The 57,671-nt window shown below is 43.6% G+C and carries 42 protein-coding genes (2 of these 42 running past the window's edge); 14 read left to right on the top strand and 28 right to left on the bottom strand.

Going from position 1 to position 57,671, the window contains the following annotated elements; genetic code table 11:
- From GYK50_RS08245 to ychF, 4 genes are all read right to left on the bottom strand, one after another.
- A protein-coding gene (locus GYK50_RS08245) for a TetR family transcriptional regulator (protein WP_058023818.1) crosses the window boundary here: on the bottom strand, window positions 1-378 show its 5' portion. It extends 303 nt beyond the left edge of the window; 378 of the gene's 681 nt are visible here — the first part of the coding sequence; its start codon is at window positions 376-378; its stop codon lies beyond the left edge, outside the window.
- A 104-nt stretch (window positions 379-482) separates the two neighbouring features.
- On the bottom strand, window positions 483-1,901 hold the full coding sequence (locus GYK50_RS08240) for a deoxyguanosinetriphosphate triphosphohydrolase (protein ID WP_071001305.1): 1,419 nt from the start codon (window positions 1,899-1,901) through the stop codon (window positions 483-485).
- 78 nt (window positions 1,902-1,979) lie between these two features.
- Window positions 1,980-2,492 carry a hypothetical protein gene (locus tag GYK50_RS08235; RefSeq protein ID WP_071001306.1) on the bottom strand — a complete coding sequence of 171 codons (513 nt, stop codon included), beginning with the start codon at window positions 2,490-2,492 and terminating at the stop codon, window positions 1,980-1,982.
- Between the two features lie 185 nt (window positions 2,493-2,677).
- On the bottom strand, window positions 2,678-3,769 hold the full coding sequence (gene ychF / locus GYK50_RS08230; RefSeq protein ID WP_071001307.1) for a redox-regulated ATPase YchF: 1,092 nt from the start codon (window positions 3,767-3,769) through the stop codon (window positions 2,678-2,680).
- A 443-nt stretch (window positions 3,770-4,212) separates the two neighbouring features.
- On the opposite strand from ychF, the gene GYK50_RS08225 reads away from it, so the two are divergent.
- The 3 genes from GYK50_RS08225 (at window position 4,213) to GYK50_RS08215 (ending at window position 8,316) form a co-directional block, all read left to right on the top strand.
- Window positions 4,213-6,411 carry an ATP-dependent helicase gene (locus tag GYK50_RS08225; protein WP_071001308.1) on the top strand — a complete coding sequence of 733 codons (2,199 nt, stop codon included), beginning with the start codon at window positions 4,213-4,215 and terminating at the stop codon, window positions 6,409-6,411.
- A 264-nt stretch (window positions 6,412-6,675) separates the two neighbouring features.
- On the top strand, window positions 6,676-7,923 hold the full coding sequence (locus tag GYK50_RS08220; RefSeq protein ID WP_071001309.1) for an NAD(P)/FAD-dependent oxidoreductase: 1,248 nt from the start codon (window positions 6,676-6,678) through the stop codon (window positions 7,921-7,923).
- Between the two features lie 54 nt (window positions 7,924-7,977).
- A complete protein-coding gene (locus tag GYK50_RS08215; RefSeq protein ID WP_071003571.1) occupies window positions 7,978-8,316 on the top strand; it encodes a RidA family protein in 339 nt (112 codons plus the stop codon).
- A 187-nt stretch (window positions 8,317-8,503) separates the two neighbouring features.
- On the opposite strand, the gene GYK50_RS08210 is transcribed toward GYK50_RS08215, so the two are convergent.
- The gene (locus GYK50_RS08210) at window positions 8,504-8,650 is read right to left on the bottom strand and encodes a hypothetical protein (protein ID WP_284719264.1); all 147 of its coding nucleotides are present in this window, start codon (window positions 8,648-8,650) and stop codon (window positions 8,504-8,506) included.
- 237 nt (window positions 8,651-8,887) lie between these two features.
- On the bottom strand, window positions 8,888-9,388 hold the full coding sequence (locus GYK50_RS08205; protein WP_071001310.1) for a lactoylglutathione lyase family protein: 501 nt from the start codon (window positions 9,386-9,388) through the stop codon (window positions 8,888-8,890).
- A 107-nt stretch (window positions 9,389-9,495) separates the two neighbouring features.
- Between GYK50_RS08205 and GYK50_RS08200 the strand changes: the two genes are divergently transcribed.
- On the top strand, window positions 9,496-10,365 hold the full coding sequence (locus GYK50_RS08200) for a LysR family transcriptional regulator (RefSeq protein ID WP_071001311.1): 870 nt from the start codon (window positions 9,496-9,498) through the stop codon (window positions 10,363-10,365).
- An 84-nt stretch (window positions 10,366-10,449) separates the two neighbouring features.
- Here GYK50_RS08200 and GYK50_RS08195 read toward each other — a convergent pair whose 3' ends face one another.
- The 8 genes from GYK50_RS08195 to ppsA all read right to left on the bottom strand — a co-directional run bounded on the left by GYK50_RS08195 (window position 10,450) and on the right by ppsA (window position 18,870).
- Window positions 10,450-11,586 (bottom strand): glycerate kinase, encoded by a 1,137-nt coding sequence (locus GYK50_RS08195; protein WP_071001312.1) that lies wholly within the window; start codon window positions 11,584-11,586, stop codon window positions 10,450-10,452.
- Between the two features lie 112 nt (window positions 11,587-11,698).
- Window positions 11,699-13,057, bottom strand: coding sequence for a GntP family permease (locus tag GYK50_RS08190; protein ID WP_093070987.1), 1,359 nt, complete (start codon window positions 13,055-13,057; stop codon window positions 11,699-11,701).
- 331 nt (window positions 13,058-13,388) lie between these two features.
- Entirely contained in the window at window positions 13,389-13,628 is a 240-nt protein-coding gene (locus tag GYK50_RS08185) for a hypothetical protein (protein WP_093070989.1), read from the bottom strand.
- 321 nt (window positions 13,629-13,949) lie between these two features.
- Window positions 13,950-14,456, bottom strand: coding sequence for a 50S ribosomal protein L9 (rplI, locus tag GYK50_RS08180; RefSeq protein ID WP_093070991.1), 507 nt, complete (start codon window positions 14,454-14,456; stop codon window positions 13,950-13,952).
- 20 nt (window positions 14,457-14,476) lie between these two features.
- Window positions 14,477-14,707 (bottom strand): 30S ribosomal protein S18, encoded by a 231-nt coding sequence (gene rpsR, locus GYK50_RS08175; protein WP_010198808.1) that lies wholly within the window; start codon window positions 14,705-14,707, stop codon window positions 14,477-14,479.
- A 16-nt stretch (window positions 14,708-14,723) separates the two neighbouring features.
- Window positions 14,724-15,128, bottom strand: coding sequence for a 30S ribosomal protein S6 (rpsF, locus tag GYK50_RS08170; RefSeq protein ID WP_071001316.1), 405 nt, complete (start codon window positions 15,126-15,128; stop codon window positions 14,724-14,726).
- A 265-nt stretch (window positions 15,129-15,393) separates the two neighbouring features.
- Window positions 15,394-16,374 carry an RDD family protein gene (locus GYK50_RS08165; protein ID WP_093070994.1) on the bottom strand — a complete coding sequence of 327 codons (981 nt, stop codon included), beginning with the start codon at window positions 16,372-16,374 and terminating at the stop codon, window positions 15,394-15,396.
- Between the two features lie 114 nt (window positions 16,375-16,488).
- The gene (gene ppsA / locus GYK50_RS08160) at window positions 16,489-18,870 is read right to left on the bottom strand and encodes a phosphoenolpyruvate synthase (RefSeq protein WP_093070996.1); all 2,382 of its coding nucleotides are present in this window, start codon (window positions 18,868-18,870) and stop codon (window positions 16,489-16,491) included.
- A 596-nt stretch (window positions 18,871-19,466) separates the two neighbouring features.
- Here ppsA and ppsR point away from each other — a divergent pair.
- Entirely contained in the window at window positions 19,467-20,363 is an 897-nt protein-coding gene (gene ppsR, locus GYK50_RS08155) for a posphoenolpyruvate synthetase regulatory kinase/phosphorylase PpsR (RefSeq protein WP_071001320.1), read from the top strand.
- A gap of 158 nt (window positions 20,364-20,521) precedes the next feature.
- On the top strand, window positions 20,522-22,171 hold the full coding sequence (sthA, locus tag GYK50_RS08150; protein ID WP_284719265.1) for a Si-specific NAD(P)(+) transhydrogenase: 1,650 nt from the start codon (window positions 20,522-20,524) through the stop codon (window positions 22,169-22,171).
- Between the two features lie 106 nt (window positions 22,172-22,277).
- Here sthA and GYK50_RS08145 read toward each other — a convergent pair whose 3' ends face one another.
- The 5 genes from GYK50_RS08145 to GYK50_RS08125 form a co-directional block, all read right to left on the bottom strand.
- On the bottom strand, window positions 22,278-23,465 hold the full coding sequence (locus GYK50_RS08145; RefSeq protein WP_071001324.1) for an ABC transporter permease: 1,188 nt from the start codon (window positions 23,463-23,465) through the stop codon (window positions 22,278-22,280).
- On the bottom strand, window positions 23,465-24,775 hold the full coding sequence (locus tag GYK50_RS08140) for an ABC transporter permease (RefSeq protein ID WP_071001325.1): 1,311 nt from the start codon (window positions 24,773-24,775) through the stop codon (window positions 23,465-23,467). The genes GYK50_RS08145 and GYK50_RS08140 overlap by 1 nt, the downstream gene beginning before the upstream one ends.
- A 3-nt stretch (window positions 24,776-24,778) precedes the next feature.
- Window positions 24,779-25,978 carry an HlyD family secretion protein gene (locus GYK50_RS08135; protein ID WP_071001327.1) on the bottom strand — a complete coding sequence of 400 codons (1,200 nt, stop codon included), beginning with the start codon at window positions 25,976-25,978 and terminating at the stop codon, window positions 24,779-24,781.
- 48 nt (window positions 25,979-26,026) lie between these two features.
- The gene (locus GYK50_RS08130; protein WP_071001329.1) at window positions 26,027-26,893 is read right to left on the bottom strand and encodes a YihY/virulence factor BrkB family protein; all 867 of its coding nucleotides are present in this window, start codon (window positions 26,891-26,893) and stop codon (window positions 26,027-26,029) included.
- A gap of 166 nt (window positions 26,894-27,059) precedes the next feature.
- Entirely contained in the window at window positions 27,060-28,727 is a 1,668-nt protein-coding gene (locus GYK50_RS08125) for a TolC family protein (RefSeq protein ID WP_212563663.1), read from the bottom strand.
- Window positions 28,728-29,531: 804 nt separating this feature from the next.
- Between GYK50_RS08125 and glpK the strand changes: the two genes are divergently transcribed.
- The 4 genes from glpK (at window position 29,532) to GYK50_RS08105 (ending at window position 34,152) form a co-directional block, all read left to right on the top strand.
- Complete coding sequence (gene glpK / locus GYK50_RS08120; RefSeq protein WP_071001332.1) at window positions 29,532-31,142, top strand: glycerol kinase GlpK; 1,611 nt, start codon at window positions 29,532-29,534, stop codon at window positions 31,140-31,142.
- Between the two features lie 248 nt (window positions 31,143-31,390).
- Window positions 31,391-31,903, top strand: coding sequence for a hypothetical protein (locus tag GYK50_RS08115; RefSeq protein WP_071001334.1), 513 nt, complete (start codon window positions 31,391-31,393; stop codon window positions 31,901-31,903).
- A gap of 299 nt (window positions 31,904-32,202) precedes the next feature.
- Entirely contained in the window at window positions 32,203-33,222 is a 1,020-nt protein-coding gene (locus tag GYK50_RS08110; protein ID WP_071001335.1) for an endonuclease/exonuclease/phosphatase family protein, read from the top strand.
- A 237-nt stretch (window positions 33,223-33,459) separates the two neighbouring features.
- Window positions 33,460-34,152 carry a TetR/AcrR family transcriptional regulator gene (locus GYK50_RS08105; RefSeq protein WP_071001337.1) on the top strand — a complete coding sequence of 231 codons (693 nt, stop codon included), beginning with the start codon at window positions 33,460-33,462 and terminating at the stop codon, window positions 34,150-34,152.
- A gap of 73 nt (window positions 34,153-34,225) precedes the next feature.
- Here GYK50_RS08105 and GYK50_RS08100 read toward each other — a convergent pair whose 3' ends face one another.
- The 5 genes from GYK50_RS08100 to GYK50_RS08080 all read right to left on the bottom strand — a co-directional run bounded on the left by GYK50_RS08100 (window position 34,226) and on the right by GYK50_RS08080 (window position 45,549).
- Entirely contained in the window at window positions 34,226-35,011 is a 786-nt protein-coding gene (locus GYK50_RS08100) for a hypothetical protein (protein WP_093070864.1), read from the bottom strand.
- A 123-nt stretch (window positions 35,012-35,134) separates the two neighbouring features.
- A complete protein-coding gene (locus tag GYK50_RS08095) occupies window positions 35,135-40,471 on the bottom strand; it encodes a DUF11 domain-containing protein (protein ID WP_212563662.1) in 5,337 nt (1,778 codons plus the stop codon).
- Between the two features lie 139 nt (window positions 40,472-40,610).
- Window positions 40,611-42,716: a beta strand repeat-containing protein gene (locus GYK50_RS08090; RefSeq protein ID WP_212563660.1), complete on the bottom strand. Its 2,106-nt coding sequence runs from the start codon at window positions 42,714-42,716 to the stop codon at window positions 40,611-40,613.
- 66 nt (window positions 42,717-42,782) lie between these two features.
- On the bottom strand, window positions 42,783-43,247 hold the full coding sequence (locus GYK50_RS08085; RefSeq protein ID WP_093070858.1) for a hypothetical protein: 465 nt from the start codon (window positions 43,245-43,247) through the stop codon (window positions 42,783-42,785).
- 268 nt (window positions 43,248-43,515) lie between these two features.
- Window positions 43,516-45,549, bottom strand: coding sequence for a hypothetical protein (locus tag GYK50_RS08080; protein ID WP_212563659.1), 2,034 nt, complete (start codon window positions 45,547-45,549; stop codon window positions 43,516-43,518).
- A gap of 591 nt (window positions 45,550-46,140) precedes the next feature.
- On the opposite strand from GYK50_RS08080, the gene aceE reads away from it, so the two are divergent.
- On the top strand, window positions 46,141-48,954 hold the full coding sequence (aceE, locus tag GYK50_RS08075) for a pyruvate dehydrogenase (acetyl-transferring), homodimeric type (RefSeq protein ID WP_212563658.1): 2,814 nt from the start codon (window positions 46,141-46,143) through the stop codon (window positions 48,952-48,954).
- Window positions 48,955-48,979: 25 nt separating this feature from the next.
- A complete protein-coding gene (locus GYK50_RS08070; RefSeq protein WP_212563657.1) occupies window positions 48,980-50,677 on the top strand; it encodes a 2-oxo acid dehydrogenase subunit E2 in 1,698 nt (565 codons plus the stop codon).
- A gap of 162 nt (window positions 50,678-50,839) precedes the next feature.
- Here the strand turns inward: GYK50_RS08070 and GYK50_RS08065 are convergent, their stop codons facing one another.
- The gene (locus GYK50_RS08065) at window positions 50,840-51,466 is read right to left on the bottom strand and encodes an OmpW/AlkL family protein (RefSeq protein WP_212563655.1); all 627 of its coding nucleotides are present in this window, start codon (window positions 51,464-51,466) and stop codon (window positions 50,840-50,842) included.
- 487 nt (window positions 51,467-51,953) lie between these two features.
- Here GYK50_RS08065 and GYK50_RS08060 point away from each other — a divergent pair, with 487 nt between their 5' ends.
- Window positions 51,954-52,181, top strand: a complete 228-nt coding sequence (locus tag GYK50_RS08060) for a hypothetical protein (RefSeq protein ID WP_143007428.1) — start codon at window positions 51,954-51,956, stop codon at window positions 52,179-52,181.
- A 308-nt stretch (window positions 52,182-52,489) separates the two neighbouring features.
- Entirely contained in the window at window positions 52,490-53,473 is a 984-nt protein-coding gene (locus tag GYK50_RS08055; protein ID WP_212563654.1) for an ion transporter, read from the top strand.
- Window positions 53,474-53,606: 133 nt separating this feature from the next.
- Here GYK50_RS08055 and GYK50_RS08050 read toward each other — a convergent pair whose 3' ends face one another.
- From GYK50_RS08050 to GYK50_RS08040, 3 genes are all read right to left on the bottom strand, one after another.
- Window positions 53,607-54,254, bottom strand: a complete 648-nt coding sequence (locus tag GYK50_RS08050) for a TerD family protein (RefSeq protein WP_071001348.1) — start codon at window positions 54,252-54,254, stop codon at window positions 53,607-53,609.
- A gap of 50 nt (window positions 54,255-54,304) precedes the next feature.
- Entirely contained in the window at window positions 54,305-55,432 is a 1,128-nt protein-coding gene (locus GYK50_RS08045) for a helix-turn-helix transcriptional regulator (RefSeq protein ID WP_071001349.1), read from the bottom strand.
- A 183-nt stretch (window positions 55,433-55,615) separates the two neighbouring features.
- Window positions 55,616-57,671: the 3' portion of an AAA family ATPase gene (locus GYK50_RS08040; protein WP_379542897.1), read on the bottom strand. Its footprint extends 710 nt past the window's final position; only the last 2,056 of its 2,766 coding nucleotides appear in the window; the start codon falls outside the window, past its right edge; its stop codon occupies window positions 55,616-55,618.

Genomic DNA, 57,671 nt, shown 5'->3' with positions numbered 1-57,671 from the left:
GATGGCTTTTCGCACAGATTCTGAGCCACCGTAGCGCTCACTGACCAAAAACTGCCAGTAGTAAGGCTGATCGCTGACCATATATAAGAACAACTGAATGCTTTTGGCTATCTGACGATCAAAGCTACGCTTGCGTCCAATTTGTAGGCTATCGCTGAGTGTGGCGAGCGTACCACCCAACTCTTCGATGACCAAGGCGCGACCGAGCGACTCCATATCATCAAAATGGCGATAAAACGCAGTCGGCACAACGCCAACCTCACGCGTGACTTGTCTGAGACTGATAGAGCTAAAAGACTGCCCTGTCATACATAGATCGAGTACGGCATTAAAAAAAGCGTGCCGAGTTTGAAGTTTTTTTTGTTCGCGACTGCTCATAATATTTCAAAATTATCCGATAGAGGTTTATCATACTCATTTCAGCGCACAAATACGACCAAAATGCACAATTCGTGCTAATTTACTAAACCTGCATTGGTCTTTTAAACCACCGTACCCCAATGACCTTGCAATTCTTGCGCCAATCGATAGGCTTCATGGTCATTCATACCTGTAATAAAATCTAAAATATTCAATATATTGTGATAAATATTGTCTGATAACACGCGGCGATGCTCATCTAAGTGTGGCTGTAGTAATCTTAACAGACTCTGTTGCTCAAACGACATAGATGATGACGTAGCCTCACTCGTCTCAGTACCCGTCCAAGCCAGTGGTACAAAGGCATCCATTAGACGATGCAAGCATTGATTGGCCATTAGCTCCATTCTTACCTTGTTTGGATGATTAAATATTTTTTCGCGGGCCAATTGCTTGGCCTGCAAGATGCCAGTTTGTACAGTGGTGTCGCAATGGGCAAACAAGCTGCCTTGGAGCGTACCTGCCAGCAAGTCTTCACTATTGGCCACAAAAGCATCGGTGATCGTATTGACCAAGCGCATCATGGCGCGTGATCGCAAAGAGGCCAGACTCTGCCTGACTGACATATGCACAGGCAGGCTGACGCTATCAGGATGCTCGCCAATCAGCTCATAAAAAATCGTGGCAACCTCGCTATAGGTTAGCATATTCAGATTGATACCATCTTCTAAATCTATCAGCGCATAACAGATATCATCTGCAGCTTCTAACAGATACGCCAACGGATGGCGTGCAAAGCCATCGTGATGTGTTGAGCGCGGCAAATGCAAACAGGCTGCCAGCTCCTCTAACTGAGAGGTCTCGCTATAAAAGCAGCCGAATTTCTGTACATTATGGGCGTTGTCATTTGCATCATTGCTGTGAGTGGCAAGCCAAGGATATTTCATAAAAGCGCCTAGCGTTGCGCAGGTAAGACGCATACCGCCTTTATCGGGATGGTGCTCATTGCGCACCAGTAACCGAAACCCTTGTGCATTGCCTTCGTAGGCCAGTAAGTCTAACCGCTCGTTGCTGCTTAATTTTTGCAAAATTGCTTGAGGATCAGGCTGCCGAAACCAGTCACGAATGGCGTACTCTCCAGCATGACCAAACGGCGGATTACCAATATCGTGAGCGAGGCAGGCTGCTTGTACAATTACGCCAATATCAGATGGCGAGACTCCTGCTAGTAAGCCATTGCCTAGCTTATCATGGAGCTTTTCTGCGGTCATCATCCCTAAAGAGCGTCCAATAGAGGAGACCTCAAGCGAATGGGTCAGGCGAGTATGGATACCCAGCTGATTGGTCAATGGATGAACTTGGGTTTTTTGATTCAACTGCCTAAACGAGTGAGAGAATACCAGTCTGTCATAGTCTTTGTGAAACTGTGAGCGAGTACTTGTATTAGCGCCGTATTTTTTGGCAGCGCCAAGACGCTGTGAGTTGAGAAGATGAGACCATTGCGCAGTAGAAGACGACAAAGAGGTTGGGGTACTTAGCATATTGGAACATCCGAAACCAAGGGAGCCTCTAGCATAACAAAATAGCGCCCTTGGTACAGCCACTAAGCGCCATGGCAATTAAGATTTATGACAATCAAAAATTACCTCTTCCTCGTCGATAGGCACATCACTATTTAGTGTTTTGTTTAGCAAGGTTGCGTTGTCACCATCCACTTGCCATATAATGCCATGAGTGTCATCTAATCCAATATCACTTGTGTATATGGTTTTGTCAGTAAGGGCGTCGCTACCAGAGGCAGCTGTCAAATCGTATTCGATACCGTCAATAAGTAGGTGCGCGGTCTGTGGTGTGGCATCGGTATGATAGTAGACGCCGATAGTAGCAGTAGGCTCACAAGAGAATGGTGTGCTGTTGCTAGCGTGCTCAGAATGGTCGTGACCCTCATGATCATGTCCTTCGTGAACGTCCATGTCATTATGACTTTCATGGTCATGTCCTGCATGATCGTGTTCCATATCATCATGGGCATGTTCATCGTGCTCTGCGTGACTGTCTACGGTTGTCACATCTTCAGATGCTGCTGGCTCACCGTCTGTTTTTGGCTGGCAGCCTAACAATGAAACTGTCATAACACTGCCTATGAGAGCAGCACTTGCAAATTTGGAAAAAGAGAAAAAGTCAGTCAAAGTATAAGCCCTCAAATAAGCAAGATAAGATATGTTATAATATAACAAAAGGGTAATAAAATAAAGCCGATGCTGGAAAATATCCAACATCGGCTGATTAGCTATCAGATAGTATTGACTAGCTAAAGCTACACGTTAAATCTAAAGTGCATGACATCGCCATCTTGAACGATGTAAGTTTTGCCTTCCAGCCGTGACTTACCAGCGGCAGCAGCGCCTTTTTCACCGTTGTATTCGATGAAATCATCATAAGCGATCACTTCAGCACGGATAAAGCCGCGCTCAAAGTCCGTATGAATCACGCCAGCGGCTTGCGGGGCAGTAGCGCCAATTGCAACGGTCCATGCACGGACTTCTTTGACACCAGCGGTAAAATAGGTCTGCATATCAAGCAAATCATAACCACCGCGAATCACTTGATCAAGACCAGCCTCTTCCATGTCCATCTCAGCCAAAAAGTCTTTTTTGTCCTCTTCATCTAGCTGGGCAATTTCAGCTTCGATTTGGTTGCATAGAGGAATGACGATAGATTCTTCGCCAGTCGCGTAATCACGAACAGCGTCGAGATAGGGATTGTTTTCAAAACCATCTTCAGCAACGTTAGCAATATACATGGTTGGCTTTAGGGTGATGAGGCCGTAGCTGCGGATGAGTTTTTTCTCATCAGCGTCTAGATTGGCCGCGCGCGCCGCTTTGCCTTCTGCTAATAATGGCTCAATCTTTTTGAACACATCCAGCATGGCGCTAGCGTCTTTGTCACCGCCTTTGGCTTTTTTGGTCAAGTTCAGTATCGCGCGTTCAACCGCTTCCAAATCTGCCAATGCCAACTCAGTATTGATGGTTTCGATATCATCAATCGGACTGACGCGACCATCGACGTGTACCACGTTGTCATCATCAAAACAGCGAACGACATGGGCAATCGCATCAGTCTCACGGATGTTGGCGAGGAACTGGTTGCCCATGCCTTCGCCTTTTGACGCGCCTGCCACCAAACCTGCGATGTCTACAAACTCCATCGTCGTTGGCAATACGCGTTCAGGGTTGACGATATCAGCCAATTTCTTTAGGCGTGGATCGGGTACTGGTACGATACCGGTGTTGGGATCTTTGGTACAAAACGGAAAGTTTTCAGCGGCGATACCCGCTTTGGTCAACGCATTAAACAAGGTGGATTTACCCACGTTTGGTAGGCCGACGATGCCGCAATTAAAACCCATAACAGTCTCTCAATGTATTAATAAAATAGTTGGTACTGAGCTAATATAAGACTTGATATTTAGTCAGGATAAAACTGAGTTCATCTAAAGCTCAGCTTGTTTGAAATATTAGTCAAATAGACAATCAAAATTGGGCACATTGTAGCAAATTTACGGGAATAGGGGTGAGGTTGTTACTTTATATGCTAAGGTTTTTACTCAGCGGTGGCAGGTGTGTTTGTACTAAGGCTCAGATAGGTTAAACGCTGAAAAGTGAATACAATGGGTTGCTTCTTATTTAGACAAGCGGTGTTCGATTTGGTATTCAGTATTTTTTGCTATAGTACGTTATCATAGATAAATAGTGGCATCAGCTCACAAACAGTCAGTGAAATTTGCTGGCTGGTTTAATTTTTTCAAACAATCAGCTCGCTCCAAAACAAAATGTAAGGCAATATCCGATAATGACAACCTCGATTTTTGATACACGCCGCTATAAATATCCACAGAATTTTCTTGAGATGAAGCCCAAACTTGCTCGACTTGAGCAGGCCATCAAAAAGCTCGAGACAAACCTCATTGACGCTAATGATCAAGCAAATACGAAGCTGTTGACGCAAAGGTTGGATAGTCATTTGGGATTGAAGGTCGACTATGCCAGTGAGCTCAATCCCGATCAGCTCATGGCTGCCACCACTATCGAAGGTAAAGTGTTGGTGATTGCGGGTGCAGGATCGGGCAAAACCAAGACTTTGACCTATCGCACCAGCTATTTGCTCGAAAACGGCGTGTCACCTAAAGAGATTTTGCTACTAACCTTTACTCGTAAAGCGGCAAATGAAATCAAAGATCGCGCTAAATCTTTGCTGGCAAGTAGTCTTTCAAATCAAGAGCTATCTGATGATGCATTGGCTGAAGATAAGCTCCCAACTGACAAGGCATTAAATAATATCACCAGTGGCACCTTTCACTCATTTTGCAATATGCTGCTGCGTCAATACTCTGGTCTGCTCGGTATCAATCCACGATTTACGATTTTAGATACTGGCGATAGCGAGGATGCTATCGACTTGGTACATAAAGAAAAAAAGTATCCTACCCAAACCAAAACCCAAGCCTTTCCGCGCAAAAAAACATTGCAAAATATCATTTCAACCTCTAGAAACAGACGCATTCCTATTCGCGACCTAATAGAAAGTAGCTATCCTGATATCGCCGTACATATTCCTATCATCGAGCAATTAGCAATTGATTTTCATGAGTATAAGCGCGCCAATCACTTATACGATTTTGACGACATTATCAGTCAAGTGGTACGTCATCTAAAAACCAACGACACCTTTAGGCAGCGACTTCAAAACACATATCGTTATGTCATGGTTGATGAATATCAAGACACCAATATTCCGCAAAAGCAGCTAATTGACTTAATATGTGAGCCTGATTCGGTGTCACTAATGGTCGTTGGCGATGACAATCAAAGCATCTATGCCTTTCGCGGTGCTAATTACGAAAATATTTTGCTATTTGGTGAGACGTATCCCAATGCCAAACTTATCAAGCTTGAGCAAAATTATCGCAGTACACCTTCGGTACTAAACTATATCAACGCGTTGTCAGCGCAAATCACGCTAGGCTATCAAAAGCAGCTGTATTCTGATGCGCCAATAGCAGGCGACAAGCCAATATTTCGACGACTCAGCGATGAGACAAAAGAAGCGAGTTATATCACTGATAAGATAGTCGCGCTAAAGCCTGAGTATGATTATAACGACTTTGCGGTATTGTGCCGCACGTCTTTTCAGTCCAATTATGTACAGCTAGAATTTATGGCGCGCAATATTCCCTTCATCGTGGTGGGCGGTATCAAGTTTATTGAAAGACGCCATATCAAAGACGTGTTGGCTTTTGTCAAAGTTCTCTATAACCCGAACGATACGATTGCTTGGCATCGTATTTTAACTTTGTTTAAAGGGGTAGGAGCAGTCACGGCGACGCGCTTAACCCAAGCCATCACCGCTGACAATAATGCGTTTGAGTCGCTACTGGCAGCATCGTTTGCCAAAAAAAGCGATCAGCTAAAGCCTCTATACCACACGCTTACCAAGGCCCAGCAAGCAGAAACGGTTGAGACAGCCATTGAGCATATTCTTGAGTTTTATATCCCTGTGTTAAAGTTGATAGAAGACAACTGGCGTGAGCGTAGCGAGGACTTTCGGGTGCTAAAGAATTTAGCGACAGAGCACACGAGCCTCGATAGCTTTTTAGAAAATCTTGCGCTCGATCCGCCCAATGACTCAGTCGCGGTCATGGAAAGCTCTGACGATGGACAAAGTAATGATAAAGTCACGATCTCAACCATTCATAGCGCAAAAGGGCTTGAGTGGCCAGTGGTGTTCGTCAATTCATTGGTCGATGGCATCACGCCGCATCATCGCTCATTGGACGACTTTGAAGCATTAGAAGAAGAGCGTAAGCTGTTTTATGTGGCCTGTAGTCGTGCGAAGACGCAGCTGTATTTGACCGCGCCGAATTACTTCTCTAGTTACTCTGGATACTTTGATATGGCCTCACGCTTTATTGCGGAACTATCGGCTGACGAGGTAACAGTAGAGACGGTAAAATCGCCTATCAAGAAAAATGATGACCCAATATGGTGGTGATTTTTTGAGGATATTGATGGTATCTATCATACTGGGTTTTAGTGTGTATTTTGCGGATTTTGGTCGTCCAATAATGGCTTCATACGCCAACTATTCCTTTTGAAAATGACCTACAAATAAATGTATAGCCAAAAGTATTTAATAGCAAAAATATTTTTCAAATAAGGGTTTAAAATTTATCCCAATGCGTTACTATGACCACCTAATTTGGTAAGACCTTTATATTTGATACTCTGTATTAACACCCTAAGAAAAGGATAGGTTATGCGCTACGAAGTGATCGTTATCGGTGCAGGTATGGTTGGCACGTCAATCGCGTGGCATCTACAAAAAAATAACTCAAACGTATTACTCTTAGACAAAAAATTGCCAGGGTCAGAGACCTCATATGGTAATGCCGGCTTGATTCAGCGCGAAGCCATTCATACGCATCCTTTTCCTCGTCAGCTGACAGAGATGATCCGAGTATTACCTAACCAAGGTACTGATATTCGTTATCGCATACCGGCAATTCTGCGTTATCACCAAGCGCTGCTACAGTACTGGAAATACTCAACGCCTGCGTCAGTCAAAAAAATCGAATCTGAGTGGCAGACCTTGATTGAGCATTGTACCAGTGAGCACCAAACCATGATTAGCGCCTCTGGTGCTGATGAGCTCATTACTCGTGATGGTTGGCTACAATTACATCGCTCAGAAGAGACTTTCAAAGAAGCGCAAGCATCCGCCATTGATGCACGTAATCAAGGGGTTGAGCACAATGTATTGAACCTTGAAGAGCTAAAAGCAATGGAGCCCCGCGCCAATTTTGACGGTTTCGTTGGTGCTATTCATTGGTTGAATTCATGGCAGGTATCAAACCCAAGCTCGCTGGTAAAAGCCTACGCAAAAAACTTCCAAGACATGCAAGGTACGATCAAAGAAAATGACGTCAAAGAAATCGTCAAAGAGGCGGATGGCTGGAAAATCACCACTGATAAAGATACCTATTATAGTGATAAATTGGTCATCGCAGCAGGTCCTTGGTCAAATGATTTGATCAGACCACTTGGTTACAATCTGCCATTGTTCCCAATGCGCGGCTATCATCAGCATTTCAAAGTGACAGACAAGAACACAATCCATCACAGTATGTTTGATATGGACAAAGGCTTTGTCATGGGGCCAATGCAGCAGGGTATCCGTATCACTACGGGTGCTGAGATGACTACCATGAATGCGCCAAAGAATTTTGGTCAATTACAAACGGTATTGAAGCTTGCAAGAAAAATTTTGCCATTAGAAGATGCGGTTGAGAGTGAAGCATGGGCAGGATCGCGTCCTTGTATGCCTGACATGAAGCCCGTCATCGGTCCTGCTGATAAGCATGACAACCTCTGGTTCGCATTTGGTCACAGCCATCAAGGCTTCACTTTGGGACCAATGACAGGGCGTCTGGTTGAAGAGATGATTCATAATAAGCCTGCATTGGTCGATCTTGCACCATTTAGTGCCCAGCGTTTTTCTAACTAAGCGCGACTTGACTGACTAAACACAGATTCAAATTAATAAAAAGGTATAGACATGATTAAGAAGCTACATAGCAATCAGCGCATGAGCAAAACGGTAATCCATAACCAGACGATCTATTTGTGTGGTCAGGTCGGTAATGCAGAAGACGATATCAAAGCGCAAACGTTGACGTGTTTGGAAAAAATCCAAACGCTATTAGAAGAAGTGGGCAGCGACAAATCAAAGCTACTATCAGTCACCGTTTGGATCAAAGATATGGCGGATTTTGCTGCTATGAATGAAGTCTATGACAAGTGGTTTGAAGGCATACAGCCACCAGCGCGTGCTTGCGGCGAATCAGCATTGGCACGCCCTGAGCTATTGGTTGAGATGATTGCCATCGCTGCTGAGTAATAAGCGGCTCGTAGTACTTGTAGTATATGTATTAAATAGAAATAAAGAAGGCCATGATAGCGATATCATGGCCTTTTCTATGCGTAGCAATAAGCCAACTCGATTATTGAAAAGGAATATGCTAGCTTTTTAATCCAAGCACGCGCCGTATAACGTCAGCGAAGCAATACAATGATTATTATAGGAATTAGCATTCTTTCCATACCGCTTGGCGTTTCTCAATAAAAGCATCAATCCCTTCACCCACATCGTCTGCCACCATATTGCAAGTCATGACCTCACTGGCATAGTCATAAGCGTCTTCGACACTCATATCCAGCTGCTTATAAAACATACAGAAGGTCATCTCTATCTAGAGTGGTGCCTAATTGAGTCATTTATCATCCTTGATAATGGGTTGGTTTATAGTTTTATATATAGCTGACTAAATAGTAGCATGGCTCATATTCTATACAATAGATGGAGCACATAGAAAGCGCATAAAAAAATAGCGCACTCAGGTGAGGAGTACGCTATTGGTTTTTCAGTTAAATATAAGCTAAATTCATACTAAGCTGTATTTATACTGAACCTAGTATGCGCCTTCGCTATAGATAAGCTCGTAGCTATGGCTATATATCTCGACGATGTTACCGAACGGGTCTTCCATATAGATCATGCGATATGGCTTTTCGCCAGGGTAGTAGTAGCGTGGTTTTTCCATACGTTTTTTGCCACCTGCGGCAACCATACGCTCAGCCAGCGCTTCAACGTTTGGGTCTTGGACGCAGAAGTGAAAAATACCTGTTTTCCAGTATTCAAAGTTATTTTCAGGGTTTTCCTGATTTTTAAATTCAAAAATCTCAACACCGATACGGTCACCAGTGGAGAGGTGAGCGATCCGAAAGCGGCCCCAACCAGCACCGAATACTTCAGTGCACATCTTACCAATCGGGCTGTCATCTTCAATAATCTCAGTAGGCTCCATGATGGTGTACCAACCCAGCACTTCAGTATAAAATTTTACAGCAGCATCTAAGTCAGGGACTGACAGACCGATGTGCGAAAAGCTTCTGGGATAAACGTTGTTCATAGCTTGTGCTCCTGTTTGCTGTACTCTTGTTTGACGTGAGGCCAGTATACAAACGCACTGTCATTATGTAAAATTATCAAATATTATAAAAATAAGTATGAAACGTAATGATTAATGTCACATGGCTACGCACTTTTTGTACGCTTGCCGAAGTTGGGCACTTTACTCGCACGGCTGAACGTCTATATATGACACAGTCCGGTGTGAGCCAACATATACGTAAGCTAGAAGAGCAGCTGGACACAGATTTGTTAATTCGACAAGGAAAGCAGTTCTCATTGACCAATGCAGGTGAGCAGCTTTATAAAGAAGCAGGCGAGATATTGCAGCGATTATCAAATTTAGAGCAGCGCATCAGTGAAGATCCGCCTTACGAAGGGCTAGTACGGTTGATGTCACCGGGTAGTGTGGGACTTAAGCTATACCCGCAGCTTTTGACCTTACAGCAACAGCACCCAAAGCTAGTGATTGATTATCGCTTTGCCCCCAATGCTGATATTGAGCAGGCATTGGCAAATCACGAGATCGATATTGGTTTTATGACGGACATCTCAGATGATGAAACGATTAGCTGCAAGCCTATGGCGCAAGAAGCATTGATACTCGTAACCCCTGCGACTACAGTAGAGCCGAGCTGGGAGCAGCTTATGGCACTTGGATTTATCGATCATCCGGATGGTGCCCATCATGCAGGCATGCTACTGACTGCCAATTACGAGCAATTCCAGCATATCAATGATTTTGAGAAAAAAGGCTTTTCGAATCAGATTGGTCTAATTTTAGAGCCCGTCAGCAGGGGAATAGGTTTTACTGTCTTGCCGGCGCATGCGGTGGCTGCTTATCCAAAGCCTGAGCTGATTAACAGTCATCATTTACCAGTTGCTGTTAGCGAAACGCTATATCTGGCAGTCAGACAACAGCAGGCACTTTCTAATAGAATGCATACGGTCATTAATGCAGTAAAAAAATGGCTATAGATATGTTGAGAGTGATAAATGTACAGCTAACAAAGGGTTTAATAACTGTACATTTAGTGAAGAAGGTTCATTGATAGATTGCGACTATCTCAAAGTCTGCCCAAGTTTGATACTTGCAGCGATATTAGCAGCAGTCGTTTCAATGTTGTTATAAGCAGAACCCAACACATTATCGATCGTATCTACTTTTTGGATACTTGGCATCACAACATTGAACTGACTGGTCTGAGCAGGTTTTAGTCCGTCAACACTGCCGCAGATAGCGATAACAGGTGTGCGGCTGGCCTTAGCGATTTGGCTGATACCACCAGCGACCTTACCCATGGCGGTTTGCGCATCGAGCTTGCCTTCACCTGTGATGACAAGATCAGCCTCTGCGATATGCTGTGACAGGTGAGCCACTTCGGCAACCGTATCAAAGCCTGACTTCAGCTGAGCTTTAAAGAACGTCATCATCGCATAGCCAAGACCGCCTGCCGCGCCAGCGCCTGCAACGTGTTGACAGTCTTCATAGCCATGCTGTCCACATATGGTCGCAAAGTGACTGAGCGCTTTATCCAAGGTATTGACTTGCTCCGGACAAGCGCCTTTTTGTGGGCCAAACACAGCGCTGGCCCCAAGCAGACCACAGAGCGGATTGGTCACATCACAAGCAACCTCAAATACTGTGTCTGATATCTTTGTATGAAGGTTAGTATTATCGAGTTTATGTAAGCTGGCAAGTGCGCCACCACCATGAGTGAGCAGACTGTCATTGATATCATGAAATGTTATGCCTAACGCCATTAGCATGCCAAGGCCTGCATCATTGGTTGCGCTACCACCCAGACCGATGATGATGCGTTTAGCCCCTTCCTCCAAAGCATCAGCAATCAGCTCCCCAACGCCATAAGTGCTAGCAACGATAGGATTACGCTCATCAGCTGTTAGTAGGTGCAATCCGCAGGCTTGAGCCACTTCAATAACCGCCGTCGCATTGGGCAATAACAGATACTTGGCGATGATTGGTCTCATCAATGGATCATGCACTCTGACTTCTTTCCAGCGCCCACCCAAGACATAAGACAATACCGCTGAGGTGCCTTCACCGCCATCCGCCATCGGCAATAATTTGTAATCAGCATCTGGAAACACTTGACTAAAGCCAGATTGAACGGCGTGGCAAACATCGAGTGCTTCTAGGCTTTCTTTAAACGAGTCAGGGGCGATCAAAATTTTCATACGGCTCTCTTTGAATATCTTAATGACACGATCATCGCAACAGTGTCGTGTTTTAAAACGTTTACTTAGCAATAATCAAATAAACGTATATATACGTACCCAATCTCATGAACTAGATAAACACTAGGGTTAACAACCAGATAAATACGATGCTAGTCACCCCTTGGATACCAGTGGCCATTGAGTGCGCTTTGTACGCTTGTGCCACGCTCATGCGACTAAACTGACTCACGATCCAAAAGAAGCTATCATTGGCGTGAGAGATCGTCATGGCACCGGCACCAATTGCCATCACACAGAATACACGGCCAAGCTCACTGTCCAAGCCAATTTGGTTCAACAGTGGGGCAACCATAGCAGAGGTTGTGACCAATGCCACTGTGGTTGAGCCTTGTGCTGTTTTTAGCGCAGCAGAGACGATAAATGGCATAAAAATACCTAAACCCAAGGCCGATAACGTTGAACCTAGATAATCGCCAATTGGCGTCACTTTTAGCATGGCACCAAATGCGCCACCAGCACCAGTGATCAGTAGGATAGGGGCTGCTACTACCAAACCTTGTGAGATACTATCGCTGATTTGCTGCGTTTTTTGCTCTGAATCAATCAATAAAAACGATAAAAACAAACCAATCAACAATGCAGTCAGTGGATTACCGATGAATATCAAAACCTCTGCTAGCGTACCACTACCGAACGGTGCACTTGGGAAATTGGCAACCGACGACAGACAAATTAATATGATAGGCACAATGATAGGTAAAAACGCCATTGTTGCTGAAGGCAGTTTGCTGTAGTCATCGCGTGTTTTTATGCCTTCAGGTAGGGTCGCTGCTTGAGCATCTGTGGCATTGATATTATCAGGCGTGGCATTAAGAAAGCGATTCGACCACCACCAGCCGGCCAATACGGCAACAGCCGTGACAACCACACCGACCATGATGACCAAACCTAAGTTTGACTCTAGTCCTAAATTACCTGCCGCCGCGATTGGGCCTGGCGTAGGCGGTACGAAGGTATGAGTGGCGTATAGACCAGTAGCCAAGGCAATACTCATCGCGACACTTGATACATGTAATCGCTCAGCCAAAGACTCTTTTAAAGAGTTTAAGATAATGTAGCCAGAATCACAAAATACAGGCACCGAAACCACTGCACCGACGATAGACATGGTCAAAGTAGGGAAGCGTGGCCCCAATACTTTGATGACTGACTCTGCCATTACAATAGCCGCCCCTGTTTTTTCGAGGATTAAGCCAATAATCGTACCAAACACAATCACAAGACCGATGTAGCCTAAAATACCACCGAAACCATCAGAGATTGTCTTTGCAACAGTGTTGAGCGGTACTTGGTAAAAAAGGGCAACCAAAAAAGCGGACAAAATCAACACTAAAAAAGGATGCCACTTCAATTTTGCGGTAGCGAAAATAATAAAAAGAATGGTCAGCACAAGCCAAAATACAATCATCACTGTCTCAATATGGTTTATATCTTAATGAGTTATTCACGCAAACAGGCATCAATAACGATACGAAATTTTGAAGGGGCATATTTTATAGCAAATAGGGGGCACTAGGAAATACATTTGTCAAAGAGATGCTGTTTGTTATGGCGATATGAACATTTTCTGATGAGAGTAGTGGCATTCTTATGCCTGCAGAGTTATCGCTTTTTCGATTTTCAGACCGCATTTAACCAAGGTTTTTCACTAAAAAAAGACTGACCACTATAGATGGCCAGTCTTTTATAAGGTATCGCTTATTTTTTTTGTTCAAGATGAGTTTTATATAAACTCCAATCTAAGCAATCTTATCGAAGAACGCTTTATTGTCAGTAGCTATCGTAGAATCGAAGCTTACGTAAATACCTTTATCATCTAGCGTTGCATACCAGTGATCATCATCGCCGCTGGTCAGTATCTGAAAGTATTTGTCATTTACGATTCTACCTACCGTATAGATCTCACCCTCTGAATAGAAATCGTTACCTTTGACACAAAGTAGTTTATCGTCAGTGTTTATTTCATCAGTGTTAGTCATATTAAAGTACTCTATCAACGAAAAGTATAAAAATAGAAAAATCTTTCTACTCGTTATGATGAATACAATTATATAGACAGTATCTTGTTGGTTGGTATAGCATTTTTAAGTGAGTTGTTGCAAATGGTTACTGCAAGATATCATGCTGACAAATAGTATTGAATACAGCTTTTAGTAATCGATTGATACTTACAAGGCATCAAGAAAACTCTGATGTAATGCGAAAGTATTACGATCACATGTATAAAATATCGACATAAAAAAAGCCAGCAACACAAGGTCACTGGCTTTTTTATAGACTGAGTCTAATTATCTAGAAGATTACTCTTCAGAATAATCTTCTTCAGCTTCTTCTTCGTCAGCTGAATCTTCGTTGTTACCATCTTCAGAAAGAATAGTAACTAAGATGCTAGCAGTAACGTCATGGTGTAGCTGAATATCAACATTGTATTCGCCAACTTGACGTAGTGTGCCTTCAGGTAGCTTGATTTCAGCACGGTCTACTTCTAAACCTGAGTTAGTCAATGCTTCAGCGATATCGCGAGTACCGATAGAGCCGAATAGCTTGCCTTCGTCACCTGATTTCGCACGCATGATAACATTAACGTCAGTTAGTGCATCAGCACGCTCTTGAGCAGTAGCGATCTCTTTTGCTTCTTCAGCTTCAAGCTCAGCACGACGTGCTTCGAACTTTTCAATGTTAGCTTTGGTCGCAGGTAGAGCGCGGCCTTGAGGGATAAGAAAGTTACGACCGTAACCTGGTTTTACATCGACAGTTTCACCGAGTTTACCAAGGTTGACGATACGCTGTAACAAAATAATTTGCATGAGTCATTCCTAGTTAGCGGTTAACCTTGATGGTTATCAGTGTATGGAAGTAGCGATAAATAACGAGCTTGCTTGATAGCAGTCGCTAGTTGACGCTGATATTTAGTAGACGTACCGGTAATACGGCTTGGTACGATTTTGCCATTATCACTAATGTACTGTTTTAGCAATTCAACATCTTTATAGTCGATGTGAGTGATGCCTTCAGCAGTGAAACGGCAGAATTTGCGACGGCGATAGAAACGTGCCATGAGTATTCTCCTTTAATTAGTCTTCACTGTTGTCGTTGTCGTCATTATCGTTTTCACGATTGTCTGGACGACGAGTAGTTGCTTTGCGTGCGCGTTTTTCATCGGCATTCTTGGCTAACTGCGACTCTTCAGTGATAGCTTCGTCACGGCGCATAACTAGACTACGAATGATCGCGTCGTTATAGCGGAATAATTCTTCAAGTTCAGCCAAAGTCTCGCCGTCAGTTTCGATGTTGAAAAGAACGTAGTGAGCTTTGTGAATCTTGTTGATTGGATAAGCCAATTGACGGCGGCCCCAATCTTCAAGGCGATGGATAGTACCACCGTTGTCTTGAACCAACTTGATATAGCGTTCAACCATGCCGACCACTTGGTCGCTTTGGTCTGGGTGTACAAGTAACACCAGTTCGTAATGTCGCATTATGACTCCTTACGGATTAGTAGCTATTAACCCTATGTTAATAGCAAGGAGATTTATAAGGTAAGCCCACGTTCTTAAAAATATAGTAAGAAATAAGCTTAGTTTATAAAGCGCCGTATTATAACAGCACTTGGCGCTTAACACAAAGGGTAATCACCAAGCGGCTGCCAATAAGATATAAAAAGATGGAAAATAAGCGTTACTCAATAAAAATGCTGCGATCTTGCGCAGCGTTTTTATCTGAAACAATATGGTGAATAAAATATTATTCAGATTTTGACTTTTTTACCAGTTGGCTACTGTCTGCTTTGACCACTAAAGTTTTGGCAAGTTTGTCATGCCAACCGATATTTTCAGGGCTTTTTGATGCCATATAATAATGGATAGCAATAATCACAAAACCCAAAAAGCTAGTAAACGAAAACAGTAAATTATAGATAATAAACAACAGTAACGTACGTGTACCGACCAGCTTGATAAACGAGGGTAGACGATGTGTGGTCTGATCCACAACCCGAATACCAGTGATTACTTTGCCTAGGGATTGACCACGCATGGTAATAAATACCAGCTGCAGTGCAAACAAGCCAAAAACCATGACTTGCGACATCATGAGCGTACTGCTTGGAATGCTTTCCATCAACGACATTGAATATTGATAGGCAGCGTCCATATTTTGGATGTTTTGAAACTTGGTATAGTCTACATCCATTTTGGTCAGTGCCATTACTAATGGCAATATGGCCAATACGTAAAGCAGGCCGTTGAGCGCGGTTGCCAATATGCGTGACATAATCGGCGCCAGTACCACATCACCAATGACTTTATCATTATCTGCGACCGTCTTTTTGAGAGCAGTTTTGTTTAATGAGACATTGTTGTGCGGCGTTTGATGACGATTGGTCGTCATATCGGCCTTCACATTTTTAGAACGTTCAGGCTTGCCATATAGTCTATCTAATGATATTGAATTATTATCTTTAGTATTGCTGGTATCTTCAGGGAAGACGGTCACATTATTGATAATAGAATCATTCGCATCAGGAGTAGTAGCACCAGTCGGTCGATAGACCGTTTGATTATTGGTCACATTTCCTACGCGCTGCCACTGATCTAAGCCTTCATGCCAGATTAAATCATCAAGCAATACTTCGCCTGATGCCAGCATGATATTAAGCTGCTCCAGATTGTATGGACCAGCTTGTACGTTATTTCGAGCAAGGAAAATCTGCATAGTTGCCTGCATAGTTAGTCATGTCTTAAGACATTATATTAGGGTCTATTTGAAAAAATCAAATAGACCCTAATAGTGGTATCTTTAATGACTGTGTGAGTTACCGCTGCGACTGAACGTAACGGTCTACTTTTCTTCACCAGCTAGGAAGAACCAAGTATCTAGCACAGAATCAGGGTTCAATGATACCGAGCTGATACCTTGTTCCATTAACCAGAACGCTAGATCTGGATGGTCTGATGGGCCCTGACCACAGATGCCAACATATTTGTTTTGCTTACGGCAAGCGTCGATAGCCATAGTGAGCAATTTCTTAACAGCAGTGTCACGCTCATCAAACAGATGTGAGACGATACCTGAGTCACGATCAAGACCAAGCGTTAACTGAGTCAAATCGTTAGAGCCGATTGAGAAACCATCGAAGTACTCTAGGAACTCTTCTGCGAGTAACGCGTTGGTTGGTAGCTCACACATCATGATGATGCGTAGACCATTTTCACCGCGTTTTAGACCATTTTTCTCAAGTAACTCGATTACTTGCGCCGCTTCACCAGTGGTGCGGACGAATGGAATCATGATCTCAACGTTGGTTAAGCCCATCTCATCACGAACACGTTTTAGCGCTTTACACTCAAGCTCAAAACAGTCACGGAAGTTGTCAGAGACATAACGGCTAGCGCCGCGGAAACCAAGCATTGGGTTCTCTTCTGATGGCTCGTACAGCTTACCACCAAGCAAGTTAGCATATTCGTTTGATTTGAAATCTGACATACGAACAATAACTGGCTGATCCATAAAGGCAACGGCTAGGGTTGAGATACCTTCAACCAATTTATCAACATAAAAGTCAACAGGTGAGGCATAGCCTGCGATACGCTCTTGAATGGCTTGTGAGATCTCACGTGGCAAGCTGTTCATGTTTAGCAGCGCTTTTGGATGCACACCGATCATACGGTTGATAATAAACTCTAAACGCGCAAGACCAATACCTTCGTTTGGCATCTGGGTGAATGAGAAGGCGCGATCTGGGTTACCAACGTTCATCATGACTTTGAATGCAAGCTCTGGCATAGACTCAACCGAGTTGGTCTGTACTTCAAAGTCAATCTGGCCTTCATAAATAAAACCAGTGTCGCCTTCAGCACAAGACGCAGTCACGTCTTGACCATCGACTAGCAGTTCAGTGGCGTTACCACAACCAACGATGGCGGGCACACCTAACTCACGCGCGATAATGGCTGCGTGACACGTACGACCACCACGGTTGGTGATGATGGCAGAAGCGCGCTTCATGACTGGTTCCCAATCTGGATCAGTCATGTCTGATACCAGAACATCGCCTTCTTCTACTTTGTCCATCTCGTTTAGGTGAGTAACGATACGTACTTTACCCGAACCGATGCGCTGACCGATTGAACGACCTTCACACAATACTTTTGCGCCAGTCGTGTCGATGACATAACGCTCCATGACATTGCTGTCTTGGCGACTCTTAACGGTTTCAGGACGTGCTTGAACGATAAAGATTTCACCGCTATCACCGTCTTTTGCCCATTCGATATCCATCGCGTGGCCATAATGCTGCTCGATGGTTACTGCTTGCTTGGCAAGAGAGGTCAGCTCTTCGGTAGTCAAAGAGAACTGCATGCGATCTTGTTTTTCAACATCGACCGTTTTCACTGATTTTGCGGTGCTGCCTTCATCACCATAAACCATTTTCTTGTGTTTGCTGCCTAGGTTACGACGAATAACGGCAGGCTTACCATCAGCGAGCAGACGTTTTGAGATGTAGAATTCGTCTGGGTTGACCGCACCTTGTACAACCATTTCGCCAAGACCATAGCTTGACGTGATGAACACGACTTGATCAAAACCGCTTTCGGTATCCAGCGTGAACATAACACCAGCAGCACCAGTCTCTGAGCGCACCATACGCTGTACGGCAGCGGACAATGCCACACCTTCGTGCTCAAAACCTTTGTGTACACGGTAAGAGATTGCACGGTCGTTATATAGCGAGGCAAATACTTCTTTAATAGCAATTAGGACGTTATCAATACCGCGAATGTTCAAGAAGGTTTCTTGTTGACCAGCAAATGACGCATCTGGCAAATCTTCAGCAGTCGCAGAAGAGCGTACAGCAACAGCGATGTCTTCGCCGCCGCTCATGGTTTCGAACGCTTGACGTACTTCTTGCTCAAGATCTTTTGGCAATTCTTGCTCAATAATCCAAGTACGGATCTTTTTACCAGTCGCCGCAAGCTTATTAACATCATTGACATCCAATGTGTTTAGCTCGTTGTTGATTTTTTCTAATAAGCCTGTTTCTGTCAAAAAGCGATTGAATGCGTTTGATGTGGTGGCAAAGCCGCCTGGAACACTAACGCCTAAATCAGAAAGATGGCTGATCATCTCGCCAAGTGAGGCATTCTTGCCACCAACCATTTCGATGTCGTCTTTTCCTAGCTGATCAAGATTGATTACAAGTGCTGTAGATTGCGCTGCCATGATAACTCCAGAAAATAAGGTTATTTAGTAAAGATTATAACGGTGAATTATACCGCCATATTAGGAGGAATTCGAGGGGTTTTACCAAAAAACTTGTTAAAAATACACAAATTGTAGGATTTGCTACACAGAGTAAGGCCAGTCTAATCAAGTTTCGTATTTACTCAGATGAAAAATATCATTGCTAGTGACGATGTTATGCGCTTTCAAAAGCCAATTACTGCATAAAATAGACGTATTCAAATAAGCCATATTTAGAGTATTTTTATAATTTATGTTTCAATCTTATGTTTATATATAGGAAATGCTATAAAAAATGCCTTGATGAGAGGTGGATTGGTTATGACGACAAGATGAAAAACAATGTTGGTGCTAAGTGTACGCCTGTAACATTAATTTCTATTAACAAGCTAATATGCGTATAATGTAGCGGATAGATAAGTGATGCATATGGCTATATAAATATGCAATAGCAGCGCTGCCATCGTTCTGCATTTACAAGAGATAAGGCAGCCAAAGTTAGATAATTGCTATTAGATCAATACTAAAAATGAAATGAAGATCATTATTGAGCTTTCAACCGAGGTGTCAACGTTATGTACTCAAGCAATCCATCTGAACAAGTCAAGTCCACTATCCAAAATCGTCATGCGCTAAACTTGGACAGCTCACAAGCCATCAGAACGGCATTTTTTATCTCAGATGGCACCGCAATTACGGCTGAGACCCTCGGACGCGCTATTTTGAGTCAGTTTGCCTCGGTCCCTTTTGAGACAAGAGTGTTGCCATACGTCGATAGCTTAGAGCGTGCCGATGATGCCGTAGAGCAGATAAACATGGCGTATCAACGTGATGGGTCGTTGCCGTTGGTGTTTGATACGATCGTCAATCCAGAGATTCGTGAAAAAATCAATTCAGCACACAGCTGTAATTTGGATATGTACGAAGGGTTGATTGGCCGCGTTGCAGAAGAGACTGGCGTAGAGCCAGATGGTCATTCAGGTCATGCGCATGATGATGTCGACTCTGAGACATATAAAGAGCGTATCGATGCAGTCCATTTCGCCTTAGACAATGATGATGGCGCACGTACTCGTCATTATAATGCAGCAGATATTATTTTGGTGGGTGTGTCACGCTCTGGTAAGACACCGACTTCTCTATACTTAGCATTACAATTCGGTATTCGCGCCGCTAACTATCCTCTGACCGAAGATGATTTGTACGACAATCAACTACCAAAAGCTCTGCGTGACCATAAAGACAAACTGTTTGGTTTGCTCATTGATACCGATCGCTTGGTAAAAATACGCCAAGAGCGCCGTGCGGGCAGTCGTTACTCAAGTTATCAGCAATGCCAGCAAGAACAGCGCGCGATACAGGGAATTTATATCACGCATGGTATCCCAAGTTTGGATGTATCAGAGATGTCTGTTGAAGAAATCGCCACGCGTATATTACAGATGACAGGTCTTAAACGCCGCATTGGGTAATGGACTATTAATTTTATAATATGTAATCGTCATCAAGTTTGTAAAAAGTCTATTCATACCTTATGGTGAGTACAACTTTACTAAGCTGCTTGGATATTAAAAATATTAACTCGTGCACATAGATATTAATAGAGCAAACAATACATAAAGAGGACATGATGGTAAGTAAGAATATAGGTGACGCAACCAATGATACTGGTAAAGACGTCCATACTGAAGTATCGAATAAATCTAATGGTCGTTCGCCCAATCCTGAGCATACTGAAGGTAAAAACGCAAAACAGAAAATCGAGCAGACTCATGAGCAGGTCACTGAAGATATCATGCATTACCCTGATCTCATCAACCCGCTTGATGACACTCGTATTGATATCAAATCTGGATTTACCAAAGATTCTCGTCGACTAAAAAGTGACGATCACGAGTATGAGTATGATGCGGTGGTTTTAGGTGCAGGTCCTGCTGGTGAAGCCGCTGCCATGAAGCTGACCAAATCTGGTAAAAGAGTGGTCGTCGTCGATCCGCGTGATCAAGTAGGAGGTAACTCTACTCACGTCGGTACAATTCCTAGTAAAGCATTGCGCCAATCAGTATTTAACTTGATTAACTTCCGTCGCGACCCGATGTTTACCAAAGCGATGGAGTATAAGCAAGTTCCGCTAAATGAAGTATTGGCTAAGGCGCGTCAAGTAATCCGTCGTCAAGTCAGTACGCATACCCGTTTTTATGAGCGCAACCGTATCGAAGTTATTCAAGGTTGGGCAAGTTTTATTGACGCTCATACGCTGCGCATTGAAGTCGACGACAATATCTACGAAACTATTACTTTCAATAAAGCCATCATTACTGTCGGTAGTCGTCCTTACCGTCCTGATATTTTAGACTTTAAACATCCACGCGTTTTTGACTCTGACAAAATCTTGCAAATGGATTATGTCGTCAAAAAAATCATCATCTATGGTGCAGGGGTGATTGGCTGTGAGTATGCTTCTATTTTTACAGGACTTGGTTATAAGGTTGATCTTATTAACAACCAAGATCAGCTACTGAACTATTTGGATAGCGAAATCAGCGATGCGATCGCGCATGACTTTAGACAGTTCGGTGTGCTTATCCGTAGTAATGAAGAGATTGATCATCTCGAGACTCATGATGATTATGTGGTCTTGCACTTAAAGAGCGGCAAGCGCATCAAATCTGATGCCATTCTTTGGTCAAATGGTCGCTCAGGTAACACAGAAGGCTTAAACTTAGAAGCCATTGGGCTAAAAGCAAATAGCCGTGGTCAGTTAAAAGTAGATGATACTTACTGTACGGACGTCGACAATATTTATGCTGCTGGTGATGTCATCGGTTGGCCATCATTAGCCTCTGCTGCCTATGATCAAGGTCGCTGTGCTGCTGCCTTTATGGTCGGTGATAGTGATGCCGAGCCAGTATCTAGTGTCCCAACTGGTATCTATACCATTCCTGAAATCTCTTGTATCGGTAAAACAGAGCAGGAGCTAACGGATGAGAAAGTTCCGTATGAAGTGGGTCAAGCGTTCTTCAAACATCTGGCACGTGCCCAAATCATTGGTGAACGCTCGGGCGTATTAAAGATATTGTTCCATCGTGATACGTTAGAAATTTTAGGCATTCATTGCTACGGCAACCATGCTTCAGAGATTATTCATATTGGTCAAGCAGTGATGAAGTGCAAAAGCAACAATACGCTTGAGTATTTTGTAAATACGACTTTTAACTATCCAACGATGGCAGAAGCGTATCGTGTGGCTGCGCTTAACGGTTTGAACCGAGTATTTTAATGTTTAAAAATGACTCAAAGTGAAAGTGTCATATGTATAAAGAAGCGCCTGCTAATATTAGCAGGCGCTTCTTTATGCTCATAGATTTAATTAACTTAAAGATTTATCAGTAGGCTTTTTTTTGCGGAATACGCTTGCGTAAAAATAGCAATAAAACAAAATAGAGCAACCACAAGCCTGCCAACGCATAAAACCCTATGGCGACTTGAGAGATACTTGCACCCATTTGGTTAAGCTGTACAGAGGTGTTGATCGCAGGGGTAGTTGGTACGATCCAGCGTATTACTTGCAAAACTTGGGGCAACTGGTCGGCTGGCCAAGGGTAGCCGCTTAAGAAGAATATCGGTAGGGAGATAAAGATTAAGATCTGCATACTGCGCTCACGCTGCCGGAACCATAGCCCAAGTACACAGCCGAGCGTTGCGACTGTCGGACAAAACAGTGCTAAAAACAATAGCGTTCCGAGCATATTTTGCCCACGTGGATAATGATGCAGCTCAAACGCCCAACCATAATAAAAACAGCCAATGATAAAGCTTAGCGTGCTCAGCGCTGTGATACGTCCGAGCCAACCGCGTACACTCGCAGCATGACGCCGCTGCTCATACCAAGTGCCAATCAGCATGGCGGTTGCCATCAATAGTGTCTGTTGTAAGATAATGACGGAGACGGCTGGTACGACGTAGGCACCGTAGCCTTCAGTTTGATTATAAAGTGGCATGATTTGTAGTGGTACTGCTTGAGCGCTCTGTGCTGCGGTGGGTGCATAAGCGCCTTTAGCGATATTTTTCTTTACCTTGATCCCCGCTGATACGGTACCAACTGCTTTAGAGAATCCCAGTTGGACGTTCTTATTTAAAATAAAGTAGCCGCCATTGCCGAGGACGCTAACATACGCTTGCTGTCCTGACATGACTTGTTCTTCAAGGCCGCTTGGAATCACCATATAGCCTGCAATTTGATCGGACCATATGGCTTCTTTGGCCGCTTGTTCATTGATAAAGTGCTCAGTATCTAGATATGGACTGGCACTTGCATAACGAGCGAGCGTGCGCGACAAGTTACTATTGTCATGATCAACAATACCCACTGGTACATGGTTGACCACTTCAGTTGAGTAGGGCCAAGGATAGAAAAACCCATAGATAATCGGGGCAATAATCAACATCAAAAGCACGCCTTTATCCCCAAAGACATCTTTTATAGTTTGAGAGAAGCTTGCCCAAAAAGTCTGCGCAGTTAAAGAAGTGGTGGCTTTAGCGTTGTTTTGCTTGGTATTTAAAGGTGATGACATCAGCGTGCTCCCCAGCGTTCAGGATGCGCCAATGCGCGTTTGGTCAATAGGGCTGTCAGTAGCATGGCGATGATAGTGGCAAGCGCCAGACCGTAGACAATAGGCACAGAGATAGCAATAGGCGCTTGCATTTGTAACTGGGCAATATGTAGCTTGAGGTAATGTGTCAGTGGCAATGCATTTGACCAGTATTGCGCGCTATCACTAATCGCAATATAAGGAAAGGTCACACCAGCAAAGGCATAAGAAGGCGCTGAAATAAAACCAGTGGTTGACAAACCCATACGCAGTGAAAAGGAGTTCAAAGTAAAAATAGCACCAAGCCAGAATGACAGTATCATCAAACACAATAGGCCGATATATACTGCGATGATTGACCCAATGCTTATATTTTGGTTCGACGTTACAAGCCACAATACCAAAGCCGACCATAAGCTATAGGCCAATATTGGCCAAAAATACTTACCCAATAGACCGGATAGCAATACTGATATACTCACCGAATTGGGCATTTTTGAGTCTGATGATGGTGCAGTGTTGTTGGTGCTATCTTGTGTGGTGTTTAACGCAGCTGCTTTTTTAGAGGATTTAACCAAAGCTAAGTCAGGTGTACCTGTACTGATAAAGCGATACCAGTGACCAATATTTTTATCGCGCAGCTCGCGACCAATGGTGGTTGCCCCGACGACCATCGCTAATATGTGTAGCAGGGCAGGTATGACGGTCGATGCCAAAAACTGCTGATAATCGGTTGCAGCATTGAACAAACTAATACGCTGGATACTGATAGGCGAGTAAGCAGTCATGGCTTGCGACGGCCCTACGCCTTGCTTTACCAATCGTTTGATCTCTACCCCTGCGGATAAGGTGCTAGCGACTGCTTGGACAGCCGTTTGAATAATGCCAGAGTGCGTACCGTACTGGGCGTTTACTTGTAGGATTAAAGGGGCAGGCTTGTTAGATAAAATGTTACGCGAAAAGTCTTCAGGAATGATGACAACCGCATAAATATCACGTTGCAAGATCGCAGCCTCTGCATCCGCTGGTGAATAATAAAGTTGTCTAACCGTAAGCGTAGGACTGGCTTCTAAGTAACGTACGGTAGTATTGGCAACAGCACTATTGTCTTGATCGATCACTCCAATGGGTAAGTCAGTAATCTGCGTTTGTGAAAATATCCACCAAATCAGCAGCACTGTGGCTAGTGGTATCCATACCACCATACTAAGGTCCCAATGGTTTTTGGCTAAAAAACGGCGCTCATAAGCGGCGCTACGTAAAAAAGCCTCACTTAACTTAGTCAAGTGCATGGCCTACTCTTGGTTCTGATTGATAGGATTAATATGCACAACCACACTCATTCCTGAGCGAATGCGAGTATCAGGCGTGGATGGTCGTGCTTTGACCTCAAAGGTACGCACATCAAAACCATCATCATTGTTGGTCGGTCGCCAAGTGGCAAAATCAGATAAGGTCGATGTCGCATAAACAGTAAACTGCTTGCTATAAGGCTTATCTGCTGATGATAATGCGGGAATAGTACCTGTAAATGTCTGACCGATAGCGAACTGGTTTAAATACGACTCAGTGACATTGAGCACTACCCATTGGTCATTGGTATCCACCAACGTCAGCAAAGGAACGCCTTGACCGATGACTTCTCCAGCACTAACGATGACATTGTCCACAACACCAGCGATAGGGCTCTTTAGATTGGCCTCTTCTTTTGCTGCCAGTGCTTCATCTAGCTGGGCATCAACTTGTGCGACTTGAGCGGTAGCCGCTGATTTGTCTTCACTGCGAGCACCTTCTAATGCCAAATCATATTGCAAACGTGCGGCTTCAGTTTGGTCTTGAGTGGCTAGGTATTGGGCATAAGCCTCATCGCGTTTTTGCCGTGCCATCAATCCTTCTTCATACAGACGATTGACACGCTGATAGGTGTTTTCTGCCAAATCAGACGCGGCTTTATTGGCTTGCCAAGCGGCTTTGGCTTGAGCGATCTCTTGCGGGCGTGCCCCGTTTTCTGCTTTGTCCAATTGACTTTGTGCGATTTGCTTACCAGCACGTGCTTGGTTGATCTTAGCGTTAATCTCAGGCGAATCCATCTCAATGAGTTGTTGACCCACCGTAACCGTATCACCTTCTGTCACCATAATGTTAGCAATGCGGCCTGCTACCTTTGCAGCGATAGAGGTTTGCTGCATTTGCATTTGCCCTTGGAGGGTAATGACTTCTGGTTCATTATGCTGATTGCTTTTATATAAACCGTATGCAATTGCGCCAAGAACACCTAATACAAACAGTACGAGCAATATCTTTTTCATACGAGCAGATTTATCAGCTTTTGCGTTGCCCCGACTATAAGCGGGTACAGATTGCTCTGGAACGTCAGACCCACTAGATACATTTTCTATTGGATCGACGGAGGCTTTTGTATCTTGAGAGGTCACTGACTCGTTTGAATCAACTGATTTATTTGAGTTGTCTGATTCGTTTGGAAATTCAGTCATGACGGTGTGATTCCTAAAGCAGCAAAGTTGAGAACAAAGGATTTATGATTAGTACACTCGAACAGCATAAGGTTTGGCATTGTCTATGGCTTCAGAATTAAAAATCGCACCAAAAGCGACGACAAAGGCTGAATAATATAGCCAAAGCATAATGACCACCGCCGCTGATAGCGCCCCAAATTCAGCACTATAGTTGTTGAAGTTTTGCACATAAATCGAAAACAGTACGGACAATATAATCCAAAGAATGGTCGCGAGCGTTGCTCCTGGAACCAGTTTTTTTAGTGCAACGGCATCGCGATTTGGCGCGAGACGATAAAGACTTAAAAAGCTTAAAAAGATAATACCCGCCAATACAGGCCATCTGGCCCACAGTGCAACCGTTTCAGCCACTTGAGGGAAGGGGAAGTAATTCGCTGCTACAGGGATAATAGCAATAGAAGACACCGCTATTATCAAGACGACTACTGCACCAAAGGTCAGGCTCACTGCTCGAACCGTGCCTTGTATAAAGCTGCGCTCTTGGGTGATATGAAAAGCGAGATTGACAAGGGCAATTAAAGATTTGATGCCTTTGGAACCAGCATAAAGGGCAAGTAAGGTCGATATGATCAGGCTAAATGTCAGCGTGGATTTGGTATTAGAGACCAACTCGCTCAGGCGCGAATTGAGGACTTCGTACACTGTATCAGGTATAAACGGACGCAAAATGGAGATATGCTCCTGCATCTCAACGGGTGAAAATACGAGACCATAAATCAGCACAAATACCGCCATTGCTGGAAAGATGGATAAAAAACCAAAAAATCCGACACTGGCGCAATGTGCCCAAACATTAGTGGTATTCGCAATAGGCCACGTTTGTAGCAAAGTTTGTAGCCAATTATTTATCGATTTGGACGTTGGTTTTTTCATAAAACAGTGATTCACTATAGTAATAGTATGGTTTATTGAGCGTTATTGTTTGATAGCGTCATGCTGATTTGGTATATATCTTCGCTCATTAGCCTTATAACACTTAAAAGTTGAAACGACGACATAGCGCTTATTCGTATACTTTATAAGCTTTCATATACAATCATCATTCAGTGTACAAAGTCGGCAGCTGGATATCAGCGGCATTAAGATAAGCGTTAAAAGCAAGCGGCGTACCGCAGCTTTGCATGAGTGCGGCCAATGACTGTACATAGTCGTTTGCTGCTTGCGCTTGCTCAGTACGTGCTTTGAGCGATTGCGTTTGTGCTTGTACCACATCGACTGTGGTATTCACGCCTTCTTGCAATCCTAAGCGGCGCAATCTTAACACTTCTGCAGCCAAATCAACGTTACTTTGTAGCGCTTGATAGCGTGATTGAGCATTATTAACATCGTGCCAGTTTTTTTCTACCAGCAGTAGCAGGTTGTCGCTGACTTCAATCTCAGAAAGATCTGCCTGACGTATTTGAGCATTGCTTGATGCCAATGACGCGGTTTTATCCAGTCCGCCCCATAGCTTCCAACTGGCAGAGATACCAGCGACCCAGCTTGGGTCTTTTTCGAGCTGACCATAACCATATAGCAAGACTGTCGGCTTGTAGCCAGTATCTGATAATGCATGCAACTGCTGAGCCTGCGCGCGTTTGGCGGCGACCTTTTGTAATCCTGGATGATTATTCAGTGCCAAATCCTGAAAATAGCTAACATCCGGTAGGGGACGGCTAGAGACAAATAATGGCGTCGTCGGCTTAATACGATAATCAGTACGTAGCAATCGCTGTAGCGCAATCATGGCTAAGCGCGCGTCGTTATTGGCATTGACGGATTCGCTTTTGGCATCGGCAAGCGCAGACTGTGCTTCTAGTCTATCGACGCGCGAAATAAAGCCTTCTTCAAACAAGCGTTCTGCCATATGATCCGTTTGCTGCAAGGTATCGTAAGCATCCTCACGTAAGTAAGCGGCAATGATCGCCAATTGGGCCTTAAAATACCGTTCAATTAACGTATTATAAAGCTCGTTTTTATCAAGGATGCTATCGGCGACTGCTTCTTGTGTGCGTGCATCTGAGGCGCCAGTCAATGCGTCCGTACGTCCAGCTGTATAAATAGGCCAGACCACACCAAGACCTGCGCCCGTCGTCGATCCTGAGCGCTTAATATTATAAGAGTCTGGAATTCGCTCACCGACCAACTCCCCAAAGTTTGGTAAATCTGGCAGGTCTGCAATCGGAGGAACCGCGTTATCGACGGTATTATTTACTCCGTTGACGATACCGTTTCTAAGAGACGATAGATCTATATCCTCATCAAGATGGTAAGCACTGGCAGAGACGCGCGCAAATACGAGGGGGTTGTCGATGGTTCTGAGGGCCTCAGTTTGGTATTCGCTGGCAGCGATGGCTGCTTGATTGGCCGCTATTTTGGGCGAGACTTGAACCAAAAGCTTTTGCGCTTGTTCTAGGCTTAAAAAGCTAGAGACTTCTAATGGATAGCTATTATCCACGGCTTTGTGTGTGATTGGATCGATAAGGGTGTTTAATGCACTGTGCTCAGCATGAGTCTCTGCTAATGTATGACTAGGTGCCATTGCTGTCTGAGCTGTCTGATTATTAATCTGACCATCGGCATCCACAATTTTTGTCACAGTCACCGGTGTCATGTCATCTGATGATTCTATATTATCTGAGCCCGTGCTCGCATAAGTCACTATAGGGCCGCTCATGAGTGCAACTGTCATCATAGCAGTCGGTACCGCTGATAAAGTGAATTTCATAAGTCACATAAGCCATTAATTAGAATGTAAGGTATTATAAAATAACGGACAGCATTAATAGATTTTATCGCTCAGAATATAAAGCGGTCATACTATTATAAACGATTTGCTAGTAAGCGAATAAATGATGCTGAAATAAAGTATTTGTACTGAAATATCAGAATGCTTTTTAATAAAGTGCGTGCTAATACGAAAGCGCTAAAAATGTATCATTCAAAACAAGGCGTACACTGTATAGCCACAATGGTGACGGGTCAATGCTCAGTATTCTGCTACTCTCTATTGTGTCATCCCTAGCGGTATGATAGAGGTTTGAGCTGTTTTTTAAATATTCGTTTATAAGTAACATCATAGCGAATAAGACGTCTTAGAGTTAACCAATTTAAATTAACGTGCTGTTATTTTTATCATTAGGGCGTCTTGAACATTCGACCATGGCACTGACAGCGACTATTTTTTAGGCGATTCGATGTTAAGAATAATAAGTTTAGTCATTTTAAGCGCTTATTTTTAACGATGAAGCGGCAAAAAAGAGTCCTATCCCCTGCTTTTATCGTTGGGGCTGATGCTAAAATTGCCCCATACGGCGTTACAAATCTCGCTAAGGCATCTGCATTATCGTCGCTTTGTGCCTTGTCTGGAACCATTTTAGCGATCAGCAGTGCCTATTTGCGAATGTTCAACACGCCCTAAATAATTTGGCCAGTCATTTATAAAATATACAGTGATTGATTAACAGCAAATAATGAATAGCCACTGGTTTTTATCAAATAGAACCAACAATATCAGTAGAGGATATGCGTAATGGCAGGATATATTTTGGCGTTAGATCAAGGGACAACGTCGAGTCGAGCGATATTATACGATGATCATGCACGGCCTATTAAGATGGCACAACAGCCAACGACGCTGCAAACGCCAAAAGCGGGATTTGTTGAGCAAGACGCACAGCAAATCTGGCAAACTCAGATTAGCTGTGCGCATGATGTTATCAATCAGGCAGGGTTGCTTGCTACTGATGTCACCAGTATCGCGATTACCAATCAACGCGAGTCTATTGTCATGTGGGACAAGCAAACAGGGAAACCGCTCGCACCCGCTATCATTTGGCAAGACAGGCGCACGGCAAACTATTGCAAGACACTCGCTGCTGAAAGCGCTACCAATAGTATGGATGATAGCGTTCATCAGGGTGCTGATAGCGCCAATATGGCCGATGAGGTTCAGCGCATCACAGGTCTGCGCTTAGATCCGTACTTCAGTGCCAGTAAAATTGCTTGGCTGCTCGAAAATAATCCCAAACTCAGCGTACGTGCGAGTAAAGGTGAGATAGCAGTTGGCACCATCGATAGCTGGCTGATTTACAAGCTAACTGGCGGCGAGCATGTCATCGACGTGACCAATGCTTCTCGTACTTTGCTATTTGATATTCATAAATTGGCTTGGTCAGAGACGCTTTGCGATCGGTTTGCCATTCCTATGACTATATTGCCTAAGGTACTGCCATCTGACGGTGATTTTGGCAAAACCAAAAAAGGCCTATTTGCAAAGCAAATACCCATTCAAGCCGTGCTCGGCGATCAGCAGGCCGCGCTTTTTGGGCAAGGCTGTCTCGATGCTGGCATGGCCAAAAATACTTATGGCACAGGGTGCTTTATGCTGATGAACATTGGTCAGCAGCCAAAACTGAGCGAGCACAAGCTGCTAACCACCATCGCATGGCAGCGAAAAATATCGCCAACTCGTCCAGACAATTTATCATTTGATCAAATCTTACAGTCAGGTAAGCGAATGCTACAGCCACCCAAAAAAGAAGTTACCTATGCCTTGGAGGGTAGTGTTTTTATGGCAGGAGCTATCATCCAATGGCTACGTGACAATTTGGGTATGATTCAACAAAGTAGCGATGTTGAAGATTTAGCTCGCCAAGTAGACAGTAGCGAAGGTGTGGTGCTATTACCTGCTTTTACCGGATTGGGTGCGCCTTACTGGCGTTCTGATATCAGTGCTAGCATCACTGGTATGAGCCGCGGTACTACTAAAGCCCATATTGCCCGTGCTGCGTTGGAAGCAGTTGCCTACCAGACTTATGATGTACTCATCGCCATGCAAAAAGACAGCCCTCATCCCTTGACTGAGCTGAGAGTAGATGGCGGCGCGGCAAATAATGATTTGCTGATGCAGTTTCAGGCAGATTTGCTAGATGTTCCGGTGCTACGTCCAAGAGACACAGAGATTACGGCAAAGGGTGCAGCACTACTCGCTGGTTTAAAGACTGGGCTTTACGATGAGTCAACCATGAAAGCATCATGGCAAGTAGATCGTATTTTTGAGCCAAGTATGTCGATTGATGCTCGTGAGCAACACCTTGATAAATGGCAACGTGCCATCGCAAGGTCATTAATGCAGATATAGGGTTGATTTCTATAGTAAATTTATCAATGCTAATCTCTTATGATTACCCAAAGTATGAGCGCACCGTACATAGACGTCATAAAGATACAGGCTGTAACGCAATGTAATCGCAATACGGACACAGTTTACATAATCAGGCTATCTGTCTCTACCTATAAGTTTCTATACTTCAGTTGGATTTAGCAATATCGCTAATCTTTTAGCAAATAAATAATTCAACAAATAATAAATAATTTAGGGACAATACTATGAGTAACCATGACGCTATCGATCGCAGTGAAGTAAAAAACATGTCTAAAGAGACAAAAGAAGATTTGAATGCAGACATTATTACAGGTGAGCCAGGCTCACATCCAGTAGGTACAGGTATTGGCGGTGTAGGCGGTGCAGCAGCAGGTGCAGCCATCGGTACTATGGCAGGCCCATTAGGTACGCTCATTGGTGGTGCAATCGGTGCAGTTGTTGGTGGCGGCGCAGGTCATGCAGCAGCTGAAGCCATTGATCCAACCCATGAGGAAGCTTACTGGCGCGCAGAGTATGCCAATGCTGATTATTACAAAGAAGGTTACGAGTTTGATCGCGACCTACACCCAGCGTATGCGGTAGGCTATGCAAATCGCGCTCGCTATCCAGTAGATGCACGTTTTGAAGATCATGAAGCCGACTTAGAGCGTTCATGGAATGAAGTGAAAGGCGATTCTCGTTTGGCGTGGGATGAAGCGCGTCTAGCATCACGTGACGCATGGCATCGTGTATCGTAGTACGTGTTTTACAAGAAAGTCAGATGTTAAAAAGACTTATGAATATGACTACTGTTTACTCAATGACTTTAATAGATAGCTAACTTAGCAGACGAGCTGTCTCTTAAAAACGCTGACAATAGATTACTATTTCGTTGCTGAAAATAGATTGATTGTACGATTGGTTCTATTAATGACTTTGACCAGCAGTATGTATGTTATTTTAAAACTTCCAAAGTCAACCTTTGGGAGTTTTTTTTGGCATAAAATTTGCTATGAATCCATATGTATGAATATAATATAAGAAAAACAGGGGACTTATGACTAATAATGACGGTAGTAAACAGTTTTATATTGCCACAGCTAATTTATTGAACTTTGCTAACCCTAATCGCATTTATTATGAGAATGCCCCAGCTTATGATAATAAAGCCTATGAGCATAAGCGACGTGGTCTGACAGATCTGCTGGCTAAAGCACACGCTGATATCATTGCCGTACAAGAAGTATGGGATAGTAATGCACTAGAAGCACTAGCTGTCGCACTAGGATTCAAACCAGAGCAGGTGGTTATTCCGCTTGCAAGCAATGACACTGCAAGTCCATATACTCAAGGTAGAGGCGCACAGCATACACCAGCCGTTGGTATTATTAGTCGATTTGAGCAATTAGAGACGACCTTATTAGAAGAGATTGCACCAAAAGCTGTGATTGATATCCCCGATATCGGGCCTCATCAGCATTTTAATCGTCCACCTTTGATATTGCGTGTTGACGCATATGGTCAACCAATAACGATCATCACGGCGCATCTAAAAAGTAAACGTGCGTTTTTCTTACGTGACGAAAATGGTAACCTATTAGAAGACATGGATGATCCAAATATCCGTATTCGTGCCAAGCTTCGTAGTTTGTGCATGCGTGCTGCAGAGGCGGCATCTATTCGTATGTCGATCATGGAACGTTTGCATCACACGCGTGAGCCATTGATACTGCTTGGCGACATGAATGATGTGACTGGTAGCGTAACAACCCAGCTGATGACGGAGACTGGCGAGGTTAATTATGATAAAAGTATGCGTGATGTCGCACTTTTTGACGCCGCTCGTATTCAAGCTCGCTATGGTTGGATGAAAGATGTGGCTTACACCCATATTCATCAAGGTATGCCAGAAGTGATCGATCAATTATTTGTTTCAGAAGAGTTCTTACCTGATAGCAAGTTTTCGCTCGGTCAGGTTGAAAGAGTTGATTATTTCAATGACCATCTTAAGTGGGATTATTCAGATAGGGTGACTGATCATGGTATTATAAGAGCGAAAATTAAACTGAATGATTAACTTCATAAAATTAGATAGTTAACTCTAGTAGAGTGTTAATCGATACATTAACTTTTAACCCATTCATGTCCCTTGCTTGATAGTGTACAAGCGTTTATGATGCCTCCTCATTGAGGTTAGTAGCGATAACGTTGGCTCTACATTTGAGCCACTCGTTGATTCTCCAGTGATTTAGGACGAATGCTACTCAATGAAGATTGAATTTATGAAATAGGACGTAACATTAAGAGATTTACAATGAGTGATAACAAAGACGAAAAAATTGAAGATGTGTTAGTAGATTCGGAGTTGGCAAAAAAACTTGTACCAAACAAGTTTAAATTTACCAGCCAACAGGGCCGCGCACGTCGTCAAAAACTTTTGGCTGGTGCCAAAAAGTTGAGTGAAACACAAGCTATTAATGATATTACTCTAGCAGCTGTGTGTGAAGAAGCAGGAATACCAAGAGCTTCTGCTTATCATTTCTTCCCTAACATTGAAGCAATATTTTTAGCATTGCGCTTTTTGAATGCGATTGAAATATTAGAGATGGTAGAAACCGTTGATATCGGCAACTACGATAGATGGCAAGGATATCTAACCGCGCTGATTGATCAATGCGTGACGATCTTCCATAACGATGAGACCAAAGCCAAACTCATTTATGACACCAATACGCCTGATTTTGAAGGTGATGAATTTGGCGAAGATATGGACCATCAAATTGTTGACTTGGTCTATAAGCGTTTATCAGAGCGTTATGAGATGCCAAATTTTGAGGATATCCAAAACACGCTATTGATTGCTTATAGTATTGTTAATGCGATATTTACCTTGTCTTATCGTCGTCATCAGACCATTACGGATGACTATATTCAAGAAGCAAATACCGCATTTATCGCGTACTTACGCTGCTATCTACCAGAAAAACTACCACGTAAAAACCGCTAATTTTATCTATAGTAGACACAAAAAAGCCGACAACTCTGTCGGCTTTTTTACCTCTGTTATTTAGTAAGGCGCTTTAATTATTAGGCGTTAGATCTTGTCCGCGGCAGATATCATCACTGGCATCTAAAGGCGCATACTGCTTATAGTAGCTGACGATAGATTGCTCTAAAGCCACATTGGTCTGCGCATCATGGGCATTAATATAGGCTTCGCGTGCTTGCTCAAGCCAGCGGTCCGCCATACGAAAATGTATGCCTGACTCACGCCACCCTCGCTTACATTGATTGGTCGCCGCCCAAATTAATGCCACTTCACTAAATGCCATCTCACGTGGCGCTGACTCTATACCGCCACTGTCTTTTAGCGCACTCAGCGTCGCCCACAGATCAGGTCGCATTAGAGCAGAGGTAGTAGGGATATCTTGCTGTAGTTTGATGCTTTGCGCTGTATCGTTCTTTAGCGATTGTAAGATAGACTCTGCCGTTTCTGCCGCAACTATGCCCGCAGCTGAGCGGTTATTCATACTGTCTTGATGGATCGCATAAGTAAGCCATGCTTGTGCTTTGTAAGCGAGGTACTGCTGATGAGCGGTTTTGTCTTTTTGCTGATAGGGCTGTAGTTGCTCTACCATACAGTTGAGTACACGTTGCTGCGTGCTTTGATATTTATAAGAAGGGGCTTGAGCCTGAATATCATCACGACAGTCTACAGCACTATTCGCATCAACGATTTGAGCCGTGTCGTTAGCGATGCTATCTTGTGCTGAAGCAAGGGATACGACACTCAAAAGTAACAGTGCCGAGAGTGCAGTATGTACTGGTTGTTTATAAGCAGTGGTTTTGATGGCAGCTTTAAACATGATGCAAACCTTATCTGAAGGTAATGAGTGTGGGTATTTACCATTATTAGGGCTGACTCTGCGACTCCTGTCTAATCGCTTATTATATTGCCAGTAGACAGGAGTTAAGACGCTATCATTAGCTTACAAGGTAGTCGTATTAACTTGCGTAGAGTCACTGTTTAAACGCTTGTTCTTACGTGGGTCTTCACGCTTGAATAGATTTTCATCAAACTTAAAGCGCAATCTAAAGTAAGCCCCTTCTTGAGTACTGTCGTCATAGGCGATGTCTTCATCTTCAAAGCCCATAAAGTTATAGCCAAGTGACAACCAAAGGTTGGTCATTGGGCTATAGCCCACTTCAGCACCTAACATATAAGACAAATCATCTGCTTGCTTATTCCAATAAGTACCCGCTTGCAAACCAACATCCCAACGTTCGCTAATATCGTACAGACCGCGACCATAAACGGCATGAGCAGTATTGTCACTGGTAATGTTGTCTGCTTCATATTCTGTATACTTACCCGCATAGCGACCAGACAAGGTTAGGGCACGCGTTGGATGGTAGTTACCATTCCATGACCAAACAGTGGTGTCTTTTTGATAAGTATCATCACCCGTGTTATTGTCATCCAAACGATACTCAAGCTTTGCAAGCATGTCTAGTTGATTGCTGTCGTAATCACGATAAGCGGCACCAAGTTGGAAACGATTAATCGTGCGATCACCATCATTATAGTCGATGCGCGAATAGGTATCTTTGGCCAATAAGGTAATCTCATCGGTATAACGATAGGCAATACCTGCGTTACCAAGTAAGGTGTCGCTTGTCTCGCCCCAACGTTTCTCAACACGTCCTGATGCTTTGTAGTTTTCTTTGGCAAGATACTCAACGCCAAAACCTGCCGCCGTGGCGGTGTTGTTCTCTTCGCCTTCTAATGACTCAACGCGCTCAAGCAACGTATTTAGAGTCAGGCCTTCTTGTACATACCACTTGTTTTTCAGACCGATAGCGGCTTCCGCTTCACGCGCACTGATCGCGTCACGCATGCGGTATTCGCTATACACTTTACCGTCTTTCATATAATTGACGTCAAAGCCCACAACGGTACGTTGACGCTCATCAGTATCATCAAGACCATAGCTACCAGACAAGCTATTGATCAAATCATGACGTGCATACAGACGACCCAAGCCACCGATTGGCGTCTCACCACCGATGGACGTCGCGTTACGTGAGCTATTTTCGATATCTTGCTCATACTCTGCAAACACCAAGCTATTATTTAGCTTGGGTAGGCGAGAAGTGATACGGGCACGAACCGTTGTGCCTTCGATGTCTTTGTCAGCATCACTAACGCTATTTAATGCTGACTGGTTGATAATGTCATCGTTAAATAACGTATCGTCAGTAACGTCTACGACATCTGTTGCCGCTTGCGTATTGCGTGAGGCTGCCGTGGCATCTTGTTTGTAGTAACGCACACCGATTTCACCAACGACATTTTCACTCAAACGTTGCTCGATACTGGCTTGTACGCCTTCACGACTCGCGTCAGTAGTATGATCCTTGGTACGCACACCTTCTAACTTCAACGCTGTTTTTTTGTCGTTGAATGTATGGATGACTTCTACGCCAGACTCCGTACGTCCAGCAGTCAGTGGTGATGCACCAGTGACAAATCCTTCATCTGCATCATTGTAATAAGCCTTGGCACGCGTGTCTTTCTTATTATCAAAGTCAAGCTCGACACGTAAGGCATTGCCCTCAACATTATTATCGTCTAATTCTGTGGTGTTGATCTGATTGCTTGGCTGAAAATTAGGGTTCTCAGCTTTGTTCATTGCGTATTCAGCGACCAGCTTTAGCTTATCGTTGAACTTGATAACGCTATTGACACTAGCCAGCTCTTCTTTGTTCAATGGGTCGTCGCTATTGATATAGCTACCACCGATAGCGACTTTATTAGTCAGTTGCTGTTTGGCAGCGATACCACCAACCAAATAGTCCTCACCACCTTCATCCACTTCTACTGTGACACGAATGTAGATAGGATTGCCTTCGAGATCTTGACTCGCAATCGGTGATTTTAGATATAAACTGCGGCTAATCGGGTCTATCTCATAATCAGCAAAACGAGTTAGCGTCTCACGGTTGACGATTAAGCCAGGGTTATTACGGTCGCGAGTGATCACTTCGATAGTTTCTGAGTTCTCTAACACGGCATCGAAGTCTTCAGCTAATGGGTAGGGACCTGAAATACCTAAACCGCGAGTCTCATTAACGCGCTGGCTAGTACTGGTCTCTGCCAAAAACGTAGTCACGCGAGTATTATTATCTTCAAATTGCGCCTTTAGACCAGTCAAGGTGCGATTGTACTGACCAAGCTCAATGCCTTCATCATTGTCAATTTGTGTTTTTAGGTCGCCATACATAGCAAACGAGCGACCTTTGTCTAGACGCACATAGAGCTTACTGGTTGATTGCGCATCAAAGCCCTTAGCCGATGAGTCACCATAGACAGGATAGTATTCGCCAGGCTCGATATCACGGAATAATCGCTCGCCTTTTTTGTCACTGTCATAAGCCAACGTCAGCAAGTAATCTCCGCGCACTTTGCCTTTCAAGAACATTGCCGCACGACCAGTGGCTGAATAATCATCATTGCCTGAGATTTCATGCAGCTCTTGCTCGAACGCGCCTTGTGCGTCTGTGATATTGCTGCCATCAAAGTCTTTGAGAGAGATAGCACCTTCGACGATACCCACAGCAATGAGTGGACGCAGCTTAGCCGTGAACTGTAGTGGGATAATTTGCTTGCTACTACCCGTATCGATGACCAACTCACCTTTGCCTGGTGCGCTTGGCGCGATGACTGGTATTAATAGCTCACCCCCTGATACAGTAACTTGGGTACCGGCTTGATCTTGGCTGCTGTCTTTCAGATTGATACGACCGATATTAGTATCAAGTGTAAGAGAAGTAGTACCGATATAGGGGCGATTGTCGCGATCTTTTAGACTAATAACAACCTGATATTCGCTGATACCATCTGCTGGGACTAGTTGTGCTTGCGTACGATAATCAATCGCTTGCAGACTATCAGGTGTCAATACGGTGATGGTCTGCTCGGAAATAGTTTTGCCATTGATGTCAGTTGCCACACCACGTAGAGTATTGCGTCCGCGTTTTAGGTCAACCGCATAATAGTCAAAAGCCATTACATTTTGCTTTTCTTGCTCAGCAGTTTTACCGATTTGCTGCTCTGATATCGCTTTGCCATTGGCGTATAGAGTAAATATTGAACCAAGTGGTGCTTGTACCTGTACCATCTGCTTGTAAGTACTGAGCTGTTGACCTTCATTTAGGTTAATGAAGGTGACATTATTGTTAGCCACTTCTTTTAGATATTCTTCGAGCTCTTTTTCTACTGGAGGTGCAACCGTTGTCACGGCCATGTCTACACGATTGGTCGCATCCCCAATCATGTCGTTGACAATAGCAGAATCACAGTTGTTACCAAGGTCTAGGTCGCCATTGATATTGCAGCCACTTGCATCGACATTATCAGTCGTGTCGGCATCGTAGTTTGGCTCTAATGTTAGCACTGTTTTTACCGCTTGCTCTAGCGTATCATTCTTAGCACTCACTGATTTGCTACGAGCGATTAACTCGGCGTTCAGACGCTCAGTACTATCGCCCATGCCGCCCACAATCGCAAAATCTGCACGATGTAGCTCGCCATATTTCAAATCGACAAAACGGCTGCCAGCATCACCCGCATTACGGTTGCTTTGGGTGACCAGCTCTGTTTCTCTAGGGATCGTCGTGCTATCTACTTTTAGTACGTGTGTTTTGGCACTGACCCCATAAAAGTTGTATTTACCTTCAGGATCGGTCACGATGAAGTTGCCGTTCTCCATATAAATACGGACACCAGCAACCCCAAGCTCGCCGTCTTCTTTTTGCTGAATACCATCACGGTTGATATCGTGATAGACCTTACCAATGATGATACCGTCAGTATTCATGACGCCGCGTTCTACGTCGATTTTCCACTGTGCTTCTCTTGATACTAAGCTTTGGCCTTGCTCATTGTTAGCAACTGCGATTGCGCGGTTGATACCATCACCACCTAGTGATGAAGCACCGATAAGCACACGATAAGTAATTTTTTTACTTTCGCCATTTTCCATGTTTCCTAAGTTCAATACCTGATATTTACCATCAGCTTTAAACTCGGTGGTCTGTGCTTGATTGATATCAATATCAGTCGTTGGACTAACACGTACACTATTCTCAACGTAGTCAAAACCACGTGGTAAGGCATCTTTTAGCTGTACATCGTAAGCAGTAGCGTTACCATTGTTCGTGATATTGATGGTGTAGCTGACATAATCGCCGAGTTCAGCACTTTTTACGTCACTTTCCTTTGTGACAACTAAAGCTGGGTTGTCATCGACGATATTAATTTGTGAGCTCAGGTCACTGATACGCACGGTGAAGTCAGACGCGTTCGGCAGTTCATCAGCACCAGTACCAACCGAAGGGGCGATACAAGCATCTAAACTGACAGTCAATGTGTCGTTGTTCAACGTTTGGATAAGCTTATCGTCAATAGCGTTAGCGTTATTTTGAGTGGCTGCTGATAGCTGATATTTACCTGTGTTATTACCGGTTTCTATAGCTTTAAGTGAATAGCTATCTCCAGTTTTTGGTGATTTGATGGTTACCCATACTTGATCAGGCTTGTCAGTTTGTACATTACATTGCGCATAGCTGGCACTGACATAAACGTCATCATTAATTTGTGAAATCGTTTTGCTTTCATCAAATTTAGGGGTGGTGAATTTGATACCAGATTCGATAATGACTAAACTATCGGTCGCACTCACGCTAGTCACTGACGGGTCTTCTAAGACAACTGCACCAATCTTAATGTCAGCCGTATCTCCATCCTTACCATTAGCATCTGATAGAGCTTGCACAATAAACTGAATGTTTTCACTCTGACCAAGCTTGATTTGGGCACTCATGTTATCAAGAATCAGTTGTGTATCACCACTATCGACAATGCCGTTTTTATTCAAGTCTTGATAAACTTTCAAATTAGATAGAGTTGGCGATACATCAAGCGTCAGCTCAATAGTCTGATCACTATAGCTAGTATTACTAAGAACATTAACCCAATTCACCAGTGTGTTGGGTGCAACAGTACGCACAGGTTGCTGAGTTAAGTTAATACCATATTCAGATAAGGCAGAGGCTTTGATTTGAACTTGGTTTGAAATGCTATTTTGTTTGATAGAATTGACGTCATAAGAAGCATTAGCGATATTGTTGATAGTTTGTACGAGAGTGGTGGGCGCAGCAAACGCCATATTTGATTGCATAAGCAACATTGCAGCCGTCAGCGCAGAGATCTTCGCTGTATGCAACGTAATACGATTAGACGGTGTCATTAAAGATTTAGTCATATGTCGCTTATCCAATAAAACATAAAAGGGTCGGATAGTAATTCTCCAGCTTGGCTCATCAAAATCAATTAGGTCAAGCTGGAGCGTTAGTCTATAAGCGTCTTGTGAAGCTTATAGACTTTAAAATGTTAAATATCAATTAACGAGCGTTTTTAATTTTGATTTTAAAAGTCAAGGTGCCAACGCCCTGAGGAACTAGGGTATAGTTAGTACCAAGAACTGCAGTACTGGTAGTACTAGCTATGCCTGCAGTAGATGAGGCAGTCGCAGAAGTAGCAGGTGAACCAGCTACTAAATCCGCACCAGCTGAAAAGTTAGACAACAAATCCGAAATGGTTAAATCGTTAAGATTAAAACCTAACGCTGCTGAAGAAGTATTAGTCGCCTGAATACGATAGATAACACACTGATCAGGTTTCGCATCGATCGCAGTCTGAATAAAGGTACTTGCAGCAACCGTACTTGAACAAGTCGCATCTAATGCTTGAGACTTCACTAAAGTTAAGCCTCTAACGTTAGTCGTATCAGTCACTGTAGTAGCAGCAGGTGCATTAATACCAGCAGGTGTTAGTGTTACAACAGAAGTTTCAGTGCTACCAACAGCTGCAGCATCAGCAACAGTTGCAGGAGCAGCTACATTGCCCGACGACACTTTGTAGTTGATTGCTAATGTGCCACCAGGTGCAATACCATTTGGAAATTGAGCGGTTGGTAGTGTAGTGCCATCAAGAGTATATGTATTACCACCAGCAACGGTAGGTTGCAGCGTTATAGTAACCGGAGCGCCATTACCAGGCGGCGTATAAGTAGCACTAACAGGACCAGTAACAGGTCTGACAGCCCCATTATTGCCACCATCAGCAATAGTGAAAGTCAATGGGTTAGCATTGGTACCTTCGCCATCTTGACCGCTGTTAGTAATGAGAGTTGAATGAGTCGCTTGACTAGCAGTACCTGAGGCAGGGGGAATTTCTCTAGTCGTTGGATTGCTCACCACAACCGCTCGTCTGGTAAAGTTAGTCACACCAGGACTATCTATACCAGCGCCGTTACCTTCACCCGCATCATCAGGTATTCTAGTAACACCTATAGTGCTATCTGTACTATCCAAAATATCATAGTCAGTACCAAGTACAGGATTAGCAGGTAGCGGGCTAACCGGACCGACAAACTTATCGTAGACTTCTGCGTTGTTGGTTACTGAACTATTAGCAGATGTAAACTGATCTCTATCGACGTTAACCGTGAAAGTAATCGTGCGACTTGCGCCAACAGCTAAGTTCGCTACGGCAACATCAATAGCTTGTCGAGTACCAACAGTAGAAATCGTAGCGGTACCAGCACCACCAGTTAAGGTCACGTCTGATGCTGTGCCATTAGGTAAACTCAAACCTACAGGAAGGACATCTCTGATAACAATATCAGTCGCAGCAGCACTATAGTCAGTAGTCGCGTTAGTGACTACGATACTATAAGCAATCTGTGGGTTGGCGACTGTCAAATCGACAGTACTGGTCGCTGTTTTTACAATTTTGAAGGTAGGCAATCTCACGATAGTTTGGTTTTCGTTCACCAATGTCGCACCAGGTGCATTATTAGCAGTAAAGAAAGTACTGGTCGCTGTTAATGTGCCTACACCTTTGTCATTACCGTTACGATTGTCTGGTGTAGCTGCTTCGTAGCTTAAGTTAGCTCTAGTACCTGGCTGTAGTCTAATAGTACCGCCATTAGTTAGGGTACCTGTCTGCGCTTGAGTTCCTAAAGCGGTGACCTGAGCATCAGTTAAAGGAGTGCCATCTGCTTGTACAATAGTAAACGCAACAGGCGCAGTACCTAACGCATAGTCTGGAGTAGCCGTTACCAGTGATGAGTCATTACCTGTGGTATTGATGGTATAAGTATCCGTCACGTTACCCGTGTTGGTTAAATTATGAGTAAAGGTAGTTGTGCCACCTGGCGTAGCAGTCTGATTGATAGCAGTATCGTCACCAATACTACCATCATCAACAGTCGATGTGAGTGCAAAGTTAGCCGTTTCGCTAACGTTAACGGTTACTGTGTTAGAGGTTACAGATGGCTGACTGACGCCAGCAATACTGTAGCTTGCAGTTGCTACGTTATTAATTGGCGCAGCGCCTGCTGTTACAGCGTTAGCTGGGGTCGCTGCATTAGCGCCAGTAGACACACCCATTACTGCGGCGACGCCGACAGCTAGCAGGCTATAGTTAAAAGTGGTTGATTTCATATAATGCTCCAGAGTTAAGATTAAAAATTAAAACGTTAAAAGCGTGAAGGTTTAATGTCTATTGAATTAATTAACGGTGGTATTGAGAGCAACAGCTGCTGACTTTTTAGCTGGCAATAACTTAATATTCCAACGCAGAGTGCGGTATTCAGAATATGGAATCTTGACCATTTTGCCATCGACTTTACGCATAAGTGGTATATCAGCGTAATTCTCACCATCGATACTGGCTTGTGCACTTGCAGGCATCGCATCGCCAGTAAATGTCATATTGGCAGGAATAGGTAGCGTCACCATTAAATCGTTAATATCTTTATTGATGGTATTGGTATAATTCGCTTTATACTGAATCACAGTACCTGCCGGTGCGGTGCGTACTGGCTTATAGACTGTTTTACCTTCCGCATTCTTTATGACTTGATTGGCTGTTAGTTCCATTTTTAGAGCATCATCAGCATGTGCTACATTTAGTAAAGAGCTAGAAGCTATAGTAGCTAATAGAATATTGCGTAGAATCTTGAAACGTTTCATATAAAATCCTTTCTTATACCGTTACTATCATTGGGATACTAATGCTTTGGGCTGCCGTGAAGCTGTCTATCATTTGCTATCAGGGTCGTCTGTAAAAAGCACACATTCCCCTTTAAGCTATTGTAACGTAATCGATACAAGTATCAATTATAAAGATGACAAATGGTATTTCAAGATGACCAAACGGTAAAAGCCCTGTCTAAGAAGACAGGGCTTTTTTGTATTAGAAAAGGAAATAGTAATAATCTAGAGTTGCAATAGATAATAGCTACTGAGTGTTCGCTGTAGTGCCATATTTGGTATTAAAACGAATGGCCTGACGGCGAGTGGCTGTAGTAGCACCTAAGGAAAAAGTATTGGTGATCACTGTACCGTTGTTACCAATAGATACTGAGTTTGTTGCAAATGATGGAGTGCCACTATTTTCACCAATAGGTATTGGATTAGCTAAGGTAGAGGTAATTAGCGAATTATTAGAGTCGTTTTTACTCTGTAGCTTATCCTTGATAACAATATCTGTCAGAGAAACATTACCTCGATTGATAGCTTCAATTCTATAAGCGATACATTGTCCTGGCACAATGCCAGATATTGGTTTTATACTATACGCGCTGCTAGCACTACCTTCATAATTAACACCAATTGTGGCAAGGTTATTTAGACTACAGTCATGGACATACTGACTTTTGATTAATACCAATGCAGCATTTTCTTGAATAACATCACCGAAATCATTACTAGGATAGTTATACTGACTATTAATAATGTTTATTTGTCGCACATCGCTTGTCGTGTCTACAGAATAGGTATAATTACTAGGTTCATTCTGAGTGACACAGAGTCTTGTGTAACTACCTACTTGTGCTGGCGTCAAGCTAAAACTATAGGTTCCATCATTACCGATGTTTACCGTCTGAGGTGAGAACGTACCACTATCACCGGCACATTTATTCAAAGTAATGGTGTGACCGGTGGTAAAAGGGATACCAGATTCGGTAGGTGAATCGTATTTGCCATTGAAATAAAGACTATTATTTAAGTACTTACTAGATATATCATCCTTAGATGGATTTGAAACATTACCGTTATCGTTAAATACTGTACCTGAAAATACATAGTTAGATCTATCATTTGTGATTGTACATGTCCAACTATCTCCGTACGTAAGCTTTAGATTCTTTGGGTCTAAAGTCGTAACGGTTGTACCATCCGATCTTCTACATGCATATAACGCAGTATAGTCTGCTAAATTTGTCGTTCCTGAGACCGCCTCTGTCAATGTATAAGTCTTGGTAGGATTAACCTTGAAAGTTCCTGTAGTACCTGTGCCCGTAGTAACTGTATTACCTGAACCCGTTGTAGTAACTGAGTTAATACCACTGGTAACGACGGAGTTATCTGCATTGTCCTTGATTTGAACAGTGAATTGATCGGTATTTGTTTTACGAGAAGAAGAGAGCACTTTAGTATATGTTAGGCGTGGCTGTGGCAAGTAGCAGTAACCATCAAATACAATGTTGATTAGCTGATCACCAGGGTTACCGAAATTGCTAAAGTCATAATAGTTTAAATCAGGATTATTACCATAAGTTACATCTACTCTAACTACAGGTTGATTAAAAGCAACGGATACTTTACACCTTTCGTCCACAGAGTCTGTACTACACAAAACGCTACTGGTAGTGGTAGTTTGACGATAGGGTGCCGTAGTCGTTATTCCGGTGCCTCTATATATTAAAGTTGGCGTCACACTAGTACCTGCACTGGTAAAACCAGTGATAGTTACTTGATCAGAAAACTCGAAATACCTAGTTCCTGAACTTGTTGAACCTACATAGTTCACATCTATATCATAAATACTTAAACTGACATTAGTAAGGGCTTGAGACTCGTTGGTAAAACTGTTTTTAAAAGTATATGAGGCCGTACGAGATGACGCCTTGTTAGTAAAATCCTGGAAAAATTCAAATGATTGAAGGTTGCCCGCTAGCGTTTTAGGTCTATAAAAATTTGAGCCGCCTGCATCTAAACTGCCAGTAGTAATCAAACTGTTAGAAGCAACAGTGTAACTTTCACTTTTAAGACCATTTAAAAGTTGGTTTACACCAAGAATAGGGGGTGATGCTGTCGATCCTAAGTTGCTGTAATCAGTGCTTGAAAACTCATCAGAAATGTAACCAGCTGGACATGTTGTTATTGCTGCAAAAGCCAAATAATTAGGTATCAGTATTAATAAAGATGGTATAGCTATCCAACGCGTTACTCTTGACTTAAAAGCTGACAGTTCAATAGACGAATTCATAATAGCTCCGAGAGTAAGAATGGAATTTGGATATAGCTTTGTGATAAGCATAATGTATAAGTGACAATTAATATACAAAAATGAGATGAAAGTCTATTTATAGGGTATGAATAGCATGAAAGTTTTACTCAAATAATATCTATTTAGTAACTCAAACTGTTACTACAGAGACGATATTAATTTCTATACATTCAGCAAGGTTGAATAGATACAGTTTAGCAAGTGATCAATAGTCATTTTTAAAAAAACTAATCATTATTTATTTAAAAAATACTTGTTATTTATCCATTTCTCTATAGCCATAAACAATTGCCTCGCAAACGCTTATAATAGAGTGTCAAAATCATTCATGACTGAATATACAGGGACAACAGTATGATCTGTTTTGTAGTTTCGTCCACTTGACGCATATGTCAATTCTCAGTGGCACTATTTTGTATAATCTAGCTGTATCTCACCGTATGAAACAAGGGAATGCTTGGACATATCAAGGAAGTCATAAGTAAACCGATATCTCACTTCACACCAGTATTTAACAAAGCCTTACCGTCTAGATAGGTAGGTATGACTGATATAAAAGGATCGACAACAATGAATTATTACAAGGATGCTGACAGCACCGAAACCCAAGAATGGCTTGAAGCCTTTGAGTCTGTGATCAAACATGCAGACAAAGATCGCGCGCAGTTTTTACTAAAAGCCTTATACAATATGGCGGTGCAAGAAGGCCTGCCATTCAACCGCCTTGATACTGCTTATATCAATACCATCGCAGTCGAGGACGAGCCGATGTATCCAGGCGATCTTGGTATGGAGCGTAAAATTCGTGCGTTGATTCGTTACAACGCTTTGGCAATGGTCATGCGTGCCAACAAAAATGATGATGATTTGGGTGGTCACTTGGCGTCATTTGCCTCTAGTGCCACGCTTTATGAAACAGGATTTAACCATTTTTTCCGTGCGGCAAGCGATCACTTCGGTGGGGACATGGTTTATTATCAAGGTCACTCCGCGCCAGGTATCTATGCCCGTTCTTATTTAGAAGGTCGTCTAACCGAAGATCAGCTTGATAACTTCCGCCGTGAAGTGGGTGGTAAAGGCTTATCAAGCTACCCTCATCCATATTTGATGCCTGACTATTGGCAGTTCCCAACGGTATCAATGGGCTTAGGTCCGATCATGTCGATCTATCATGCTCACGTGCATCGTTACATGGAAAACCGTGGCTTGCTCGAAAAAGAAGGCCGTAAAATTTGGGCATTCTTAGGTGATGGTGAGACGGATGAGCCAGAAAGCTTGGGCGCAATCTCTCTTGCTGGTCGTGAGAAGCTGGACAATCTAATTTGGGTTGTTAACTGTAACTTGCAGCGCCTCGATGGCCCTGTGCGTGGTAATGGCAAGATTATTCAAGAGCTAGAGTCGGTATTTCGCGGTGCTGGCTGGCGTGTGATTAAAGTCATTTGGGGTGGCAAATGGGATAGCCTGCTTGCCAATGATGATACTGGCGTACTCAAACATCGTATGGAAGAAGTGGTCGATGGTGAATACCAGCTATATGAAGCGCGTACGCCTGAATTTACTCGCAAAGAATTCTTTGGTAAATATCCTGAATTAAAAGAAATGGCAGATGCATTGACTGATAAAGACATTGCACGCCTAAACCGTGGTGGTCATGACCCAATGAAGGTCTATGCTGCGTTTAGCGAAGCGATGAAAACCAAAGGTCAGCCAACGGTCGTACTGGTCAAAACTGTCAAAGGCTATGGTTTGTCAAGCACAACACAAGCGGTCAATAAATCGCATCAAATCAAGAAGCTTGATCAAGAGGCGCTTGTGTATTTCCGTGATCGCTTTGATTTGCCATTTACCGATGAGCAATTAGAGACTCTACCATTCTACCGTCCTGAAGAAGGTTCGGCAGAGATGAAGTATCTAAAAGGTCGCCGTGAAGCATTGGGTGGTCATCTGCCAAACCGCCGTAGTGGCCATATTCCGCTGAACATCCCTGAGCTGTCGATATTTGATCGCGTATTAAAGGGTAGTAACGGCAAAGAACAATCAACGACGATGGTATTTGTACGTCTGTTATCAGCCATGCTGAAAAACAAAGACATCCAAGATCGCGTGGTACCAATCGTACCAGACGAAGCGCGTACCTTTGGTTTAGAAGGTATGTTCCGTCAATTGGGTATTTACTCTGCGGTCGGACAAAAATATACGCCAGAAGATAGCGAAGCATTGATGGGCTATAAAGAAGCCATCGATGGCCATATGTTAGAAGAAGGTATCAACGAAGCGGGTGCGATGAGTACATGGATTGCCTTGGCAACCAGTTACTCTGTGAACGCGCTACCAATGATTCCGATGTACATCTATTACTCGATGTTTGGCTTCCAGCGCATAGGTGACTTGGCGTGGGCAGCAGGTGACTGTCAGGCACAAGGCTTCTTATTAGGGGCTACTGCGGGTCGTACGACTTTGAATGGTGAAGGCTTGCAGCATCAAGATGGCCATTCGCAGATTTTGTTTAACACCGTACCGAACTGCGTGAGCTATGACCCTTGCTATGGTTATGAGTTGGCGGTCATCATGCATGATGGCCTACGTCGGATGTACGGAGAAGGCGAGCGCGTTTATTATTACCTAACGCTAATGAACGAAAACTACGACCAGCCTGCCATGCCAGAAGGAAGCGAGGAAGGTATCAAGCGCGGTATGTATTTGCTTGAAGACAACGGCTCAACTCAGGTACAGCTATTGGGTTCAGGCGTGATTCTACGTGAAGTACAAAAAGCGGCTCAGATCCTAAAAGATGAGTTCAATATCACATCAAACGTTTGGAGTGTCACCAGCTTCAACGAGTTGACTCGTGATGGTATGGTTTGTGACGACTACAACCGTCTACATCCAATGAATGAAGAAAAAGTGCCATGGGTTACTGAGCAATTAGCACCGCACGAAGGCATCGTAGTTGCAGCCACTGACTACATGCGTAACTACTCAGAGCAAATTCGTGCTTGGTTACCAGACAACCGTCCTTATACCACGCTTGGCACAGATGGTTATGGCCGCTCTGATACTCGCGAGAACCTACGCAGCTTCTTTAACGTTGATGCGGCTCATATCGTTGTCGCCACGCTTAAGCGCTTAGCGGATGAGGGTGAAGTCGAGATGCGTTTGGTAAAAGATGCGATTTCAAGCTTAGGCATCGATGCGGATCAGCCACCTGCATGGCACCAACAGTCTTATTATGATCATTCTCCAGATGCACCTGCACCAGGCAAAGTCAACCCAAGTCCTGTGCCTGAGTTCGTTGCTGAAGACGATGAAGATATCAGCAATGAAGGCCGCGCCGAAGATCAAGCAGATGCGCCCTTGCTCAATGACGGTGATGTCAAAGAATAATAATCATAAGACTAGGAGATAAAACATGGACATTAAAGCCCCCGATTTGGGTGTCGATAGTGCTGAAGTCAGCGAAATTATGGTAGCAGTGGGTGATGTCATCGCAAAAGATGACAACATCGTTTTGTTAGAGTCTGACAAAGCGTCAGTTGAAGTACCAAGCTCTGCTGCTGGTAAAGTCACCAAAATCAATGTCGCCATCGGCGATCAAGTCAGCGAAGGCATGGTATTGATCGAAGTAGAGAGTGCTGACGCAAGCGATGATAATGACGATACTGCCGAAGAAGTAACTGATTCAGAACAAGCAGACGATAATAATGAAGACGCACCTGTTGAAGATGATGCAGATGCAGAAGAAGCGACTGATGATGCTGGCGAAGGCGCATCGACTACCCATGCACTGCCAGATATAGGCGTTGATGAAGCGCAAGTGGCTGAGATTATGGTGAGTGTAGGCGACACGGTCAGTGCCGATGAGTCTATCCTACTGATTGAGTCAGACAAAGCCTCAGTCGAAGTGCCTGCACCAGAAGCAGGCGTAGTTGAAAAAATCTTGGTTAATGCTGGTGACACTGTTGCCAACGGTCAAGACTTTATCGTTATTAAAGCGGCAGGTACTCCTAAGGCAAAACCGAAAGCAGATACTGCTAAAACTGAAGATAAAGCGGACAAGCCTGCACCGAAAACTGAAAGCAAGTCACAGCCAGCCCCAACAGGCGAGCCAGAGCAAGCGCCTGCACCGACCTCAACTGCTGCACCTGCGGGCAAAAAATTGAGCGAAGCGGAAGTCAATGAAAAGTTGGTTGATGTATATGCAGGTCCTGCTGTACGTAAATTGGCTCGTCAGCTTGGCGTCGATATCACACAGGTAAAGGGTTCAGCACTAAACGATCGCATTCTAAAAGAAGATCTGTTTGCGCATGTTAAAAACCGTTTGACCACCCAACAAGCCGCACCAGCTGCTCAGGGTGCTGTTAGCTCAGGTCTGCCAAAACTACCTGATATGAGCAATGTTGAAATCTGGGGCGAAACAGAAACCCAAGATTTAAGCCGCTTGCAAAAAGTGTCAATCCCGCAGCTGAACTACAATACCTATCTACCGCAAGTGACACAGTTTGATTTGTCTGATATCACCGAAACTGAAAAACTACGCGGTGAGCTAAAGGGTGACATGAAGGCGCAAGGTATTGGCCTGACTATTTTGGCCTTTATTGTTAAAGCAACTGCTTACGCCTTGACTCAGCATCCACGTTTCAACAGTCATTTGAGCGACGATAATACACAAATTATCTTACGTAAGAGTGTCAACATGGGTATTGCGGTTGCGACTGATGACGGCCTAGTGGTTCCTGTGATTAAAAATGCACAGGACAAAGGCATCAAGCAGATCGCTATCGAGATTGGCGAGCTGGCAGGTAAGGCTCGTGATAAGAAGCTTGGCGCTAAAGACTTGCAAGGCGCGAGCTTTACGATTTCGAGCCAAGGGAACTTAGGCGGTACGGCATTTACGCCGCTGGTCAACTGGCCACAAGTCGGTATCTTAGGCGTCTCTGAAGCCAGTATGCAGCCGCGCTGGAACGAAACCAAGCAGACGTTTGAGCCGCGTTTGATGCTGCCATTATCATTGTCTTATGATCACCGAGTGATTAATGGTGCTGATGCAGCGGTATTCACTCGCTATGTTGCTACATTGCTTGCTGATCCACGCCGTATTTTGCTATAGCTGATACGCTACTTTAAAAACTAAAACCAAAAAAAGACTGCCTAAGGGTGGTCTTTTTTTTGAGCAGTACTGTATTAGATATGAGTAACTATCAGCCAAAAAAAAGCCAGCATCAGCGCTGGCTTTTTATACTTAGATCATCGAGTTTAATACGATTTGTGATTAAAACTGTTTAACAAATGCAATGCCATATGCCCAAGGGCTGATATCGATTTCACCGATGTCACTGCCATCTAAAGTAGCATCTGTTTTGATGTCCATATAACGCGCATCGATACGGAAAGCTTCAGTTGGAGCGAAAGGAATGTCTAAACCGACATGACCAGCCACACCAACACTATCATCAAGATCTAAATCACCACCAGTAGAGATTCTTTCTTTAAAAAAGGTCGTATAGTTCACGCCAACACCAACGAATGGCTTGATATTCATTGGCATGTTGTCAGAGTCAAAGTGATATTGCACAGAAAGAGTTGGTGGTAAATGTTGGGTTTTACCTGTTAAAACTTGTGTGCCATCCGCACTGTTTAGATCAAAATCATGATGAAATGGAAGTGCTGCGAGTAGCTCAACACCGACATTGTTGGCAATGAAATACTCACCACTAATAGTTGGCTGTATATCGCCGTCAACATCAACAGACAAACCATTATCTAGAGTGCCATTATCACTTTTAGGGTCAACATAATGTGCACCAGCCGCAATAGACCAAGTGCCAGAAGGTACGGCAAAAGCAGTGGTCATGGTAAGGGCAGTGGCAGCGGCTAAAACTAGGGATTGTAGTTTCATGATTTGGTTCCTTAATATATTAAAAGGTTATCAGTGCTAATGAGGGATGACATTGCACACTGATACATAATGTTATAATGGATGATAAAGCGGTAACATTATGACTCCATTATAGTATAAAACCACAATTACTGTAAGGTTTTAATTGTGCTTTACTAAGTTTTATTTAATTATTTATAGTAAAGGCGATAACGGTATAATTATTTTGATTATTTAAAAAAATTGATTATTGTGAGGTAGGGTATAAGCCTGTTGTGATACTCTGAAAATAGGTAGATAAGAATTATAGTCAATCCATTAAAAAAGCGTTACAGCGTTAACCTCGCTTGAAGTATGACGTATACATCTGCACTCGGTTGCCTTGTACCACTCTTAAATTGGATCAACTATATATTGATTATTGCTAATGTCTAAACGGTAGAATTGGAAATAAATGGTGACGGCTTACTGAATTGATATTCATGATTTGATAAAAGGCGTACGTATTATGCTTGGTTATTGTAGCAACTCCCCACTACGTTGTAAGAACGCCCGTTCTACCAACATATTGAATCAGGTAGATTCTTGTTGCCCTGAGTGCCATTTATTTTTAGTACCTGCTCAAGACATCAGCCAGCAATTGCCCGCTGATGAGCAGTTTTTACGATTATCAGTAGTAGGCACCGCATTGGTGCTATTAATAGCAGTCTATCTTTATTATCTACATGGGACATAATATAGTCGAACCACTATTAAAGTGTTACCGCGTTAGACTCGTTTAGCCTACTACTGTAGTACTTGCACTCGTCTGCCTTGTACCACTTTTAATATTGATTGACTATAGCGGCTGCTGATGAACAGGCGATAAGCCAATGCCATGCTGGGTCATGTCAAATAGTTGATATTTTCGTATTGATCAAAGTGCATTGATAAAAGCGCATTGAATAAAGCGTGCGCTTTTGATGATAGAGCGCTTGAACACCTTGCAAGGCAGTTAATTTATTTTATTTATATAATACCGGTATTTCACCGAATAGGGACGGCATGCTACTCCAATCTATAAGGCGCTTACGTCATTTTGTTTATGATACGTTGCAAAATGATGAACATGACACTTTATTTAGCCGCTATATTGATTATTTTCTCATATTTTTGATTATGACCAATGTGGCAGCTGTGATTGCTGAGTCAGTTGACAGCTGGTACTACCCTTATCAAAATTATTTTACTTGGTTTGAAAACTTCTCTATTGTGGTCTTTTCTATTGAATATTTGCTGCGACTATGGAGTGTTGCTGAAGCCAAACCGGACAATACAACGTGGAAACAGCGTTGGGATTGGATCAGAAGTCCTTCCGCACTCATTGACTTGGTAGCCATTGTTCCAGCCTTCTTAAATTTCTTCGTCAATATTGATCTGCGTTTCTTACGTATTTTGCGTTTGTTCCGTATTCTCAAACTGACCCGCTATTTTGCGTCCATGCGTATCCTGCTAGTGGTCATCAGTAAAGAGCGCGGTTCGTTCCAAGCGGTTATTTTTATATTGATTATTATGATTGTGACTGCCTCGAGTGGCATTTATTTGGTCGAAAACCATGCGCAGCCAGAAGAGTTTGAGTCAATACCCAAGGCGATGTGGTGGGCTGTAGTAACGCTCACGACCGTGGGTTATGGAGATGTCACACCAATCACTAATGCTGGCAAGATATTGGGTGCTATTATTACGATATTGGGTGTGGGTTTGGCGGCACTGCCTGCAGGTATTCTGGCGACAGGTCTGGCAAATGAATTGGTACAACGCCGTGAAGAGCTGGAGCAGCATTTTCGTGAGCAGCTGATCGATAGTGATTTTGATTTGGTACAAAATCAGATGATGATTGACAAGATTCGCCGAGAGTTGGGACTGGATAAAGAGCAAGCACAAAATATTGTACTGCAAGTGCTACGTGAGCAAGAGCTTGAGCGGCGCGAAAAAGAAGTGGAGGTGCGTCAAAAGAATTTTTGCCCGCATTGCGGTGAGGTTTTATAGCTTAGTATCTATCAGGCAATCATAGAAATTTATGCTTAAGATTTCTAGAAACAAGTATATTTGTCAGGAAACATAAAAGGGTACTGTGTGGTTGAGATGCAGTACCCTTTTTAGATTTTATGATCGACTGACGCTATATTCCTTGAGGAATCGGTAGCGCCCGTGCCAATTCATGCGCAACTTCTTGCGCCGCTTTTGAGAGATCTTCTGCGCTCAGTGGTAAATTTTGTAGGGTTAAATGCCAGTCATCAACGGATCGGCGCAAATGAGCCACCCAAAGCGTTTTACAATCACGTGGGAGCTGCTTTAGGTTGACTTCAAAACAGCGGTTACCCTCATCATCACTCAAATGAATCTCACCTTTTTTAACCCTAGAGAGTGAGTGCCCGTGATAGGAGTTGGCAATCAAAGCGATATGAGTGATATGTAAGGGAATTTCTGCTAGCTCTAGTCTGATTTGTTCTTGATCAAGCGGAGCCAAATACATGGCTTGCTCTCCGCGATCCTTGCCATTTAGACTGTCTCCTTGGTGCTTGACGGATTCAGCTTTGTCACGTAATTGTTTGAACCAGACAATATCACTAATGATGCAATTGTCATCATATAATACACAAGCCAAGTCGATATCTACCGCGCTTTTGTCCTTTTTAAAACGTTTAAACAACCCTTTTGGCTCGATCTTAGTAAATTCATAGTTGAGCGCAAAAAATAACGTTCCCGTATCCAAGCCCAGTCCTCTTAAACTGTCGGAAAGCAGCGGTGATGGGGCAGCGGTTGGCATAATATTCCTTTTTTAATTTTTAGTGGTTAACGATTAGTGTCATTCGAGTGTTATTCGTTGTTTGTCATTGCAGGTTGGTCCAATACCGCTTGATAAAGGAGTGCAGGCTTGGCGTCTAACAGTCCACTGCCAAAACCACGTAACCACCAAACCAGCTGTGAGGTCAAATTAACGGTCGCTTTTATTGTTAGGGTGTCGTCGTCGTTTGATGTGACGATTTGATCATCACTCAGCTTGCTCTCAGTGAGGCTTCGGCCTGCTTTTTGGGTAAATTTTAGCTCAACGGCTGTGTTTTTACCACGCTCAGCCAACTCACCAAATAATGGATGACTAAAGCCCATACTGCCTTCATCCAAATACGTATCGAGCTGAAAGTTATCTGGTGTCTTTGCTGCGCTCTCTAAAATCTCGACTCTATCAAATCGATGTAGCGCAAAGGTACGAATGGTGGCATCGGGGTCATCGGTACGAGTCGCCAGTAGATAAATAATCACGCCACGCTGAATGATAGCAATAGGGTTTAGCGTATATTCGCTGGCCTCTGATTTATTGCTGCGAGTGTAGCAAGCATTAATTTGCAGCTGATAAAACAATGCATGGTAAATGTTGTCTTTGCTATCTAAATCTATATCTGGGGCAATAAGTGGCTGGGTCGCAGGCTCGATACGTACACGGTCTATCCATGAATGCGTGACTTTACTGTTTTTGAGCTGTCGTCTTGCTAGATCAAACCACGGAAATAGCTCATCTAAAATCACAGGCGGCAATAGCTGAGTGAGATTGGCCTCGACCATATTAAAAGCAACTGCCTGCGATAGATTCATATGCGGCAAGCTTTGCAGCGGTGCATCTTCCTTCCAGCGCCAACCTTGTGGATTGGCGTTGTTTTTTTCGATAGGAAAGCGTTTGGCCAATGCGTTCAAATCACGTTGCACGGTACGCAGGCTGATGTCAAAACCGGCCATCATGAGCTGTTCATAAATATGAGTCGTACCTACCCAGCGATTGCGCTGTAGCTGTGACAGTACTTGCCATTGACGAGCCGTTGTCGCTGCCCCATAACGATTATCCTGGGTCTCTTTTAACACATCATTTTCTGCCGCCTCTATTGCAACTGCTTGCTCATCAGAATCTGATTGAGCTTGAAGGTTATTGGCATTAGTAGAATGTACAGTCATCAAAAAATACCCTTTATAAAGTCACAGGTTATTGTTCTACAGATTTTGGCTGGTTGTTTATCATCTCAGAAAAGTATCAAAGCGTCTAGGGACGTTCGTATACATTTAGACATCGTTTAGGCGCCGTTTAAGCACCGTCTAAACACGTCCTAATTATCATTTTGGTGTGTTGTCATTGACACTTTAAGCTTCACTGTGCTCACGGTTGTCAGTGACGTCACTATCGTTATTTTCGCCTTTGCGATTTTCTTTTTCTATTTTGTCCTCTTTTTTTTGGCGCTTGGCTTTGCGTTTTTTCTTCTCTTTCTTTTTTGACTTTTTATCATCTACCTCATCGTCGCCGTCTTGGTTCTCATCCCATAACATCAGACGATTTAGGACTTTGCCAAATAGGGTGTCCTTGCGGTAGCGACCTTTTTTATTCATGGTATCGATGGGTAGGCCTGTCATCAAGGTCAATGCTTCACTCAAGGTATAAACGCCATAAATATGGAAGTCGCCGTCTTTTACCGCAGCAATGATATCGTCGCGTAGCATGAGTTGTTTGACATTGGCCATTGGAATGACCACGCCTTGAGCGCCCGTCAACTCTTGCTCACGGCACGCATCAAAAAAGCCGGCGATTTTGGCATTGATACCACCAACCGCTTGTACTTCGCCCAGCTGATTCATAGAACCAGTAATGGCAAAGGATTGATCAATAGGGACATTTGCTAAAGCGGATAGTAGCGCACAACCTTCGCTAACGGTGGCACTATCACCATCGATATGGGCGTAGCTTTGTTCAAACGCGAGCGAAGCGCTGAAGTTTAGTGCATGGTGTTGGCTAAATAACGCGCGCAAATAACTGGTCATGATCAACATACCCTTGGCGTGCAAGCTACCACCCAAGTCTACATCACGCTCGATATCAAGGATTTCACCTGCGCCAATATTGGGCTGAATAACGGCAGTGAGGCGCGCTGGCATGCCAAACTCACTATCGGCATAGCTGACGACGGTCAGGGCGTTGACTTGCCCAACTGCACTACCTTGGGTTTGAATCAGCTGCTGGCCGTTTTTGAGTTCGTCCCAGTATAGATCGCGCAAATATCCTGAGCGCTCATCCATGTCGTCAATTGCCTGAGTGACATGATCTGCTGTCACCATTATCTCATCATTTAAACGAGCGTGACGGTTTGATTCATGCAACAGTTTAATCAACAAATCACTGTGTAGGCTTAAACGGTCCTGCTCTTCAGCTTGCAAGCTTAAATGCTCAAGCAACGTGGCTTGCGCGCTACTATCGAATGGATAGAGATCAGCATAATCGATGATGTCTGCCATTTTCGCTACCAGTGCCAATTCATGCTCGCTGGTGCGCGTCACATCATCATGAAAGTCCGCGCGAACTTTAAACACTGCATCAAACTCAGGCTCAAGCTCAAGCAGCTCATAATATAAGTCTGCTTCACCTAATAAGATCACTTTGATATCAAGATCAATGGGCGCTGGTGATAAAGACAAGCTACCTGTTAGCGTTAGCATTTGCTCAAGGCTTGAGAGCTTAATTTTGCGTGACTGTAGTGCGCGCTTTAGACCTTGCCATGCATAAGGATGCTCAAGTAAATGGCTGGCTTCTAGCAGCAGGTAGCCGCCATTGGCACGGTGTAGGGCACCTGCGCGAATCATACTGACATCAGTCGTTACTGTCCCTAATTGAGTGATTTGCTCAACATGACCCAATAAGTTTAGATGGGTTGGTAAGTCTTCAAAGACAACAGGCGCGCCACTGTCTGGTGCGTGACTGACAATGACATTGACCGCGTAACGGCTGGGTGTTGTGGTCAATACAGCCGTCACAAACTCTTCGTCATCGCCGTTAACGATACGCTCTACATGAGTAACCATATCGGCAAATATGGCTTTGAGATAGTCAACCACAAGTGGGTGCGTGGCAAATTGCTCATAAACAGGCGCGAACAAAGGCTGTAGTGCACGGCGTGCGATACTGCGATGCAGTGATTCTATCGCATCGTTGGCTTCGTCTTCTAACTGCTCCAACGCAATGGTTAGTTGACTGAGGCGCTTTTGCATATGGTTTTTCTGTACGAAGTTATTTAACTCAGCCTCGTACTCACTGTTACCATACTCAGAATTTTGAGCGTTGTTTTGCTCTTCATCATGGTTAGTCTTATCGTTGCTCAATATATTGGCTTTTTCGTTATCATTTCTTGGTGATAAATTTGCACTGTTGCTA

This window comes from Psychrobacter pacificensis (genome assembly GCF_018336615.1).
Taxonomy (GTDB): Bacteria; Pseudomonadota; Gammaproteobacteria; order Pseudomonadales; family Moraxellaceae; genus Psychrobacter; species Psychrobacter pacificensis.
This window is presented reverse-complemented; position numbering and strand designations above follow the sequence as displayed.

Bases quoted from the DNA above. Each gene is read 5' to 3' on its own strand.
- GYK50_RS08240 (WP_071001305.1), bottom strand. From the start codon at position 1,901: ATGCTAAGTACCCCAACCTCTTTGTCGTCTTCTACTGCGCAATGGTCT.
- GYK50_RS08235 (WP_071001306.1), bottom strand. From the start codon at position 2,492: ATGACAGTTTCATTGTTAGGCTGCCAGCCAAAAACAGACGGTGAGCCA.
- ychF (WP_071001307.1), bottom strand. From the start codon at position 3,769: ATGGGTTTTAATTGCGGCATCGTCGGCCTACCAAACGTGGGTAAATCC.
- GYK50_RS08225 (WP_071001308.1), top strand. From the start codon at position 4,213: ATGACAACCTCGATTTTTGATACACGCCGCTATAAATATCCACAGAAT.
- GYK50_RS08220 (WP_071001309.1), top strand. From the start codon at position 6,676: ATGCGCTACGAAGTGATCGTTATCGGTGCAGGTATGGTTGGCACGTCA.
- GYK50_RS08210 (WP_284719264.1), bottom strand. From the start codon at position 8,650: ATGTTTTATAAGCAGCTGGATATGAGTGTCGAAGACGCTTATGACTAT.
- GYK50_RS08205 (WP_071001310.1), bottom strand. From the start codon at position 9,388: ATGAACAACGTTTATCCCAGAAGCTTTTCGCACATCGGTCTGTCAGTC.
- GYK50_RS08200 (WP_071001311.1), top strand. From the start codon at position 9,496: ATGATTAATGTCACATGGCTACGCACTTTTTGTACGCTTGCCGAAGTT.
- GYK50_RS08195 (WP_071001312.1), bottom strand. From the start codon at position 11,586: ATGAAAATTTTGATCGCCCCTGACTCGTTTAAAGAAAGCCTAGAAGCA.
- GYK50_RS08190 (WP_093070987.1), bottom strand. From the start codon at position 13,057: ATGATTGTATTTTGGCTTGTGCTGACCATTCTTTTTATTATTTTCGCT.
- GYK50_RS08185 (WP_093070989.1), bottom strand. From the start codon at position 13,628: ATGACTAACACTGATGAAATAAACACTGACGATAAACTACTTTGTGTC.
- rplI (WP_093070991.1), bottom strand. From the start codon at position 14,456: ATGCAAATTATTTTGTTACAGCGTATCGTCAACCTTGGTAAACTCGGT.
- rpsR (WP_010198808.1), bottom strand. From the start codon at position 14,707: ATGGCACGTTTCTATCGCCGTCGCAAATTCTGCCGTTTCACTGCTGAA.
- rpsF (WP_071001316.1), bottom strand. From the start codon at position 15,128: ATGCGACATTACGAACTGGTGTTACTTGTACACCCAGACCAAAGCGAC.
- GYK50_RS08165 (WP_093070994.1), bottom strand. From the start codon at position 16,374: ATGCAGGCAACTATGCAGATTTTCCTTGCTCGAAATAACGTACAAGCT.
- ppsA (WP_093070996.1), bottom strand. From the start codon at position 18,870: ATGGCAGCGCAATCTACAGCACTTGTAATCAATCTTGATCAGCTAGGA.
- ppsR (WP_071001320.1), top strand. From the start codon at position 19,467: ATGTACTCAAGCAATCCATCTGAACAAGTCAAGTCCACTATCCAAAAT.
- sthA (WP_284719265.1), top strand. From the start codon at position 20,522: ATGGTAAGTAAGAATATAGGTGACGCAACCAATGATACTGGTAAAGAC.
- GYK50_RS08145 (WP_071001324.1), bottom strand. From the start codon at position 23,465: ATGTCATCACCTTTAAATACCAAGCAAAACAACGCTAAAGCCACCACT.
- GYK50_RS08140 (WP_071001325.1), bottom strand. From the start codon at position 24,775: ATGCACTTGACTAAGTTAAGTGAGGCTTTTTTACGTAGCGCCGCTTAT.
- GYK50_RS08135 (WP_071001327.1), bottom strand. From the start codon at position 25,978: ATGACTGAATTTCCAAACGAATCAGACAACTCAAATAAATCAGTTGAT.
- GYK50_RS08130 (WP_071001329.1), bottom strand. From the start codon at position 26,893: ATGAAAAAACCAACGTCCAAATCGATAAATAATTGGCTACAAACTTTG.
- GYK50_RS08125 (WP_212563663.1), bottom strand. From the start codon at position 28,727: ATGAAATTCACTTTATCAGCGGTACCGACTGCTATGATGACAGTTGCA.
- glpK (WP_071001332.1), top strand. From the start codon at position 29,532: ATGGCAGGATATATTTTGGCGTTAGATCAAGGGACAACGTCGAGTCGA.
- GYK50_RS08115 (WP_071001334.1), top strand. From the start codon at position 31,391: ATGAGTAACCATGACGCTATCGATCGCAGTGAAGTAAAAAACATGTCT.
- GYK50_RS08110 (WP_071001335.1), top strand. From the start codon at position 32,203: ATGACTAATAATGACGGTAGTAAACAGTTTTATATTGCCACAGCTAAT.
- GYK50_RS08105 (WP_071001337.1), top strand. From the start codon at position 33,460: ATGAGTGATAACAAAGACGAAAAAATTGAAGATGTGTTAGTAGATTCG.
- GYK50_RS08100 (WP_093070864.1), bottom strand. From the start codon at position 35,011: ATGTTTAAAGCTGCCATCAAAACCACTGCTTATAAACAACCAGTACAT.
- GYK50_RS08095 (WP_212563662.1), bottom strand. From the start codon at position 40,471: ATGACTAAATCTTTAATGACACCGTCTAATCGTATTACGTTGCATACA.
- GYK50_RS08090 (WP_212563660.1), bottom strand. From the start codon at position 42,716: ATGAAATCAACCACTTTTAACTATAGCCTGCTAGCTGTCGGCGTCGCC.
- GYK50_RS08085 (WP_093070858.1), bottom strand. From the start codon at position 43,247: ATGAAACGTTTCAAGATTCTACGCAATATTCTATTAGCTACTATAGCT.
- GYK50_RS08080 (WP_212563659.1), bottom strand. From the start codon at position 45,549: ATGAATTCGTCTATTGAACTGTCAGCTTTTAAGTCAAGAGTAACGCGT.
- aceE (WP_212563658.1), top strand. From the start codon at position 46,141: ATGAATTATTACAAGGATGCTGACAGCACCGAAACCCAAGAATGGCTT.
- GYK50_RS08070 (WP_212563657.1), top strand. From the start codon at position 48,980: ATGGACATTAAAGCCCCCGATTTGGGTGTCGATAGTGCTGAAGTCAGC.
- GYK50_RS08065 (WP_212563655.1), bottom strand. From the start codon at position 51,466: ATGAAACTACAATCCCTAGTTTTAGCCGCTGCCACTGCCCTTACCATG.
- GYK50_RS08060 (WP_143007428.1), top strand. From the start codon at position 51,954: ATGCTTGGTTATTGTAGCAACTCCCCACTACGTTGTAAGAACGCCCGT.
- GYK50_RS08055 (WP_212563654.1), top strand. From the start codon at position 52,490: ATGCTACTCCAATCTATAAGGCGCTTACGTCATTTTGTTTATGATACG.
- GYK50_RS08050 (WP_071001348.1), bottom strand. From the start codon at position 54,254: ATGCCAACCGCTGCCCCATCACCGCTGCTTTCCGACAGTTTAAGAGGA.
- GYK50_RS08045 (WP_071001349.1), bottom strand. From the start codon at position 55,432: ATGACTGTACATTCTACTAATGCCAATAACCTTCAAGCTCAATCAGAT.